The organism is Rhizobium sp. P1_B8 (genome assembly GCF_056406515.1).
Genome location: NZ_JBFTZZ010000022.1, coordinates 57,672 through 113,440 on the forward strand (window position 1 = coordinate 57,672; position 55,769 = coordinate 113,440).

54 protein-coding genes and 2 pseudogenes (2 of these 56 cut by a window edge) are annotated in these 55,769 nt (G+C 61.2%); 26 read left to right on the forward strand and 30 right to left on the reverse strand.

The features are described from left to right. Positions 1-1,829, forward strand: partial view of a catalase/peroxidase HPI gene (gene katG, locus AC1D2N_RS24135; RefSeq protein WP_018245486.1) — the 3' portion only. Its footprint begins 358 nt before the window's first position; the window shows 1,829 of its 2,187 coding nt (coding positions 359-2,187); its start codon lies beyond the left edge, outside the window; the stop codon is at positions 1,827-1,829. 65 nt (positions 1,830-1,894) lie between these two features. Here the strand turns inward: katG and AC1D2N_RS24140 are convergent, their stop codons facing one another. The 4 genes and pseudogenes from AC1D2N_RS24140 to AC1D2N_RS24155 form a co-directional block, all read right to left on the reverse strand. Continuing rightward, on the reverse strand, positions 1,895-2,305 hold the full coding sequence (locus AC1D2N_RS24140; protein WP_018516916.1) for a type II toxin-antitoxin system VapC family toxin: 411 nt from the start codon (positions 2,303-2,305) through the stop codon (positions 1,895-1,897). Further along, positions 2,302-2,550, reverse strand: a pseudogene (locus tag AC1D2N_RS24145) (antitoxin); the annotation flags it as partial. The pseudogene AC1D2N_RS24145 and the gene AC1D2N_RS24140, both read right to left, overlap by 4 nt. Positions 2,551-2,691: 141 nt before the next feature. After that, positions 2,692-3,249, reverse strand: coding sequence for a DUF3299 domain-containing protein (locus tag AC1D2N_RS24150; RefSeq protein WP_018516917.1), 558 nt, complete (start codon positions 3,247-3,249; stop codon positions 2,692-2,694). A 209-nt stretch (positions 3,250-3,458) separates the two neighbouring features. Beyond that, positions 3,459-3,917 (reverse strand): SgcJ/EcaC family oxidoreductase, encoded by a 459-nt coding sequence (locus tag AC1D2N_RS24155; RefSeq protein WP_018516918.1) that lies wholly within the window; start codon positions 3,915-3,917, stop codon positions 3,459-3,461. Positions 3,918-4,061: 144 nt separating this feature from the next. Here AC1D2N_RS24155 and AC1D2N_RS24160 point away from each other — a divergent pair, with 144 nt between their 5' ends. From AC1D2N_RS24160 to AC1D2N_RS24175, 4 genes are all read left to right on the forward strand, one after another. Beyond that, positions 4,062-5,237, forward strand: coding sequence for a sensor histidine kinase (locus AC1D2N_RS24160; RefSeq protein WP_018516919.1), 1,176 nt, complete (start codon positions 4,062-4,064; stop codon positions 5,235-5,237). Beyond that, positions 5,234-5,896 carry a response regulator gene (locus AC1D2N_RS24165; protein WP_018516920.1) on the forward strand — a complete coding sequence of 221 codons (663 nt, stop codon included), beginning with the start codon at positions 5,234-5,236 and terminating at the stop codon, positions 5,894-5,896. Before AC1D2N_RS24160 ends, AC1D2N_RS24165 begins: the two co-directional genes overlap by 4 nt. After that, complete coding sequence (locus tag AC1D2N_RS24170; RefSeq protein WP_018516921.1) at positions 5,893-7,857, forward strand: sensor histidine kinase; 1,965 nt, start codon at positions 5,893-5,895, stop codon at positions 7,855-7,857. Before AC1D2N_RS24165 ends, AC1D2N_RS24170 begins: the two co-directional genes overlap by 4 nt. Positions 7,858-7,923: 66 nt before the next feature. Next, positions 7,924-8,391 (forward strand): response regulator, encoded by a 468-nt coding sequence (locus tag AC1D2N_RS24175; RefSeq protein WP_018245479.1) that lies wholly within the window; start codon positions 7,924-7,926, stop codon positions 8,389-8,391. 162 nt (positions 8,392-8,553) lie between these two features. Here the strand turns inward: AC1D2N_RS24175 and AC1D2N_RS24180 are convergent, their stop codons facing one another. Further along, positions 8,554-9,021: a nuclear transport factor 2 family protein gene (locus AC1D2N_RS24180; RefSeq protein ID WP_018245478.1), complete on the reverse strand. Its 468-nt coding sequence runs from the start codon at positions 9,019-9,021 to the stop codon at positions 8,554-8,556. A 146-nt stretch (positions 9,022-9,167) separates the two neighbouring features. Between AC1D2N_RS24180 and AC1D2N_RS24185 the strand changes: the two genes are divergently transcribed. Continuing rightward, entirely contained in the window at positions 9,168-9,536 is a 369-nt protein-coding gene (locus AC1D2N_RS24185) for a winged helix-turn-helix transcriptional regulator (protein WP_018245477.1), read from the forward strand. 13 nt (positions 9,537-9,549) lie between these two features. Here AC1D2N_RS24185 and AC1D2N_RS24190 read toward each other — a convergent pair whose 3' ends face one another. Continuing rightward, entirely contained in the window at positions 9,550-10,524 is a 975-nt protein-coding gene (locus AC1D2N_RS24190; RefSeq protein ID WP_026242343.1) for a zinc-dependent alcohol dehydrogenase family protein, read from the reverse strand. A gap of 53 nt (positions 10,525-10,577) precedes the next feature. Between AC1D2N_RS24190 and AC1D2N_RS24195 the strand changes: the two genes are divergently transcribed. The 4 genes from AC1D2N_RS24195 (at position 10,578) to AC1D2N_RS24210 (ending at position 14,634) form a co-directional block, all read left to right on the forward strand. Beyond that, entirely contained in the window at positions 10,578-10,994 is a 417-nt protein-coding gene (locus tag AC1D2N_RS24195) for an acyl-CoA thioesterase (protein ID WP_018516923.1), read from the forward strand. Positions 10,995-11,023: 29 nt separating this feature from the next. Next, positions 11,024-12,553, forward strand: coding sequence for a class I adenylate-forming enzyme family protein (locus AC1D2N_RS24200; protein WP_026242344.1), 1,530 nt, complete (start codon positions 11,024-11,026; stop codon positions 12,551-12,553). Further along, on the forward strand, positions 12,531-13,733 hold the full coding sequence (locus tag AC1D2N_RS24205) for a thiolase family protein (protein ID WP_018245473.1): 1,203 nt from the start codon (positions 12,531-12,533) through the stop codon (positions 13,731-13,733). Before AC1D2N_RS24200 ends, AC1D2N_RS24205 begins: the two co-directional genes overlap by 23 nt. A 151-nt stretch (positions 13,734-13,884) precedes the next feature. After that, entirely contained in the window at positions 13,885-14,634 is a 750-nt protein-coding gene (locus tag AC1D2N_RS24210) for a sensor histidine kinase (RefSeq protein WP_018245472.1), read from the forward strand. A gap of 75 nt (positions 14,635-14,709) precedes the next feature. Here the strand turns inward: AC1D2N_RS24210 and AC1D2N_RS24215 are convergent, their stop codons facing one another. Next, positions 14,710-15,168, reverse strand: coding sequence for a carboxymuconolactone decarboxylase family protein (locus tag AC1D2N_RS24215; RefSeq protein WP_018245471.1), 459 nt, complete (start codon positions 15,166-15,168; stop codon positions 14,710-14,712). Positions 15,169-15,527: 359 nt separating this feature from the next. Here AC1D2N_RS24215 and AC1D2N_RS24220 point away from each other — a divergent pair, with 359 nt between their 5' ends. Further along, on the forward strand, positions 15,528-16,292 hold the full coding sequence (locus AC1D2N_RS24220) for an SDR family oxidoreductase (RefSeq protein WP_018516925.1): 765 nt from the start codon (positions 15,528-15,530) through the stop codon (positions 16,290-16,292). Between the two features lie 46 nt (positions 16,293-16,338). After that, positions 16,339-16,752, forward strand: a complete 414-nt coding sequence (locus AC1D2N_RS24225; RefSeq protein ID WP_018245469.1) for a cupin domain-containing protein — start codon at positions 16,339-16,341, stop codon at positions 16,750-16,752. 49 nt (positions 16,753-16,801) lie between these two features. Here AC1D2N_RS24225 and AC1D2N_RS24230 read toward each other — a convergent pair whose 3' ends face one another. From AC1D2N_RS24230 to AC1D2N_RS24255, 6 genes and pseudogenes are all read right to left on the reverse strand, one after another. Next, positions 16,802-18,085, reverse strand: a complete 1,284-nt coding sequence (locus AC1D2N_RS24230; RefSeq protein WP_018444596.1) for a cystathionine gamma-synthase family protein — start codon at positions 18,083-18,085, stop codon at positions 16,802-16,804. Positions 18,086-18,158: 73 nt separating this feature from the next. Beyond that, positions 18,159-19,238, reverse strand: coding sequence for a YihY/virulence factor BrkB family protein (locus tag AC1D2N_RS24235; RefSeq protein WP_018516926.1), 1,080 nt, complete (start codon positions 19,236-19,238; stop codon positions 18,159-18,161). A 3,410-nt stretch (positions 19,239-22,648) separates the two neighbouring features. Then, complete coding sequence (locus tag AC1D2N_RS24240) at positions 22,649-23,560, reverse strand: protein-L-isoaspartate O-methyltransferase family protein (protein ID WP_018516927.1); 912 nt, start codon at positions 23,558-23,560, stop codon at positions 22,649-22,651. 282 nt (positions 23,561-23,842) lie between these two features. Continuing rightward, positions 23,843-24,352 carry a GNAT family N-acetyltransferase gene (locus AC1D2N_RS24245; protein ID WP_018245462.1) on the reverse strand — a complete coding sequence of 170 codons (510 nt, stop codon included), beginning with the start codon at positions 24,350-24,352 and terminating at the stop codon, positions 23,843-23,845. Positions 24,353-24,603: 251 nt separating this feature from the next. After that, a pseudogene (locus AC1D2N_RS24250) lies at positions 24,604-24,891 on the reverse strand (IS5/IS1182 family transposase); the annotation flags it as partial. After that, positions 24,878-25,645 carry an SDR family NAD(P)-dependent oxidoreductase gene (locus tag AC1D2N_RS24255; RefSeq protein WP_018516929.1) on the reverse strand — a complete coding sequence of 256 codons (768 nt, stop codon included), beginning with the start codon at positions 25,643-25,645 and terminating at the stop codon, positions 24,878-24,880. The pseudogene AC1D2N_RS24250 and the gene AC1D2N_RS24255, both read right to left, overlap by 14 nt. 122 nt (positions 25,646-25,767) lie before the next feature. Between AC1D2N_RS24255 and AC1D2N_RS24260 the strand changes: the two genes are divergently transcribed. After that, positions 25,768-25,905: a hypothetical protein gene (locus AC1D2N_RS24260; RefSeq protein WP_020572901.1), complete on the forward strand. Its 138-nt coding sequence runs from the start codon at positions 25,768-25,770 to the stop codon at positions 25,903-25,905. A 46-nt stretch (positions 25,906-25,951) separates the two neighbouring features. Here the strand turns inward: AC1D2N_RS24260 and dhaL are convergent, their stop codons facing one another. The 11 genes from dhaL to oiaX form a co-directional block, all read right to left on the reverse strand. After that, positions 25,952-26,596 (reverse strand): dihydroxyacetone kinase subunit DhaL, encoded by a 645-nt coding sequence (dhaL, locus tag AC1D2N_RS24265; RefSeq protein WP_018516930.1) that lies wholly within the window; start codon positions 26,594-26,596, stop codon positions 25,952-25,954. Positions 26,597-26,599: 3 nt separating this feature from the next. Then, entirely contained in the window at positions 26,600-27,604 is a 1,005-nt protein-coding gene (locus AC1D2N_RS24270; RefSeq protein ID WP_018516931.1) for a dihydroxyacetone kinase subunit DhaK, read from the reverse strand. 57 nt (positions 27,605-27,661) lie between these two features. Continuing rightward, the gene (apnL, locus tag AC1D2N_RS24275) at positions 27,662-29,545 is read right to left on the reverse strand and encodes a D-apionate lactonase (RefSeq protein WP_477982161.1); all 1,884 of its coding nucleotides are present in this window, start codon (positions 29,543-29,545) and stop codon (positions 27,662-27,664) included. Next, positions 29,542-30,576: a Gfo/Idh/MocA family protein gene (locus AC1D2N_RS24280; RefSeq protein ID WP_018245457.1), complete on the reverse strand. Its 1,035-nt coding sequence runs from the start codon at positions 30,574-30,576 to the stop codon at positions 29,542-29,544. The genes apnL and AC1D2N_RS24280 overlap by 4 nt, the downstream gene beginning before the upstream one ends. A 1-nt stretch (position 30,577) precedes the next feature. Then, positions 30,578-31,642: an ABC transporter permease gene (locus AC1D2N_RS24285; protein ID WP_018516933.1), complete on the reverse strand. Its 1,065-nt coding sequence runs from the start codon at positions 31,640-31,642 to the stop codon at positions 30,578-30,580. Beyond that, entirely contained in the window at positions 31,639-33,189 is a 1,551-nt protein-coding gene (locus AC1D2N_RS24290; RefSeq protein WP_477982163.1) for a sugar ABC transporter ATP-binding protein, read from the reverse strand. The genes AC1D2N_RS24285 and AC1D2N_RS24290 overlap by 4 nt, the downstream gene beginning before the upstream one ends. Next, complete coding sequence (locus tag AC1D2N_RS24295) at positions 33,186-33,830, reverse strand: DUF2291 family protein (protein ID WP_018516935.1); 645 nt, start codon at positions 33,828-33,830, stop codon at positions 33,186-33,188. The genes AC1D2N_RS24290 and AC1D2N_RS24295 overlap by 4 nt, the downstream gene beginning before the upstream one ends. A 73-nt stretch (positions 33,831-33,903) precedes the next feature. Next, entirely contained in the window at positions 33,904-34,845 is a 942-nt protein-coding gene (locus AC1D2N_RS24300; RefSeq protein WP_003550404.1) for a D-ribose ABC transporter substrate-binding protein, read from the reverse strand. A gap of 100 nt (positions 34,846-34,945) precedes the next feature. Beyond that, a complete protein-coding gene (locus tag AC1D2N_RS24305) occupies positions 34,946-35,773 on the reverse strand; it encodes a phosphogluconate dehydrogenase C-terminal domain-containing protein (protein WP_018516936.1) in 828 nt (275 codons plus the stop codon). A gap of 131 nt (positions 35,774-35,904) precedes the next feature. Further along, on the reverse strand, positions 35,905-37,242 hold the full coding sequence (locus tag AC1D2N_RS24310; protein WP_018516937.1) for a four-carbon acid sugar kinase family protein: 1,338 nt from the start codon (positions 37,240-37,242) through the stop codon (positions 35,905-35,907). A gap of 5 nt (positions 37,243-37,247) precedes the next feature. Further along, positions 37,248-38,501, reverse strand: coding sequence for a 3-oxo-isoapionate-4-phosphate decarboxylase OiaX (gene oiaX, locus AC1D2N_RS24315; RefSeq protein ID WP_477982166.1), 1,254 nt, complete (start codon positions 38,499-38,501; stop codon positions 37,248-37,250). 176 nt (positions 38,502-38,677) lie between these two features. Here oiaX and AC1D2N_RS24320 point away from each other — a divergent pair, with 176 nt between their 5' ends. The 3 genes from AC1D2N_RS24320 to AC1D2N_RS24330 all read left to right on the forward strand — a co-directional run bounded on the left by AC1D2N_RS24320 (position 38,678) and on the right by AC1D2N_RS24330 (position 40,957). Further along, complete coding sequence (locus AC1D2N_RS24320; protein WP_018245449.1) at positions 38,678-39,382, forward strand: transcriptional regulator NanR; 705 nt, start codon at positions 38,678-38,680, stop codon at positions 39,380-39,382. Between the two features lie 163 nt (positions 39,383-39,545). After that, the gene (locus tag AC1D2N_RS24325; protein ID WP_018516939.1) at positions 39,546-39,866 is read left to right on the forward strand and encodes a hypothetical protein; all 321 of its coding nucleotides are present in this window, start codon (positions 39,546-39,548) and stop codon (positions 39,864-39,866) included. A gap of 563 nt (positions 39,867-40,429) precedes the next feature. Continuing rightward, positions 40,430-40,957 carry a sigma-70 family RNA polymerase sigma factor gene (locus tag AC1D2N_RS24330; RefSeq protein WP_018516940.1) on the forward strand — a complete coding sequence of 176 codons (528 nt, stop codon included), beginning with the start codon at positions 40,430-40,432 and terminating at the stop codon, positions 40,955-40,957. Positions 40,958-41,179: 222 nt separating this feature from the next. Here AC1D2N_RS24330 and AC1D2N_RS24335 read toward each other — a convergent pair whose 3' ends face one another. Further along, on the reverse strand, positions 41,180-41,419 hold the full coding sequence (locus AC1D2N_RS24335; RefSeq protein WP_032990312.1) for a hypothetical protein: 240 nt from the start codon (positions 41,417-41,419) through the stop codon (positions 41,180-41,182). Between the two features lie 557 nt (positions 41,420-41,976). On the opposite strand from AC1D2N_RS24335, the gene AC1D2N_RS24340 reads away from it, so the two are divergent. The 5 genes from AC1D2N_RS24340 (at position 41,977) to AC1D2N_RS24360 (ending at position 46,846) form a co-directional block, all read left to right on the forward strand. After that, positions 41,977-42,735, forward strand: coding sequence for a FadR/GntR family transcriptional regulator (locus AC1D2N_RS24340; RefSeq protein WP_018516943.1), 759 nt, complete (start codon positions 41,977-41,979; stop codon positions 42,733-42,735). 23 nt (positions 42,736-42,758) lie between these two features. Continuing rightward, a complete protein-coding gene (locus AC1D2N_RS24345; protein WP_018516944.1) occupies positions 42,759-43,733 on the forward strand; it encodes a sialic acid TRAP transporter substrate-binding protein SiaP in 975 nt (324 codons plus the stop codon). An 83-nt stretch (positions 43,734-43,816) separates the two neighbouring features. After that, the gene (locus tag AC1D2N_RS24350; protein ID WP_018516945.1) at positions 43,817-44,389 is read left to right on the forward strand and encodes a TRAP transporter small permease; all 573 of its coding nucleotides are present in this window, start codon (positions 43,817-43,819) and stop codon (positions 44,387-44,389) included. A 4-nt stretch (positions 44,390-44,393) separates the two neighbouring features. Further along, positions 44,394-45,800, forward strand: coding sequence for a TRAP transporter large permease (locus AC1D2N_RS24355; RefSeq protein WP_018516946.1), 1,407 nt, complete (start codon positions 44,394-44,396; stop codon positions 45,798-45,800). Between the two features lie 11 nt (positions 45,801-45,811). Continuing rightward, complete coding sequence (locus tag AC1D2N_RS24360) at positions 45,812-46,846, forward strand: L-idonate 5-dehydrogenase (RefSeq protein WP_026242349.1); 1,035 nt, start codon at positions 45,812-45,814, stop codon at positions 46,844-46,846. 88 nt (positions 46,847-46,934) lie between these two features. On the opposite strand, the gene AC1D2N_RS24365 is transcribed toward AC1D2N_RS24360, so the two are convergent. Beyond that, the gene (locus AC1D2N_RS24365; RefSeq protein WP_018516948.1) at positions 46,935-47,399 is read right to left on the reverse strand and encodes an Lrp/AsnC family transcriptional regulator; all 465 of its coding nucleotides are present in this window, start codon (positions 47,397-47,399) and stop codon (positions 46,935-46,937) included. Between the two features lie 126 nt (positions 47,400-47,525). Between AC1D2N_RS24365 and alr the strand changes: the two genes are divergently transcribed. From alr to AC1D2N_RS24380, 3 genes are read left to right on the forward strand one after another with little or no spacing between them, the layout of a single operon-like run. Further along, positions 47,526-48,659: an alanine racemase gene (gene alr, locus AC1D2N_RS24370; protein ID WP_026242350.1), complete on the forward strand. Its 1,134-nt coding sequence runs from the start codon at positions 47,526-47,528 to the stop codon at positions 48,657-48,659. A gap of 29 nt (positions 48,660-48,688) precedes the next feature. Beyond that, positions 48,689-49,969: a D-amino acid dehydrogenase gene (locus AC1D2N_RS24375; protein ID WP_018516950.1), complete on the forward strand. Its 1,281-nt coding sequence runs from the start codon at positions 48,689-48,691 to the stop codon at positions 49,967-49,969. 53 nt (positions 49,970-50,022) lie between these two features. Next, on the forward strand, positions 50,023-51,045 hold the full coding sequence (locus AC1D2N_RS24380) for a helix-turn-helix transcriptional regulator (RefSeq protein WP_018516951.1): 1,023 nt from the start codon (positions 50,023-50,025) through the stop codon (positions 51,043-51,045). A gap of 61 nt (positions 51,046-51,106) precedes the next feature. On the opposite strand, the gene aptA is transcribed toward AC1D2N_RS24380, so the two are convergent. Then, positions 51,107-52,441 carry an omega-aminotransferase AptA gene (gene aptA / locus AC1D2N_RS24385; protein WP_018516952.1) on the reverse strand — a complete coding sequence of 445 codons (1,335 nt, stop codon included), beginning with the start codon at positions 52,439-52,441 and terminating at the stop codon, positions 51,107-51,109. Positions 52,442-52,584: 143 nt separating this feature from the next. Here aptA and AC1D2N_RS24390 point away from each other — a divergent pair, with 143 nt between their 5' ends. Then, a complete protein-coding gene (locus AC1D2N_RS24390) occupies positions 52,585-53,133 on the forward strand; it encodes a cupin domain-containing protein (protein WP_018245416.1) in 549 nt (182 codons plus the stop codon). Here the strand turns inward: AC1D2N_RS24390 and AC1D2N_RS24395 are convergent. Further along, positions 53,130-53,912 (reverse strand): pyrroline-5-carboxylate reductase, encoded by a 783-nt coding sequence (locus tag AC1D2N_RS24395; protein WP_018516953.1) that lies wholly within the window; start codon positions 53,910-53,912, stop codon positions 53,130-53,132. The genes AC1D2N_RS24390 and AC1D2N_RS24395 overlap by 4 nt on opposite strands. Before the next feature lie 284 nt (positions 53,913-54,196). Here AC1D2N_RS24395 and AC1D2N_RS24400 point away from each other — a divergent pair, with 284 nt between their 5' ends. Continuing rightward, on the forward strand, positions 54,197-55,048 hold the full coding sequence (locus AC1D2N_RS24400; RefSeq protein WP_018516954.1) for a hypothetical protein: 852 nt from the start codon (positions 54,197-54,199) through the stop codon (positions 55,046-55,048). 10 nt (positions 55,049-55,058) lie between these two features. Here AC1D2N_RS24400 and AC1D2N_RS24405 read toward each other — a convergent pair whose 3' ends face one another. Together AC1D2N_RS24405 and AC1D2N_RS24410 are read right to left on the reverse strand one after the other, a co-directional pair. Then, positions 55,059-55,505: a hypothetical protein gene (locus AC1D2N_RS24405; RefSeq protein ID WP_197728313.1), complete on the reverse strand. Its 447-nt coding sequence runs from the start codon at positions 55,503-55,505 to the stop codon at positions 55,059-55,061. A 39-nt stretch (positions 55,506-55,544) separates the two neighbouring features. Further along, positions 55,545-55,769, reverse strand: the 3' portion of a protein-coding gene (locus AC1D2N_RS24410; RefSeq protein ID WP_197728314.1) for a hypothetical protein. Its footprint extends 351 nt past the window's final position; 225 of the gene's 576 nt are visible here — the last part of the coding sequence; its start codon lies off the right edge, out of view — the gene reads right to left on this strand; it ends in the stop codon at positions 55,545-55,547.

The following is a 55,769-nucleotide window of genomic DNA, read 5'->3' on the forward strand; positions in this document are numbered from 1 at the left end:
CGCTCAACAGCTGGCCTGACAATGCCAACCTCGACAAGGCCCGCCGCCTGCTCTGGCCGATCAAGCAGAAATACGGCAACCGCATCTCCTGGGCTGACCTTCTGATCCTCACCGGCAACGTCGCGCTCGAATCCATGGGCTTCAAGACCTTTGGTTTCGCCGGCGGCCGCGCCGACGTCTGGGAGCCTGAGGAACTGTTCTGGGGCCCTGAGGGAACCTGGCTGGGCGATGAGCGCTACAGCGGCGAACGCGAGCTGGCAGAGCCGCTCGGCGCCGTGCAGATGGGCCTCATCTATGTCAACCCCGAAGGCCCGAACGGCAATTCCGATCCGCTGGCTTCCGCCCGCGACATCCGCGAAACCTTCGCTCGCATGGCGATGAACGACGAAGAGACCGTGGCGCTGATCGCCGGCGGCCACACCTTCGGCAAGACGCATGGCGCCGGCGACCCGTCCCTGATCGGCGCCGAGCCGGAAGGCGGCGCAATCGAGGACCAGGGTCTCGGCTGGAAGAGCTCGTTCGGCACCGGCGTCGGCAAGGATGCCATCACCGCCGGCCTCGAAGTCACCTGGTCGCAGACACCGACCAAGTGGAGCAACTACTTCTTCGAAAACCTCTTCGCCTTCGAATGGGAACTGACGACGAGCCCGGCCGGCGCGAAGCAGTGGCAGGCCAAAAATGCCGAAGCCTCCATTCCGGATGCCTACGACGCCTCGAAGAGGCACCTGCCGACCATGCTGACGAGCGATCTCGCGCTGCGTTTCGATCCGACCTACGAGAAGATCTCGCGCCACTTCCTCGAAAATCCCGGCGAGTTCGCCGACGCTTTCGCCCGCGCCTGGTTCAAGCTGACCCACCGCGACATGGGACCGAAGGTGCGCTATCTCGGCCCGGAAGTTCCGGCCGAAGACTTGATCTGGCAGGATGTGATCCCGGCCGTCGACCATCCGCTCGTCGACGACAAGGACATTGCCGAACTGAAGGAAAAGGTTCTCGCCACCGGCCTTACCGTGCAGGAACTGGTCTCGACCGCCTGGGCGTCGGCGTCGACCTTCCGCGGCTCCGACAAGCGCGGCGGCGCCAATGGCGCGCGCGTCCGTCTTGCCCCGCAGAAGGACTGGGACGCCAATCAGCCCGCCCAGCTCGCCAAGGTGCTCGGCGTTCTCGAAGGCATCCAGAAGGACTTCAACGCCGCCCAGACCGGGGCCAAGAAGATCTCGCTGGCCGACCTGATCGTTCTCGCCGGTGCTGCCGGTGTCGAGAAGGCGGCAGCGGCCGGCGGCAACGCCGTCAGCGTGCCCTTCACGCCGGGCCGCATGGATGCTTCCGAAGCCCAGACCGACGCGCATTCCTTCGCAGCGCTCGAGCCGCGTATCGACGGCTTCCGCAATTACGTGAACGGCAAGCGCCATCAGTTCATGAAGCCGGAAGAAGCGCTCGTCGACCGCGCCCAGTTGCTGACGCTGACCGGACCTGAAATGACCGCCCTCGTCGGCGGCCTGCGCGTGCTGAAGGCCGGCGCCCCCGAGCACGGCGTCTTCACCTCGCGTCCCGAGACGCTGACGAACGACTTCTTCGTCAACCTGCTCGACATGGGCACGCAGTGGGTTCCTGTCGCCGGCAAGGAAGGCGTCTATGAAGGCCGCGACCGCAAGACCGGCGCTGCCAAGTGGACCGGCACCCGCGTTGACCTGATCTTCGGCTCGCACTCGCAGCTTCGCGCCTTCGCCGAAGTCTACGGCCAGGCCGACGCCAAGGGGAAGTTCGTCAAGGACTTCGTCGCCGCCTGGAACAAGGTCATGAACGCCGACCGCTTCGACCTCGTCTGATCGGCAGCATTTTACCCGGGCGCAGTTTCGGCTGCGCCCGGGCATTTTTTCATCGGAGGCGGGATCTATCGCCCGACCGTCCAGTCCTCGACAAGCAGACCATCGACGCGGCGGAATACCCCGACATTGTTGGTGACGAGAACCAGATCCCGGGTCCTCGCGTGAGCGGCGATCAGAACATCATAGGGGCCGATCGGCGTTCCCTTTGCCGCCAATGCGGCACGGATCTCCCCAGCGGCCAACGCATCCTCCTGCTCGAAGCCGACGACTGAGAAATCCGCCACGAACAGGCGCAGGGTTTCGAGATTGTAGGAAGTTTTCGTGCTTTTATAGGCGCCATGATAGAGCTCGTGCATCACCACGGTCGACAGCCCGATCGATCTCTCGTCGCTGTCGATCACGCGCTTCAGCAGTATTTCGGATTTTCTGCCGATCAGGGCGATTAGCGCATTGGTGTCGATAAGATGTGTGATCACTTGAACAGGTCCTGAAGATCAGGCCTGTCCTGCCCCTCCGGCTGCTCCCGCCCTTCCGCCATGAAATCGTCGCTGAGGCCGCGCTCCAAGGCGCTATGCAACGATGCCCACCGCATGCCGCGATCGGCCCGTGGCCGAAGGATCACAGCATCGCCCTCCCGCGTCACCTCCACCTGGTCGACGTCGAAGCGGAATTCCTTCGGCGGCCGGACGGCTTGCGAATTGCCGGATTGAAAGACACGCGCTTATTGCGGCATAGGGACTCCTCCGCAGTTTGTATATATGCCGTTGTATACACGCGACTGGCGGGAGTGATGCAAGAAGCCGTCTCTGCGCCTTCGAACGGATTTAGATTTTAGGCCGAACAGGCCTAAAATCATCCTGTTCTAGCGAGGCAGAATGCCGAAAGGCGAAAGTGACAGCAGATCGGGATCAGTCGTCGCCGTTACTGTCGCTACCTGGGCATGGCTTATGCTGTAGCCGTAGGTGAGGACGCGGTCACCGTCGATCATGAAGAATTGCGCCTGATCCAGGCCGGGTCGCAGGTTACCCGTCACGGTGACACTCTCGTACATTCTTGCCAGGTGCAATGGCTCTTCCGGAACGACACGAACCAGTTGGTTGGGTGGAGGAGACGGCATGTGACTGCAGGCTCCGGCCCAAGGCACGAGCATGAATTCGTAGACAAGATCGCCGTCCTGGTCGATCGGCAGAACGAAGCCCGTCAATTCGATCGGATGTTCCTCGCCATGCCAGGCGAGTGTTTCGCCCTGTGGGCCGCTTACCGCCTTGCCCGACAGCGGCACTGTCGCTTTGGGCTGATCGGCCGGCCGTAAAGCGCTCCAGAAGATAGGCTGTGCGGCAGCGAAGGCGTTAGAAATTGGCCATGCGGAACCAAATGCCAGCGCCGCGAACGTCAGGAGGAAAGGTTTGTCTTTCATCATTGCATCTCCACCGGGCCGGCCGCTTCGACCACCTTGCCGCTGCAGTGAGGATGCTACTCTCGATCCGGTTCGGCCGTCAAAGCTTCCGGCGCGCTCGGCAGAGGCCCGAGCATGACGAAAGAGACGTTGGCGTGCTTCGTCAGCAGTCAGGAGACCCCGCGTGGGGTGAACACGGGGTCTCCCTGCCGGACCAACAGAACGATGGGGCCTTACTTCTCCGGCATCATCGAAGAGTGGTGCGAGGTGATCAGCCAATTCCCGTCCTTGAACTCATAGGTATAGGTGTAGCGGGCCGGAACCTTCGAGCCGTCCTTCAGGCTGAAGGTGTAAGTGCCGACGTCGACGGCCCAGTTACATCCGATCTGGATGTCGCGGCTGTCGATGTGGCCTTTGGGCTCGTTCGCCAGGAAATGCTCGAAATAGTCGATCCGCTCCGCCTGCGTCAGACGAGGTTTGTCCGACAAGGTCGCGAGAAGCACGGAGTCCTCACTGTAGTTCTTGGCGACCTCCTGGGGGCTCAGCGTCGCGAGCGAGGTATTCCAGCGGTCGAAGAGCTTGGCGATTTCCGGCTCGCTTGTCGGCGCACAGGTTGCGATTTCGGTAGCCGCCGCGGCCGACTGGACCTGTACGAAACCGAGAACGAGGGCGGCAGCAATGATGGTACGCATTTTGACTTTCCTATGTGGCGGTTCCGGCGGACATCGCATCGGTCAACCGCATGACCAGCAATTTAAGTATCCTGTGCTGCCGCCTCATCTGCCGGGTGGCTTCGATCCGATCTGCCGAACGGCATAGATGACATTCCCGCCGGAATGACTATCGTGCCGGCGTCATTCATCTTCGGAGCAGTCCTGTTCGGCATGGAGCACAATACAAGTCCAACGCACTCGCCAAACGTTGCAGAACTGCGGGCTCTTTACCGGGCCGCGGAAGCGCGGGCGGCTCGTCTGCGTTTCATCATCGAAGTGCAGAACCTGCTCGATGCCGCGGCATTCGAAACGGCTGCCCTGGACGCTCTGTCCCGGCTTGCAGACTTCGCGGGAGCATCGCTTGCCAGGCTCGTTTTTCCGTCGTTCCAGGGAAAAGTACCCGTGCAGCTGTCGGTGGGTAAGTCAACGATCCCGGAAAGCGATAACATCTTGTTTGCCTCGCAAGCCGGCTCCGATCTCTGCCTGACGATCATCGGATCGTCAAAAGCGCGCGCCATCGATGCCGACGACCGGCAGACATTGGAGGTGGTGGCGGGGCAGCTCGCCGACGCCTACAATCTTAACCGGCAGGCGGCGGAAAATCAGGCGCTTCTCGGCGATCTCCAGCGGCAGCGCAGTGAGCTCGCGGCCCTTGTCGCGCAGCTGATCCAGGCGCAGGAGCAGGAGCGGCAGCGAGTGGCGCTCGATCTTCATGACGGCTCGGCGCAACTTGCAGCAGGCCTCAGCTATCGGCTGCAGGACCTTGCGGCCCGCATTGGCGACGCGCACGCCCTGAAACCCGAGATCGACCAGCTCGCCGCGCTCGCGCGCCATTCCGTTGCCGATCTCAGGGCGGCCATCGCCGACCTTCGCCCGCCCGAGCTCGATGATCTCGGCGTCGCCGCGGCCCTGCGCACGCGTCTGGATGCGATCGATGATCTCGAGGTGATCGCCGATCTCGATGCCGCCGCCGATCGCTGGCCGGCATCGACGGGAATCATCTTCTATCGTGTCGCGCAGGAAGCGATCACCAATGTCATCAAGCACGCCGAGGGGAGCCGGCTGGTCGTCCGTCTCTTCGAGGATGGCGCGGGCGAAGCGCATCTCGAAGTGATCGATGATGGCAAAGGCATCGGCGAGCTGCGCCATCCCCAGATGCGGGGCGGGCACCTAGGCATTGTCGGCATGCGTGAACGGCTGGCGCTGCTCGGCGGCCGGATCGAGATCAGCGTGGGGTCTTCGGGGGGCACACATGTGCGCGCCACCGCTCCGATTTCGCAGGAGACGACATCAGAATGACGGCATCGATCCTTGTCGCCGACGATCATGATATCGCCCGTGCAGGCCTTATCGCCATGATCGGCGGTGAAGACGATTTTCATGTCGCCTGGGACGTGCGCGACGGCGTGGAAGCGGTGGAGGCCTGTACGCTGCACAAACCGGATCTTGCTCTCCTCGACATCCGCATGCCTCGCCTGGACGGCCTCGCCGCGACGAGGGAGATCCGGCGCGTGTCGCCGGGAACACGCGTCATGATCATCACGATGCATGACAGCCTCGACTACCTGGAAGCGGCGATCGAGGCCGGCGCTACGGGCTACCTGCTCAAGGACGCCAGCCGGGAAGACATTCTCCGCACGATCCGGCGGGTCCTTCAGGATGATGCCTTCTTCGACGGTCCGCTCGTCGCAAAACTATTGCGCCGCGCCGCCACCAAGCCACAGACCAACAGCAGCGCATTGGAGACACTGACGATCCGGGAGCGCGAAGTCCTGTCGAAGGTGGCCGAGGGCCTGACCAACAAGGAGATCGCCAGGGCCCTGAAGATCTCGCCCGGTACCGTGAAGATCCACGTTGAGCGCATCATCGGCAAACTGGGCGCCGGAGACCGGACGCAGGCCGCGGTCATGGCCGTTCGCGGCGGGCTCGTCGAAGCATCGAAAGAGCAGCAACCATGACCGCGACAATGACCCCGACGGGGCGCCTGACGGCGTGGCGCTTTGCCGACCTTCCCCTTCGCGCGAAGGGTATCGTCATCATCACGGTGCCGCTGGCGCTGCTGCTTGCAGCCCTCGCCTCGGTCTTCGTGGCCGACCGGCAGAGCCGGATTGCCGAGGATCAGGTGCGGGTCACGCTCGAGATCCAGTCGGGCATTCAGGAGATCCATGCCTCGATCGCCGAAGCGGCGACCGCGATGCGGGGTTATCTGTTGACCGGCAGAACCGATTTTCTTGATCCCTTTAACCGGGCTGAGGAAAGACTGCCCGTCGTGCTCGACGAAGTCGGTCGCCGGTTGCGGGATGAAGAGCAAAAGAACCGTCTCGAACGCATCCGCACCCTCGTCGTCGCGAAGGTCGATCGTCTCCAACTCCTGAAACAGGCCGACATCCTGCGCGCCGGCGGACGCGAAGACCTTGCGGCCAAACTCATCGAGGGCAAGCAGGTACTCGACGTGCTGAGACAGGAAATCGACGCGATGAGCCGGCGGGAGGCGGATCTGCTCCACGCGAGGACCGAGGCCGCGGACCGGGTTCGCACTCTGTCCCGAAGCCTGATGATCGCTGCCGGTTTCCTTGGTTTTGCCGGAGCGCTCGTCGCCGTTTTCCTGTTTTCGGCAAGCATCGTCCGTCGGGTGCATGCCCTGAAAGCCCAAGCGCACCGACTGTCGCGGGGCGATGTCGTCAGCGTAGCGGATCCCTTCCGTGATGAACTCGGCAGTCTCGAACAGGCGCTCGAAGATGCAAGCGTGCTTTTGAAAAAGCGCGAGGCTGATCTGACAGAAAGCGAGGAGCGCTTCCGGCTATTGGTCGAGGGCGTCAGCGACTACGGTATTTTCGGGCTCGATACCACAGGGCGGGTTGTGAGCTGGAATGCCGGCGCGGAGAGGATCAGCGGCTATGCGGCCGAAGAGATCATCGGCCAGCATTTTTCCCGTTTCTATCCCGCCGAAACCAGGGACGCGTTGCCGGCAGAAGAGCTTTCCAGGGCGGCCCGCGGCGGACGGGCCGAGGCGGAAGGCTGGCGCATCCGCAAGGACGGCTCTCGGTTCTGGTCTCACGTCCTTGTGACTGCCCTGCATGATGAGGCGGGCCGCCTGCGCGGTTTTTCCAAAATCACGCGAGATATTACCGAGCGCAAGCAAATCGAAGAGGCCCTGCTTGCCGCCCGCGAGGATGCTGTTCGCGCGAGCAACGCCAAGAGCGAATTCCTGTCGCGGATGAGCCACGAGCTGCGCACGCCGTTGAATTCCGTCCTCGGCTTCGCACAGCTTCTGGAAATGGATGTCACCGATGCGGATTCCAGGGATAGCGTCGCCCAAATTTTAAGGGCCGGCAGACATCTGCTCAGCCTGATCGACGAGGTTCTCGACATGGCGAGGATCGAGGCCGGGCGCATGGATCTTGCCATCGAACCGCAACGCGTCGCCGATGTGATCGATGAAGCGGTGTCGCTTGCGAGGCCGCTCTGCGGCAAGCAGCAGATCCGCATAGAGGTTGTCGAGCCCGAGCGAGATCTGTCGGTCCTGGCTGACCGGCGGCGTCTCCTCCAGGTGTTCCTGAACCTTCTCTCAAATGCCGTGAAATACAATCGTCAACAGGGAAGCGTGACCGTGAGCCACCGCGAGATTGGCGGCGACACTATTCGGATCGAGGTCAATGATACGGGTCCCGGCATCCCGGCGGAACGCGTTTCCCGGCTCTTCACCCCATTCGATCGGCTGGGAGCAGAACGTATCGGTCAAGAAGGGACCGGTCTCGGGCTGGCGCTGTCGCGGCATCTGATCGATGCCATGGGCGGCGCGCTCGGCTTCAGCAATCGTCCGGAAGGTGGCGCCACCTTCCACGTCGATTTGCCGCGCCCGCCCGTGGCGACGCAGGAAACCCGAAGACGAGGCCTCTCCGTCGAAAGTCCGCCATAGAAGACGTCGCCTATGATTTGATTGCGCGCTGATATCCTCCAACGCCTTTGACGAAACGTTTGGCCCATGACAGACCCCACCGACATCGTGCGACGATCGACGATCCTGATCGTCGACGACGAGCCCGCAAATGTTTCCCTGTTGGAACGCATTCTCAAACGCGAAGGCTTCAACGAACTCATCAGCACCACCGAGCCACGCGAGGCGTTGCGGCTCTTTCGCGAACATCCGGTGGATCTCGTTCTTCTCGACCTGATGATGCCCGATCTCGATGGCTTCGCTTTGCTGGAGACCTTCGCAAGGCTCATTCCTGAAAACAGCTATCTGCCGATCCTGGTTTTGACCGCCGATGCAACATTGCCGACGCGCCGACGGGCGCTTTCTCTTGGCGCGAAAGATTTTCTGACGAAACCGTTCGATGCGATCGAGGCCATCCTGCGCATCTTCAACCTTCTCGAAACCCGTATCCTGACCCTGGAGCTTGCCAAACACGGGCTGGCAACGCCGAAATCGGAGCGTCCCCGGATTGATTGACGGGATCGGTTGATGGCACCAGCCATCTTGGCGTATGGGCGTTAGGCCATCGGCAAATGTTGACCGAGCAGTGCGGCGGAAATCGCCAGCAACGAGAGAGACGGCTGAACCAGGCGCGCTGTGTCGATAATGGGGCCAGCGAGGCAGCCGGCCCCATCCAGCTCAGAACATGGTGTTCTTGTTTGCCGCCTCTTTCGGAACGGCCTGGATCACGTCCCAGTGTTCGACGATCTTGCCGTCCTTGACGCGGAAAATATCGACGATCGCCTGGCCGAGATCGCCTGCGCCGTTCGTCGCGTGTACATGCAGCCAGACCAGATCGCCATCGGCGGCGCTGCGGACGATCTCAGCCTTCGATTGGGCATTGTCCTTGAAGAAGCCGGCGAAGAAGGAAATCAAAGGCTTCTTCCCATCGGGAACTTGAGGATTGTGCTGCCTGTAGTCGTCGGCGACGACCGAGGCAGCCGCGATATCGTGCTTGTTGAAGAACCGGTCGTAGAACTCGACAACCAGCTTCCGGTTGGCTTCTTCGATCTTCAAATCCCGCGTGGCCGATTCAGCAAAAGCGCCGGCCGGCGCGGCGATGCCCGCCAAAATGACGAGTGCGAAAAGCGATTTCCCGAATGTCATGCATTAAGCTCCTTGGTATGGATCGGCGAGCTAGTCTAGAATACAGACTATGACGCTTGGTCTATGAAACCGCTGCATCTCAGGCAAGAAGGCAGTTTCTGGTGCCAAGGTCAGCCGGCGATGACCGAGAATTGCAGGAGAAAGCCGTGTCAGAGACGCATGACCCAAGACAACAGCCCGGCGCTGGATGCCCGATCAGAGGCGTGCTCGATCGCATCGGTGATCAATGGAGCCTGTTGACACTCGATGCGCTGGAAAACGAGAAAAAGCGCTTCAACGAACTGCTGCGTGAAATCGGAGACATCTCGAAGCAGATGCTGTCCAAGACGCTGAAGCATCTGGAGCAGGACGGCTTCGTGCGGCGCACCGTCTATCCGCAGGTTCCGCCTCGCGTGGAATATGAACTGACGGAGCTGGGGCGATCCTTCCTCATCCCCATGAAAGCCTTGGTCGGATGGGCCGAGCAGAACCATGCGGCAATCAGCATCGCTCGGCTACGGCACGAAAACGCCTAGCGGCGAAGCCCTGTCAGGCCAAGAGCACCTTGCCGCCCGTTCGGAAGGGAAGCGCGGACTGCAGGGCTTGCCTGACATTTTCCAAAGGAAACACCTCGCGCACCTCGGTCGCGATGACCTTCGAAACGATCTGCGCCGCAACCTCGGAATAGGCCTGTTGGACATCGCCCATGGTTTGCGAATGAACCCATTCCCGAAGGTGAAAATAGGAAAAGGAAATATCGGGATGGGACGCCCAGAATGAATTCGGGATGCTCTGCCCCGAGAGCAGACCGTAATGCACGAAACGTCCGCCCGGCCGCAGCGCACCGGCGAGGACTGCGGCGCGCGCTCCTCCGACGCAGTCGAGCACTGCGTCGAGCCCATGCCGGCCGGCGAGCCCGGCAACCAGATCGCTTTCGCTTTCTTCCCTATCGATGATGACAGCCTCGACCCGGCCGCGCAGGCGCTCAAGTGATCCTTCGCTGCGCACGATGGCGACCGGCTCCACCCCTGCGGCGTTGGCGAGATCGATCAATATCGCTCCGATCGAAGAGGCGGCGGCATTGACGGCGATGCGCATGCCCGGCCTCAGCCCGATCTTGGCATGCAGCATCAACCAGGCCGTCATCGGATTGACGTAGCTCGTCGCAGCCTCGAAGTCGGTGAGCTCGTCCGGAACACGCAGGCACCAGCCGGGATCGGTATCCTTGAATTCCTGCCAGCCGCCGGCGCTGCGCACCGGCAGCACGCGTGTTCCGGGGGAAAGCCCATGAACCTCTTCACCGCACTGTTCAATCACGCCGAACGTTTCGAAGCCCGGAATGAAGGGCAATGTGGTGCGTCCGCTATAGGCTCCTGATATGGTGATGATATCGGACGGATTGATCGCCCGCGCCAGCAGGCGCACCCTCACCTCATCGCGCCGCAGCGGCGGCAGCGCAGCCTGCTCGAGTTCGACGACATCCTGAGCCGGGCCGAATTTTCGCACGACCGCCTGATATTGCATTGCATCCCCCACACACTGCGGTTAGATCACCCCGTCGAATTTTCGGTGATCGAATGAGCGTTGACGACAGGCCTTTAGCATCGTTCCGGGTCTCGATGCGAGACATCGACATCTATGGTCATGTCCACAATTCCCGTTATCTCGACTATTGCGAGGATGCAGTCGTCGAGTTCCTGCGGCAACGGCAAATTCTCAGCCATTTCCGCCACACCTCTTCCGGCGTCGCCTACCACGTGAAGAAGGCGGAGATCACCTTTCACAGGCCCATCGACCTTGACGATGTTGTCGAGGCAAAGGTGGACGTGGAGAAAATCGGGCGCACGAGCCTGTCCTTTGCGATCGAACTCTTTCGCCAGCGCGATGGCGCCCATTGCGCATCGGCGCATTTCGTCTGGGTCTGCGTCGGCCTCTCCGACAGCCGCCCGACGCCGATTCCCGAAACGACCAGAGCCGCTCTGTCTCCGGGCTGACGGCCGATCATTCAAACCCGCGGGTGTCCATGCCGATCCATGTGCAGCTTCTTCGACATGCAACGGAGACACCGGACAAGCCGGCGCTGGTGATCGACGGGCGTTCGCTCAGCTATGGCGAGCTCTATGTCCGCGCCAAGGCAATTTATCGCTTTCTCCAAGATCTCCCTCGCTCGAACCGCCGCACGCTCGATCTGCCCGGTGTGGAGAAGCTTGCCGCTCTCAGCCTTGGCAACCATATCGCCTTTGCCGAGTATTTTGCGGCGGCCACCGCCTACCCAAATGCCTGCGCGGTCGTCGACCCGATGATGCCGGCGGAAAGAATCGAACGCATAATCGAGCGGCTGGTGCCTGACGTTTTGATTGTCGACGACGATGCTGGACCAAGCGCCGAAATTGCCCGAAGACTTGGCATTCCCGTCATCGCTGCCGGAGCGGAGGCTTTCGACCTCGCCTCGACGCAAGGTGAAGCCGAGCTGCCGGTCGATGCCGATAAGATCTTTCTGATCGGCTTCACGTCGGGGACCACTGCCGAGCCGAAAGCCTATTGTCGCTCGCGCGAGCAATGGCGCCGGAGCCTCGATCGCGGACGCGTCGTTTTCGAGCTCGAAGACGCCCCCTCGACAATGTGCCCGGGAGCCTTGGCTCATGGCCTGGCGCTTTATGCGCTGGTCGAAGCTCTTGATGCCGGGGCAACCTTCCATTCAGTCCGGAAATGGGAGCCTAGTGCGGTCGCACGCGCCCTCTTCTCGGAAGGGATCGAACGGCTGGTCGCCGTTCCCACCCATATAGCCGGGATTGCCAGGGCCTGGACGGGTGAACCGGCCCTGGCCTCCCTGCGTGATGTCCTCACTGCCGGCGCAAAGCTCGATGTCAACGGTGTCGAATCCATGCGCCGCCTGTTTCCGAAGGCGCGCATCCGGGAATATTACGGCGCATCCGAGATTGGTTTCATGACCGTCTCGACCCTCGCGGGCGGCGAGATCGATTTTCCGATCGACCGGGTCGGACGAGCCTATCCCGGCGTGGAAATCTCCATTCGCGACCCCGATGAAAAGGATGTCGGGATCGATGTGGCGGGAACCATATTCGTCAGCAGCGACCTGATCGCGGATGGATATCTCTGGGGCGATGACGGTCAGGCCTTCCGGGTCACACAAGCCGGAGCGACGGTTGGAGATCTCGGCGAACTCGATGCCAATGGCATGCTGCGGGTGATCGGCAGGGCGGGCGGCATGATGATATCAGGCGGCAACAACGTTTATCCCGCCGAAGTCGAGAGTGCGCTCAAGGCCTGCCCCGGTGTAGAGGATGCCGTTGTCTTCGGGCTGCCGGACGCCTATTTCGGCCAACGGATCGTCGCCGTTGTCTCGGGAGAGACGATGGACCCGAAAATCCTGGCCGATCATTGCGCGCAGATGCTCGGGAAGTACAAGATCCCCAAGCAATTCTACCATATAAGGTCCTGGCCGATGACGAGCAGCGGGAAAATCTCGAGGGGGCAAGTGGAGCGGGCCGTGGTTTCTGGAGACGATCTTGTCCTACGCCTTTCAGCCTGACGAGGATTGGCAGCCAGTCGTGGTTGCCGCCTACCGGTCGCCGATCGGCCGGGCTTTCGGATCGCTTGCGACTGTCGCGGCGGAAGACCTGCTTGCGCCGATCATTCATCGGATCCTTTCCGAAACGGGAATTGCCCCCGACACCATAGACGACGTTCTGGTGGGCAACGCCGCAGGTGGCGGTGGAAACATCGCGCGGCTGGCAGCCCTCACCGCAGGTCTGCCCATGGCGGTTCCGGGCGTGACTATCGATCGGCAATGCGGCTCGGGTCTGGAAGCGATCATCACCGCAGCCCGTCTGATCCAGGCGAAAGGCGGGTCGTGCTTTCTGGCCGGCGGCGTGGAGAGTGTCAGCACCGCGCCATGGCGCGTCGAAAGACCAAAGGCGAATGGGATGCCGCCGCGATTTTACGGGCGCGCCCGGTTTTCGCCTGAAACGATCGGCGATCCGGAAATGGGAATTGCCGCCGAAAACGTCGCGCGGCAGTTCGGCATAACGCGCCAGAGACAGGATGAATTCGCCCTGCGCAGCCACCGGCTCGCCGTGCAGGCGGCCGAGGCGGGCATCTTTCGGCCCGAGATCGTTGAAATTCCCACCAGCCATGGTCAGATCGAACGGGACGAATGCCCACGTGCCTCCACATCCCTCCCGGCGCTCGCAAACCTCCGGCCGGTCTTCCTGGCCGATGGTTCGGTGACAGCAGGCAATGCCTGCCCGCTGAACGACGGCGCCTGCCTGGTACTTGTCATGAGCCGCGCAATGGCGAGAAGCATGGGCATCGAAAAGGGCCTTGCCTTCATCGATAGCGCCGCTGCCGGTGTGGATCCCAATCTGCTTGGTATCGGGCCGGTCGCCTCGACCAGGAAGCTGCTGCAGCGTCAGTCCGGGCTCTCGCTCTCCGACATCGATGCCATCGAATTCAACGAGGCCTTCGCGGCCCAGGTTCTGGCATCGCTGGATCAGCTCGATATTCCTGCCGATACGATCAACAGGAACGGCGGAGCGATTGCCTTGGGCCACCCGTTCGGGGCGTCCGGCGCAATCCTCGTTACCCGACTATACAGCCAGCTGATCCGCGACCTCAGCGGATGGGCGCCGGGCGCGACCGGCCTGGCCATGATCGGTATCGGCGGAGGCATTGGGCTGACCGCCATGTTCGAGGCTACCCAGCTTTCCTGACCAAAATAGGGTAACGGCATCCGGCGCGCGACCATACGACGGTATTGCTTTCCCTCACCCTTGAACCAATCGACTACAACCCCGCTCGCGTCATAGCCTCCATTTGCTCGGGAACGACATGTCTGTTGCTGGAGCGGATGAGGAGCAAAGCATGTCGCAGTCAGATACCAACATCCTCGCTGATGAAGCTTACTTTTCCCACACTCGACCGGATGCGATTGCCTTCGATGCAAATTCTGCCGACGGCATATTCGGCGTCGTCCACGATCTGGGCAATCTGATCCAGGTCGCCACCTCCGCGCTGAACATGATTTCACGCAGTCCGGACATCGAGATGGCCCCTACCCTCCTGCCGATCTTCGCCAGTGCCAGGATTTCGCTTCAGCGTGCAGGAACGCTCGTTCAGCAGACGATGCGCCTTGCGAGCGACGGCAATGCCGCCGCCGAGCCGGTCGACATCAGGGCTTGCCTGATGGAGATCGAAGCCCTGGCCAAAGCGACCTGGGATCGCAATATCGCGTTCGAGATATATGCCAGCGAGACGCTTCCGATCTTCCGATGCAGCCGCGTAGGGCTGCAAAGCGCCATTATGAACCTCCTGCTCAACGCGCGCGACGCCATGCCGGATGGCGGCGTGATTTCAATCATAGCCACCTCCATCGACGACGAACGCGCCGCAGCCGGGATCGAATTGCGGATTTCGGACAATGGTCTCGGGATGACAGAAGATGTGCTACGCAGGGCGAGCGATCCGTTCTTCACGACGAAAGCATCGGGGCTTGGCGGCCTCGGATTGCCGATGGTGAATCGATTCGTTCGGGAAGCACGGGGCCATCTCCGTCTGGAAAGCGAGCTCGGCCGAGGCACGGTGGTGACACTGCGATTGCCCGTCGAAGGCTGAGGCCCAGCAATCCCGGGCCAAATTCATGGCATAGCCGGGCGAAGCTTTTCGCCAGGCTCATTCCTAACGCAGCTGTCAGGCGGCGGCGCGTTTGTGATCTGCCGGATGCTGAAGCCGAAAGCCGATCGCCAGCCTGTTCCAGGCGTTGATCATCGCAACACCGATCGAAAGGGCCACGAGCTCGTCATCCGCGAAGTTGGCGTGTGCCTCTTCATAAACATCATCCGGCGCATGGCTTTTCGCGATCTGAGTGAGAGCCTCGGCCCAGGCGAGTGCGGCCCGCTCCCGAGTGGTGAAAAGCTGCGACTCCCGCCACGCGTTCAGAAGCAGCAGCCGGTCATCCGTTTCGCCGAGCTTCAGCGCGTCCTGGCGGTGCATGTGCAGGCAGTGAGCGCATCCGTTCATCTGGGAAACGCGCACCTTGACGAGTTCGAGCAACTTCGGATCGAAGCTTTTGGCAATCCAGCCTTCAACGGCCACGAGGCCGTCGATGCCGCTGTTCTTATGGGCCATGAAGTTCAGACGCTTGATCATTCTTATCTCCATCGTGAGAGCATTGATGACGCAAGCCTCGGCTTGCAGGCAGTGAATACGCCTTGCCTTCCGGGTCGACCATCTGCCCCAACGGTTTATCAAGCCGATGCCTGTTGACGTCATGTTCCGCCATTTCGGCCAGCTGGCCTACTGCGTTGGCATAGGGTGACAGCGACCGAGGAAGAATAGTTTGGGACCGCGATCCGGCGCATCCTCCTGCCCATCGGTTACCGGCCGCACCGGCGACGGTCCCTATGAAGTCGCTTCGCTCATTGGGGACGCGGTGGGCATGCCGAGCAGTTGCCTGCTCACCTTCAGGTCACCAGAGGACATCCTCGTAAAGGACAAGGAGACTAAACATGAAAATCGTCGTTATCGGCGGCACTGGCCTCATCGGCTCCAAGACCGTGGAAAGATTGCGTAACAAGGGGCACGAGGTGTTGGCGGCTTCGCCGAACTCGGGTGTGGACACGATTACCGGCAAAGGCCTGGCGGAAGCGCTCGCTGGAGCACAGGTGGTGCTCGATCTCGCAAACTCACCCTCGTTCGAGGACAAGGCCGTCCTGGAATTCTTCCAGACGTCGGGCCGCAATCTGCTCAAGGCAGGGGCTGCCGCCGGCGTCAAGCATCACATCGCGCTGTCGATTGTCGGCATGGAGCGGCTGCAGGGCAGTGGCTACATGCGCGCCAAGATGGCCCAGGAAGAGCTGATCAAGACTTCCGGCATACCCTACACCATCGTGCACTCCACCCAGTTCCATGAATTCATGGCTGGCATCGCCCAGTCGGGTACCGTCGGCCAGACCGTGCATCTGTCGCCGGCTTATGTGCAGCCGATCGCCTCGGACGACGTCGCCGACGTCATGGCCGAGGTGGCGCTCGGCACGCCTCTGAACGGCACGATCGAGATCGGCGGGCCCGAGAAAGTCCGCCTCACCGAAATCGTGACGCGTCTCTTCAAGGCGACGAATGATCCGCGGCAAGTGGTGGCGGATCCGCATGCCCGCTACTTCGGCGTGGAGCTCGAGGATAATTCGCTCGTGACCGGCGCCAAGGCGCGGCTTGGCCAGATCCGCTTTGACGATTGGCTGAGCCGGCAGCCGCCCCAGAAGAAGAGCGCCTGACACCGGGCGCCAAGCGACCCATTCCCATCAACTGAGGAGACCAGACATGCTCAAAAAAATGATCTCGGCAGCAGCGCTTGCGATTGTCCTTGCCGCCGGCACTCAGGCTTATGCCGCAGGCGGCGACGCGAAGGTTCGCGTCGTTTTCGACCAGAAGCTTCCCAATGTTCCCGGCAAGAGCATGCGGGCGGTGCTCGTCGAATATGCACCGGGCGGGTCGTCGCCCGGCCATACCCACCCGGCCTCGGCCTTCATCTATGCGACCGTTCTCGAAGGGGCGATCACCAGCAAGGTGAATGACGGGCCGGAGAAGGTCTATAAAGCAGGCGAAAGCTTTCCCGAATTTCCGGGCGATCATCACGCCGTCAGCAAAAACGCCAGCAAGACAAAGCCGGCGCGCCTGCTTGCGGTCTTCGTGCTGAATACCGACGAGACGGAACTGACGACCGACGACAAGTGACGTGACCCACGATGCCCGGCACCGCCGGGCATCGATTTCTCCCGCCGCATCAGGCGCCCTGCAGCGCCAGTTCCAGATCCGCCACCAGATCATCCGGATGTTCGATGCCGATCGACAGCCGGATCGTCGATTCCAGAACGCCGATCCGCTCCCGGATATCGGCGGGCACGCCGGAATGCGTCATGGTTGCCGGGTGGCTTGCGAGCGACTCCGTGCCCCCGAGGCTGACCGCGAGCTTGAAGATCTGCAGCGCGTTCAGGAATTTGAACGAGGCGGGCTGACCGCCGCGGATGTCGAAAGAGAAGGTGGAGCCCGCGCCGCTGCATTGCGCGATGAAGGTCCGGCCGGCCGGCGATTCCGGATCGTGGTAGGGCAGGTAGTGAACCTTCTCGACCTTCGGGTGATCTCGCAGAAAGTCTGCAACGGCCCGCGCATTGCTGTTGGCCCGCTCCATGCGAAGCTGCAGCGTTTCCAGCGAACGGCCGAGCATCCAGCAGGAATGTGGATCGAGCTGCGTGCCGATCGCGCCGCGCAGGGCCTTGATCTGTTTGATCACCGCCTTGCGACCAAGAACGGCGCCGGCGATCAGGTCCGAATGACCACCGACATATTTGGTCAGCGAATAGAGCGAGATATCGGCGCCGTGCTCGATCGGCCGCTGGAAGACCGGTCCGAGCAGGGTGTTGTCGCAGACAATGATCGGCATATGGCCCTGTCTTGCACCAATCATGTCGGCCACGCGTCGGATCATCGCGACATCGACCAGACTGTTGGTCGGATTGGCAGGCGTCTCGATCAGGATGACGGAGACGCGGCCCTTGGCCATCGCCTCTTCCGCCGCCTTTTGCACCGATCCTTCGCTGACGCCGTCGGCAAATCCAATGGCGGCGACGCTGAAGTTCAGAAAGGTCTTGGCCAGCAATGTTTCGGTTCCCCCGTAGAGCGGCTGCGAATGCAGGATCGCATCCCCCGGCCGGACGAAGGCGAGCAGAGTCGTGGCTATCGCCGCCATGCCGGATGAAAACAGCACGCCGCTTTCCGTCCGTTCGTAGACGGCCAGCCTGTCTTCGACGATCTCGCTGTTTGGATGGTTGAAGCGCGAGTAGACGAGGCCGGCCCCCTTCCCCTCGGGCGGCTCGCGGCGGCCCGACACGTAATCAAAGAAGTCGCGGCCATCCTCGGCTGTATTGAAAACGAAGGTGGAGGTGAGAAACACCGGTGGCTTGACCGCCCCTTCCGAGAGTTCGGGATCGTAGCCGTAGTTCAGCATCTGCGTCTCGGGATGCAGCGCATGATTGCCGATATGGGTTTTGGAAGGATGCGGGGCGGTCATCAACGTCTCCTGTGTCGGGACTGCAGAAATGGCAGAATACATCAAAACCATATGAGAGGAGCAATCATCGCGGTCAGCTTATGGTCTTGCCCAGAGTGTCGGCGACATAGGCCCCGCGCGATCCCATCGGCAGCGGCGCTCCCGTCGTCGTGTCCTTCGCGGTCTGATGCTCCAGTTCGGCGTTCAGCTCGCCTCCGATGATGAGAATGACGACCGAAAGCCAGATCCAGATGAGGAAGCCGATCAGTGCGCCGAGTGTGCCGTATGTCGCGTTGTAATTGGCGAAATGATCCAGATAGTAGGAGAAGCCGAGAGACATGGCGGTCCAGGCGACCGTGGTCAGAGCCGCGCCCCACGTCATCCACCGGAGTTTGGCAGGCTCCCGGCTGGGGCCGAAGCGATAGACTGATGTAACGGCCACAGCGACGACCAGCAGAAGCAGCGGCCATCGCATGAGAAGGGCCATGTGCTCCTTGAATTGATCGAGCCAGAGATAGGAGAGGACAACAGGCATGACCCCGACGAGCGCCACCATGACAATTGTCAAAAGCATTGCGCACAAGGTGAAGCAAAGGCCGATCAGGTTCAACCGGACAAGCCCCCGCTTCTCCTCTTCCTCATAGGCGACGTTCATAGCGTCGAAGATCGCCAGCGTGCCGCTATGCGTGCTCCAGAGGGCGATGCCGAGACCGACAAAAAAGGTGATGCCGAGCGTAGCGTCGCGACGATCGACGAGTTCCTTGATCTGGTCGGCAAGAAGATCGAACGCGCCTGATGGCAGAAGGCCAGCCAATTCGCGAAGATGTTCGGATATGGTGGTCGGATCTGCAACCAGCCCGTAGAGTGATACCAAAGCCGCCATGGCTGGGAACAGCGCCAGCAGCAGATAGAAGGTCACGCCCGCGGCAATCAGCGTGACCCGGTCGGCGAGGACCTCGTGGAAGACGCGCCAGAACACGTCGCGAAGGCCGCTGAAGGGAATAGCCTCGGGCGTGCTAGCGCTGCGGCCATGATCGTCACCCGCGTGACCGACATCCGCAGATGGGGCAGCCGACCTGCGCTCCGTCGCCTGCATCAAGACAAATGCGCCGATCGCTGCGGCCATGATTGTCGCCGCAATGGGGAATTTCTTGAGGTGAAGCACATCTGGCATGAGGATGTTCTCCGATCTGGTGCGGAGATAACGCGGCGTGCCGCTAAAGGATGCAAGCCGTTGCTTTCCTGCGGACATTTAAGCAGGGGCGAGGTCAGTCAGGTTCCCGCGGTCCGGGTCAGGCGGCAGGGATCGGAGGTGATTGAGGGCTCGTCAAGCCGCGCCGCCACTGCGCTCGGTTACCGCCTAAGCAACGGATCTTAGGGAGTTTTAGAAATTACAACGCATTGATATTACTGCGTTCGCCTCCAGCTGCGGAAGTGAACTCGGTCTTTAGTTCCTTTGCTGCGTTGTGCTGTTTCTTTTTCGCAAGTCTACCGATGGGGCGGCTTGGCGGCCGCGAGACCGGTGCGCAGCTCCTATCGAGAGCGCGACTTGGACCTGAATCCCACTGCCGTCCGATGCTGGCGACCGCGACGCGCTGTGTAGCAAGCCCGACAAAACAATAGCGCCGGTGACAATGGCCTGCAATAGCCGTCTGCGTTATCAACGGCCAAATCCAAGGCCGACCCCTGCGAGCCGATTGCTTTCGCTCGGCGCGCCGCGTGGCAAAGCGTCGTCGCGACCTAGATAGTGACCTGCCCGCGGAGGCGAGCTCGATAGCGATGGCGGTTGCTTGATAGCGTCTCGGCAATCGGCAGAACGCGCACCGACCAAGTCGCCACGCGAAAGCAACCGCGTGGCAATGTGGCGGAGACTTAATGCGCGCGTTGCTCGGGACATCGGCCAGCTCGCAGCCTGGCGCCATGAGCCATCGGCGGCCCCTCCCCGACCGCGACTGGAGGCGCTGCTCGGGCAGTTCATTGCTGGGCATCTCGCGCATCCCTTTTGGAGGCAGGGGATCATCTACCGGCATATAGGCCGGGATTAACGCAGGTCTTCCATATGCTAGAGAGCGAGGATCCACATGTCATCAAATGGCGTGCATCGAAGGCGGGCGCCGCCCTATCTGTGGCGGCGCGCCATGGCGTCACGGCCGGCTATCCCAGTCAAGGCGAACTCGATGCTGCCTGCCCCCACATGCGCTCGGCTCGCCACCGCAAGCAATTGGCGATCGTTGTCGCTGGGGCATGTGCGCTGACGGACGGTCGGCCGATATCAGCGGTCGCCCGTTTGGACAACGAGTTGATACGTCGGAAAGCCTCGGCATTGAGCTCCCGATCACGTAGGGTCGAAAGGCAGCCCCTCCCCTGTCGCGTGATCCCTCCGCTCGATCACGTGGAAAGTCGGATGCGACGACGTTCCGTCGGTCGGCCATCGCACGGAAGGTGCAGCTTCAATGACGGCAGGACAGTCGATCCTCCAGTCTTCCCTCAGGGGAATCCAGGAACCCCCGTAGGCCAGTTATCGCCCGATCGTGCCGTTGTCCGCGGACAACCGGTTGATCAGCCCGGCAGCTGTCAGGTCGTTTGCACATGAGTTGGTACCCGCGGCAATTGGTTTGCGCGACCGGGAAAATATGCCCGATATCGCGCTACTGATGGACGCTGTGACCTTGCGGCACTGTGGCCGCCTCGGTGGCTCTGCCTGGTGTCGTAGAGCGGCCGTTTCCTGCACCTCGCCGAGCAGGCGTGGAGGTATTCGGCTCCAGCGCTTCCGAAGAGCCCTGTCGGGTCTGCCGACAGGATCGCGTTCCCCAGAGCCTGCCACCGGTTTGATGAAGAGCAGAATTGCACCCATTCAAGGAGACTGCGCGCTGCGGCTTCACTCTCCGAATGGGATCCGCGACAGGGGTGGCAAGGCGCCGCCGCGGTGTCGTTGTCGCCGCTTTTTCGTTTCGCTGGAGGGGCGGCAATCGAGGCCTCCCGTCCCGCGGCGTTAGGCTGTTTGGCTCATGGCGATGCTTTGGTCCGAGCAGATCGGTGGGCGGCGGCTCCGTCCTTCGAGCCCCTGCGGCGCGTCTTTGGGGGAAGCTGGAGAGGGGCGGCACGTGAGGGCTGCCAATCTGGCATCCTGTGAGCCCGAACTGCATCGATCGGCTCGTCCGTCCAAGCTATATCGATTGGTCCTCCTTCCTGAGTTCCGGTGGCCGGGGGCCGAAGCTTCGAATGATGCAGCGGGTGGCTTTGTGCCGACGTCGGGATCCGCATGTGCCGGGGCGGATAGTTGGAAGTCGAGCTTGGCGATCGCCATGTTCGATATCTCGGCCAATTCGGCGGTCGGTCAGGTGGAGACAAGCGAGGCTACGCCCTTGAGCGGACGAAGGGCTAGGCGAGGCAACTCCAGTGCGCATCGTCGCCGATCATTGCGAACCTCTGGCCTCACGTTTGGCTGCTGGCCCACCAGCAGTGCGATGCCCGATTTCCTTCATCGAGCAATTCGGGGCGGGGCAGGTCAGCCGGCTTGAGGCCGGAGAACCGCGTCCGCCAAGGTCGCTGCTCGGCAAGTTGTCCGCGGACAACACCACTTCCAGCGCTCATCGCGTGAGAGAAGGCCGTATCCGCCTGGCGCCTCCTCTGCGAAATCCGCGCAATCGTCAGGCTTGAATTTGCCGCATTGCGACATTACCTCGTGACGGACCGAAGCGCTTTCCCCTCCTAGCCGCTTCGGTCCGACGGACAGCACTTCTCCTCCCAGGCTGTCGGTCACTATCGAAGCCCGGCGCATCTCTCCCGCGCCGGGCTTTTGCCATTCTGGCAACCTGCCGTCGGACAGGCAACGCATCCCCGCCTTCCATTCGTGTCGATCCGACCTCGCGAGATTTGTCGAGGTCGAGGAGGCTTGGGCCGGCGATGGGATGTCTGCGTCGCCGGTTTATGCCGCGACCGCCGCATCGACTCCAGCAGAAGAGCCGCGCGTGGTTGTCTCGCGAGACCGCTTGTGAACAAGCCGCGCGCCAAGAGCGCCACGACCGACGATGGCGCGGACGCCACCGCTTACTGGCATCTGCTTCCGGTCTGCGCGGCGCCTTCCAGGAGGAAGCGCCGAATGCCTTGGTGATGTCGTTCCAGTCTATTAGAGCGGATCAAGTCAAATGTTGGTGCACCATATCTGACGCACGCCGGCCGCTGCCCTTCATTACGCCGTCGGCACCCAATCCGGTCTCGATCTCAGTCGGTATGCGGTGGCTCGGATCCTTGCCGCGCGCTTGCTGAATTCAAGAGAGGATGGATGGTGATTTCCGCAGCCGGCCCTCCAGCACCGGGCAGGGAAGGGTGCCGGTGGTGGGTCTGGACTAACCCTCGAGATCGCGAGATCCGAGGCCGGCGCTCCGAGCGTGTTGCCGCCTGTGCCTTACGCCGGGTGCTTGAGAGTTGCGCCGTCATCGTGGTCAGAAGTGCGGCTAGCTGATCGCGCCGGTCGAAAGAAGAATGGTGTCGAGGACGTCTCTTCGATGCCGCCGCGCGCCGCATTGCTCTCGTTCCCCATGGAGGTGGGCCAGTTGGTTTTGCGGAACCGGTGCGGATTCCTCAGACGTCGTCATAGCAGAGCGCCCATTGGTCGCCGATATGCCAGCAGCGCCCTATCCGCGGGTCCGTCTTCCAGAGCAGGCTCTTGACGAATTCGATGCCGCCGCGTCTGAAGGCGGCGGTCAGCGCCTCGATCTCGTTATCGTCGATTGACAATCCACCGTTGGCGCAGACGAAATAGGCTACGCCGATCCAACGCGCCGCAAATCCACCCTCGCCGCGCACGATACGAAGCGCAGCGCCATGGGACGCGTGACGGCCGCCTTTCGACGGTCGGTCCTGGCGCGGCACGCCGAGCGGCAGCACCAGACGCCCTCCAGGCCGCAGTCTTTCGATCCAGGGTTCAGCAGGCCGCGCGACGGCGAAATTCACATAGATCGCATCCACCTCTTGCTGCGGCCATTGACTGCCGTCGGCGTTGATGACGCTGACATTGGCTCGATCCGCCAGCGCTGCTTGAGCGTGGGCGGCCAGATCCGGATCCATCTCGACGGCATAGACATGACCAGCAGGGCCGACCAACTCTGCGAGAATGGCGCTATAGTAGCCGGTGCCGGCGCCGATATGGGCGATACGGTCGCCGATTTGTACGTCTAGCTCTGCCAGGAGCCGGGCATGCAGTGAGGGGCTGCCATTGTTGATGCCCTTGTCGGTCAGCAGGGCGAATAGCACGTCCTGATAGGCCAGAACCACGTCGGAGGAGGGGAGGGGGCGATATCCGCCGCCTATATTGGCGATCTGCCATGGCGGCGGACCGAGAAATTTTTCGCGCGGGACGGTGGCAAAGGCAGCTTCGATCCGCGGGTTCGTCGTGGCGGCGGTTGCCACTACCTGATGGGCGTAAGCGCGGCGGATCACCGCCAATTCGTCGGCCGTGAACATCGCAGTCGGCATGGGCAAATCTCCGGGCATGGCTTTGATCTGTTCCCTTTTTACGTCTTTGCGGCTCCAAATCCATCTCTATCCCGATGCCTGATCCTTATGGATGGTGGATAGTCTTACTTGACAAGGAAGCCTATGACGGAAGGTAAGTGTTATTTAGCTTCCATGTAGGAAAAGTACGGTGTCACTTCATAGGGTTAATGTTCCGCAGGCTGCAGAATTTAGCTTCTTCGCCGCACATCAAAGTGTGGCCTGCAAAGAGGCGGCATCGGCCCTTGGATGCCAAGCACTCCCCAGCGCCATCGACACGTTTCAGGCGTCGGGTATCGCGCGGTGCCTAGTGTCTACTCTGAAACGCTTCTTGATCCTGTCGACGGGTGTACCGTCCTGAAGCGGAACCTGGACCAGTCGATCATAGGTCTCGAAGCCCATCTTTGCGTAATAGCCAAGGCCGCTGACGTTGTCGGCGCGAATGGTGGCATTGATGAATTCGAGCCCGAGCTCTTCCGCTGCCGCTCGGGTTGCAGGAAAAAGTGCGCTGCCGACGCCTGCGGTCCTTGGGTTCATGCGGGCAAAGGTCGCAATGTCGGCGAACCCTTTTGGCGGATCGCCGTATAAGCTCAGCGACTGAAAACCGACGAGCGACTGATCGTGCTCTGCGACATGGCAGGTAAGAGGAAACTCGCCATCGATGAACCAGTCCGCGAACTCGGCAGCCGAAAGCGGTGTCTCGAGTGCGGTTGTTCCGCCGGCCCGGATGATCTCGTTCAGGAGACTGCTCAGCTCCTCCGCGTCAGCAGAAACGGCCCTTCGAATGTGCATGTCCTGGCTACCTCGTCTCCGACCAACAGCCTATTGGCAAAATTAGAGAGTACAAGTCACCATGTCGTCTGGAAGGGCAAATTCCGTTCGGCGTTCAACGAACCTGCTTTACGCGCGTGGTGTTCAGGCACTCAAAAGCTTTTGCGTCTTTCGGTCGAAGAAATGAACCTTGGCGGTTTCGAATGAAGACTTCGCCCGTTTTCTGGTGCCGAGCGAGGCCCATTGCAGATAGGAACTGGCGCGATGAGATACGGCGTGGACTCATTACCGCGTAGCCAAATTCGGATTGATGCGAATTTGACGAACGCCAGATAGTTGGCCGCGAGTTTGGTGTATCTGGTCGCAACACGCCTACATTGCTTAATTTTGTTGAAGAACCGTTCGATCCGGTTGCGTGCGCGATAGAGATAGGGGCTGAAGCAGATCGGGTCTTTGCGGTTTCGTTTCGACGGAATGTTCGCCCATGCTCCTTGCTGGCGAGCCAGCTCTCTAATCCGAACGGCGTCACCCGTGTGACACGTTAGCTTAGATGCGTCGCGTGAAGGCGCCGTCAACCACCAGATTGGCGCCGTTGACGTAGCTCGCCGCTGGGCTCGCCGTGAATGCGACGACGTTGGCGATCTCCTCGGGCCTCGCCATGCGGCCCATCGGGATCATGGCAACCGCATTACGAAAATCTTCGGGTTGCTCGCTCTTGATTCGATCCCAGGCACCACCGTCAAAGAACGTCGAACCGGGGCTGACGACATTGGCTCGGATACCCTTGGGCGCGACGGTCCGGGCGAGCGACTTGATGTAAAAGTGCAGCGCAGCCTTTATGGCGCCATAGGATACCTCTGTGTAAGCATTGAGTTCTGAATCCTCGACTCCCCCAATCGAGCCAATGGCGACGATGCTCCCCGCCCGTGATCGCTCAAGGTGCGGCATAACCGCCTCAACTGCCGTCACAGTGTGGATCAGATCGACGTCGAAGGCCGACTGGAACGCCTCGATACTAAGGCCGAAAGATAGAGCGCTGGCATTTGCCACCAAAATGTCGACACCCCCAAGCGCCGCCGCAGCGCTTCCAACCCAGCTCCGAAGTGCCGCTGGGTCTTTGACGTCAACGGCCCGGCCCCAGGCCTTGCCTCCCTTGGATTCTAGTGCCTTGACCGCGTCCTCAACGGCGTCTCCGCTGCGGGCACAAATCGCGACGTCGGCTCCCTCCAACGCAAGACGCTCAGCGATGGCAAGCCCAATCCCCCGAGTCGAGCCGGTTACCAGTGCCTTTTTGCCAGTGAGCTGCAGATCCATTTCATGGGCTCCTCTAGTCCGACATCCATTGGAAATACCGCTTTGTGAGGTTAGGTATGTTCCCTGCAGGCAAACGCGGCAAGACCGGATCGGCATGATGATCATATCAACGTTAGGATGCCATGATCGGTGATGCCTTCAGTTTTGGTGATCTCGGCTGGCAAGCCGGCAGCCGCAAGCCTGCTTTATCGGCAATTCCGCTTTTGGCACATAGCATCGTCTCGCTGCTACGCAGCAACGTGTCGGCCATAGGGGCATAGCGGACTCTGTCAGGCTATCAGTCCAGCAGACTTATGAGTTCACGGCCTAACCATCGTGATGCTGAGCAAATTTGGCCATGGCGGAGATGATGATGACGGCGGACGCGGCACCAGGATCGATGTGCCCGATCACGCGGTCCCCCAATCGCGAAGCCCGTCCCTTGGCCGCCGTCATGTTGCTGGTCGCTTCACAGCCTGCCCGCGCTGCCCGCTCCGCTGCCTCGAAGCATTGGGCGAGGGGCTTTCCCGACTGCCGGGCATCGAGTGCTGCGTCGGCTGCGGGCTTCCAGGCGTCAACCATCGTCTTTTCTCCGGGTTCGGCCTTTCCGCGTTCCTGGATTCCCTGCGCCATTGCCGCAAAGACGCTGAGGAAGTCGTCATCGCTCAATGTCTGCTTGCCTTTGGCGGCCGCTCCGGCGCGCATGAAGGCCGTGGCATATAGCGGGCCGGACGAAGCGCCGACCGCATTCAGGAATGCCTTTGCCGCGACGTTGAATGGGGTTGTCGGGGCAATCCCGGCGTCAAGTTCGCCGACCGCTTTCGCCGCGGCCTGGCAGCCCGCATCCATGGCAAGGCCGTGATCCCCATCGCCAATGGCACCGTCCAGTTCGCAAAGATGATCCCGTTCCGCCGCAATATCCTCGGCAATCCCGGCAAACAAGCGCTGCAGATCTTCGGTCGTAAACGTCATCGATTACCTCGCAAACATCGCGCAATCACAGGGGTGGTCGATCAATCGCTGAAGCTCGTCGTCAAGATGCATGACCGTGATCGACGCGCCGGCCATTTCGAGCGAGGTGCAGTAATTCCCGACGAGCGACGTATGGAGGATGAGCCCGGCATCGTCGAGCCGGGACTTCACGCGCCGCATCATGATGTAGAGTTCCATCATCGGGGTCGAGCCCAGCGAATTGACGAGTACCGCGACACGATCGCCCCGGTCTGCGTTCATTTCGCGAAGAATGCTGTCCATGAGTTCGTCCGTCACCGCGTCGGCCGGCCTCAGCGGCTCGCGCGCCACGCCAGGCTCCCCGTGGATGCCCATTCCGATCTCCATCTCCCCTTCGCCGATCAGGAAGTTCGGCCGGAGGGTCTGGGGCAGCGAACATGGGGAAAGCGCGACACCCATCGTATAGGTTCGCGCATTGGCATGGCGGGCGGCGCGCTCGACATCGTCAAACGAGTAGAGAAGATCGCACGCTGCGCCGGCGGCCTTGAAGATGAAGACGTTACCCGCCACGCCCCGTCGTCTATCCCTTTGATCGGGAGGAGCAGACGCCACGTCATCCGTGGTCAGGACGGTGCGTACCTCGATCTCGTCAAGTGCCAGCATCTCGGCTGCCATGTCGAAGTTCATCACGTCGCCGGCATAATTGCCATACATGAACAGCACACCGGCGCCGCCGTCGACTGCCATGGCGCAGGCGACAATCGGATCGGGCGGCGGCGACGCGAAGACGTTGCCGATTGCGGCCGCGTCTGCAAGCCCCTTGCCGACGAACCCCAGAAATGTCGGTTCGTGCCCGGAGCCACCACCGATGACCAATCCGACCTTGCCCTTTCGCGGCCCGTTTCTGGCGACGATCGCGCGGGGCATGTCCTCTACCGCGTAGAGATGGCGCGGATGGGCCGCCAGGACCCCCTGCAGCATCTCATCGACGGCATCGGCGCCGGAATTGATAAGCTTCTTCGTCTTCACATCGATCCTCCCGAGAGCGAGTTCCCGATCGCATAGATGCAGCAGCACCGCTGGAGGTCAATCCGCCAGCACGTCGCGCTGCAGCGGCAAGACGGTGACAGCCAATGGGGCAAGCAGCAGATGCCCGCTTGAGTCCTTGCCGGTCGGCCCGCATGCGCTGCAATCGACCTTTCTCTCTTTGCTCGTCAGATTGACGACGTACAGCCTGGCGCCTGTAGTATCCCTTGCAACGAAAGACAGGACCTCAGAGGGTGAGGAGGAGACGCATTCCTGCCAGGATGCACCAGTCAAAGCGGAGAGTGTCCGTATGGTGTTGAACAGCGAGCGCCGGCCGCCTTGTTCGGTCGGTTCCGCCGGACCGGCGATCAAACCGAACGGACCGGTCAGGGCCGATAGCGTCAGGCATTCCAGATCGGCATCCAGCACCCGTATCGCGTAACCGAATGCAAAAGCCTCCGCGAAGCGTCCATTGTGGCGTGGGTCGCGGTTGGCCATGGGTATGCGAGAGCCGGACGGATTGTCCATCGTGCGGCTGCCATAGGGGTTTTGCCGCATCGGGATCGTCGACGGGCCGATGCGGTAGGGCTTGTCGCCGTAGATCGCACGCACAGACCGGGTGATGAAGGGCAGGGCTTCCAATGTCTGCATGACGCTGAGATCGTCGGCCGCATGCACGATCGGGTTGGTGCAGTGGCTGACGAAGTCGAGCTGTCCATCCGGGACGCGCTTCCGGTTGAGCTCGGTGAAATAGCTCAGCATGCCGCCGCCAATGCGAATGCCGGGAAAGGCAGCGCGAGCGGCGGTATAGACTTCATCCAAAGGCGGGCAATCCGGCCAGGCGCTGCCGGGCGGCGTCGACTGCCGGTCGACCGAAGGCGAGATCATGATCGCATCGGGCTTGAATTCCGCCAGCTGCATTTGGCGGGCGATCTCGGCGGTCTCGCTTGACGGCGATAATTTGCAGGGAAGGGCAATCTCCAGCGTCGAGCGGCCGCGATGGACCGTCGCGATTGCTGCGAACCGCCTGAGCGCGTCGACGCCGTGCCGGGCACTCGGGTCGAAATGGAAGAGGAGTTCCTGAGGAGCGATCTCCGTCAGGATGGACTTTGCCAAGAGGGTCGCATCGGCCTCTTCGGGTGTAATAATCACGCCGATATCCGGCATGGTGCCAGTGCGCGCACCGAGCTCGAGTTTTATGGCGCCGACTGACAGCCCAGCCGAAGGATCCCGTGTGGCACCGTTGATATCCCTGATAACAAGCGACGTCTTTTGACGGACAGGCTKATTGGCGGCAATCTGGTAGGGCCAGGGCAGGGCGCGCGGCCTGACATATGTCTTATAGGATGCGTCCGACCAGTTCCTTTGATCTTCCATTTCAAAGGTGTCGCCCTCCATCCGGCATTCCGCCTGAACGTCAGGCATGACCAGGTGGGTGATGGCGCGCATGTCCTTGAACGGCTGCCAGGGCTCAATGAGATCGGGAAACCGTGTTGCCACGACCTCCCCGTCGACATGCTCGACCGTCGCCGGTGAACCTGCCAAACCGACGATCGGGTGCAGAATGCAGAAGCCGCAGCGGTTGGTCTCGAAGCCGGTCGAGGCGATGGCCTCAGCCTCGAAGTCGAGCCGGTCCGCAGTTGCGCTGATGCGAACGTCAATGACAAGCCTGGTATCGTCGGGTCCCTCGCAGCGGGCGAGATAGGCGACCTCGAAGCGATCGTCACTCTGCTCGATGCGGAGATCGGTGATTTCAGGGCTGTAGGTGCCCCAGTCCCGGTCGCGAACGAGATAGGAAATCGCTCGCAGCACCTCGGTCCCGTCGTAGCGGATGGTGCGGAGGTTGCCGTTGGCGAGATCGGCTTCCAGTTTTCCCGCTCTCAGCCGAATCGGCGGCGTTTCGACGAGGCGAGTGCCGTAGAGCTGGAACGCATCGACCGTCATCGCAGCATCGCTCCGACATCGATCGTCTGTCCCCTGGCCGCACTGTCATAGGCGGCCTCGACGAGCGCAAAAGTTTTCAGATTGTCAGCCCCTGACGTCGAGTGTTCCGCGCCGCGTTCCAACTGATCGACCCAATGCTGCTGGATCGTATAGACGCTCTCCTGGATGTTGTGCCAGGGCCGCGAGGCCCATGACAGCAGCTTCGGAGACACGTCCGTGGTCGTGGTGCCCTTGGCGTTGGTGACTTCGAGGCCGTAACCCTGGGTCAGGCGGATCGTGCCTTCCGAACCGTCGAGCTCGATCAAGGTCTCGGGGAATGGCTCCCTGGAAAGCTTGGTGGCGTAGCTGACGTCGACGACCGACGTGGCGCCGTTTTCGTGATCGAGCAGAATGGTCGCGACATCCTCGCCCTTGATGATGGGATTGACCCGCTTGGTGCGGGCCGTGAGCGATCGAACGTCGCCAAGGATATAGCGCGCGATATCGAGCGTATGGATGCCAAGGTCTTCAATAATGAACCGTTCGCCCTCGGCGAGATAGGGCTGACCGGAAAAGACGTCGTAGGCCGAACGGAAGGAGAAACGGCCCCAGAAGGGCGTGCCGATGGCATCGGCCTCCAGCGTCTTCCGCACCGCCTGGATCGGCGTCTGCCAGCGAAAGTTCTCGTGCACCATTAGCGGTATGCCGGCGTTGCGGCACGCCTCGACCATCGCCTTCGCATCCGACAAGGTCTTGGCGAACGGCTTCTGGCAGATGGCCGGCACCTTGTTCGCGGCCGCCATTTCGACGAGGGTACGGTGACTTTGGACGGTCGTGGCAATGTCGACGAAATCAAAACCGCCATCGGCGAACAACGCCTCGGCATCGCCATAGCGGCGATTGATGCCGAACTGATCGCCGACGAGCTTCAGCCGCTCTGGGTCGCGATCGCAGATCGCGACAATGCCGGCACCTCGAACGTCATTCCAGGCATGCATCTGGTTTATCGCAAAGAAGCCGCAACCGATCAAAGCTCCTTTTAATTCCGTCATCTCAACCTGCCTTTGCCATCTGCATGAGGGTAACGCGCTGCTGCAGGCGGCGTTGCGCCTGGTCGACGACGACGGCAATGATGATGACGAGGCCCTTGATGACCATCTGCCAGAAGGAGGAAACGCCCATCATCACCAATCCGTCGGAGAGGATGCCGATGACGAAGGCTCCAATGATCGTGCCGCCGATCGTGCCGCGGCCGCCCGACATCGAGGTGCCGCCGAGCACGGCTGCGGCGATCGCATTGAGTTCGAAGCTTTCGCCGGTTGCCGGATGGGCTGCCATCAGTTCGGAGGAGATGACGACGCCGACGATGGCCGCGCAAAGTCCGGAGAACATGTAGACGAAGATCTTGACGACATCGACCCGGATACCGGACATGCGCGCAGCCCGCTCATTGCCGCCGACGGCGAAGATGTGACGACCGATCGGTGTCGAGCGGGCGACATAGGCGGCCAGCAGCGCAAGCACGATCAGGATCCAGATCGACACCGGCAGGCCGAGAATGCGTCCCGCGCCGAAGAAATCGAAGCCGGTCGTTGCATATTCAGGCCGGCCGACAAGGTTCGGAAAGGTCTGGCCGTCCGATGACAGCAGGGCGAGACCGCGGGCGATATAGAGCGTACCAAGCGTGGCGATGAAGGGCGCGACGTTGAGCTTGGTGATCAGCAGACCGTTGATCAGACCGATGAGCAGGCCGATCGACAGGGTGATCAGCACGATCTCGAAAAGGTTGAAAAAGATGGTGTAGCCAATCGGCAATTCGATGCCGTAAAGGATCAGACCGCCCGCGACCATGCCGCAAAGACCGACGATCGATCCGACCGAGAGATCGATGCCGCCGGTGATGATGACGAAGGTCATGCCCATCGCCAGGAACGCGTTCAGCGCCACATGCTTCGACATCAGGATCATGTTCGCCGTCGAGGTGAAGTTCGGTGCGAAGATCGCAAAGAAGATGATGACGGCAAACAGCGCGATGAAGGTCCTGAGCTTCATCAGCGTCAGAAGCACGGAGCCGTTGGCGCCTTTCGGCGTGAGAATAGTTGATGTAGCCGCCATCATGACGCGAGTTTCCCTTGATGTCCGTGTCCCTTGGCAGAAGCCGCAATGATGGCTTCTTCGGTGGCCTCGTTCCGGTCGAAGACGGCGACCAGCTGGCCGTTGCTCAAAACCGCGATGCGATCGGAAAGCGCCATGACCTCTTCGAGGTCGGAAGTCGAAAACAGAATGGCAAGCCCGTTTGCCGCCAGCCGCCGCATGGTGCGGAAGACATCGGCCTTGGCGCCGACATCGATGCCGCGGCTCGGTTCATCCATCAGAAGCACCTTCGGATTGGTCATCAACGCCTTACCGATGACGACCTTCTGCTGATTGCCCCCTGACATCGAGGTCACCTCGAAATCCGGGTTCGGTGCCTTGATCGAGAGATCGCGGATCGCATCACGAATGGCATTCTTCTCCGCACGCCTGTCGATATGGAAGAGCCGGGTGAAGCGGCCAAGGCTCGCCAGCGTCAGGTTGGAGGCAATCGAGAGGACCTGGACCAGACCTTCCCGCTGCCGGTCTTCCGGAATGAGCGCAAGGCCGCGGCGGATACGTCGCGTGGTGTCGCGGGCGCGAACCTGCTTGCCGTCGATGAAGATCTTGCCGGTCGAGTGCGTGTGACGCCCGATCACGCATTCGAAGAATTCGCTGCGTCCCGCACCCATCAGGCCATAGATGCCGAGGATTTCGCCTGCCTTGACCGACAGGGAGACATCGTTGACCGAGAGCCCGCCCGTCGGCCGCGGCAGGCTGATGTTTTCGGCACGAAAGACCTCAGCTCCGATGGCGTGATTCACGGATTTTGCAAAATCCTTGGCATCCGAGCCGATCATCGAACGCACGATCCAGCGTGTATCGATGTCGCGGACCATGGCCTCGCCGGTGATCTGGCCGTCACGCAGCACCGTGATGTAGTCGCCGATCCGCATCAGCTCTTCGAGCCGGTGCGAGATATAGACGATCRCCACGCCCTGGGCCTTCAGTTCCGCGATCACCTTGAACAGGATCTCGACCTCGGCCGCCGAAAGAGCCGAGGTCGGCTCGTCCATGATCAGGATCCGGGCATTCAACGACATCGCCTTGGCGATCTCGACGAGCTGCTGCTGGCCGATCGGCAAATCCTCGACCATCGTATCGGCCTCGATCCCGGCATCGAGACGCTTCAAAAACGCATTGGCCTTTTGGACCTGCGCCTTGTGATCGATGCCGAGGATACCGCGGGTGATTTCGCGCCTGGCGAAGATGTTTTCTGCGACCGACATGTTGGCGAAGAGATTGAGTTCCTGGAAGATCATCCCGATGCCATGCGCTTGCGCGTCCGCAGGGCTGTCGAAGGATACGGGCTTGCCATCCAGGATGATGCGGCCGAGCGTCGGACGCTCGACACCGGCGATGATCTTCATCAGCGTCGATTTGCCTGCGCCGTTTTCGCCGACAAGGACGTTCACTGCCCCGCGACGCAGCTCGAGATTGGCGCGCTTGACGGCGACGATACCCGAATAGACCTTCGACACGTCGTCGAGGCGCAGGATGACATCGTCCTTTTGTGCCTCTCCTGTGGTCATGGGCCGACCTTCAGTTCCGAAGGCGTTATGAGCGGCAGCTCGCCGCTCTTCGGCAGCGGAAAGGCGCCGATCGCGGTTACCGTCTTGCCGGCGAGGCCCTCACGCGGGATGGCGGAGAGAAAGGAGGTATTGGCCTTCTCGTTGAAGGCTTTGCCAAACTGCGCCCACTCGATCTGGTTCTTGAATTCGTTGAAATTGACGAACTCCAATGTGTCGCGCAGCGCCGTGCCCCGCAGCGCCGGCCCGATCTGCACCTTGGCTTCGGCCTTGCCGTCGCCATCTGCGTCGACATCGAGCGTTGCCGCGCGAGAGGCCGTATCGGCCGCGACAATCTTGCCGGTGATCTTCACCGCATAGGTCCATGGCGAGCTGCTCTGCTTGCGGGGATTGCCGTATTTCTCGCCGGCCGCGTCGGGGCTGGAGGCGGAAAGCTGCATGACGTCTTTGAGGTCGCCGGCGCGCTTCTCGAAATAGGGCACGGCCTCGGACTGCCAGATCGCCTCGACCTTTGCATTCGGGTCGAAGGCGGTCTTGGCCGCTGCCGCAGCCTTTTCCTCAGCCGTCGGCGTCTTGATGATCTTGCAACCGGGCAAGGCTGCCGCCACGACGGCAGCGAGCAGGGCGCCCTTCATTCTCAACATGCTTTAAACCTCGACGTCTTGCGAAATGCATTGCGGAGGGCGCAGCGCTGCGCCCTTCGCAATTCGCGGCTGATCAGTTCGTCAGGGCGAAGGTTTCGAGTTTGCCGGCATTGTCGGCATTGATGAGAACGCAATCCATCAACTGCTTCTCTTCCTTTGGCGTCGTCTTGTTCTTGATGTAGGCGTCTGCCTGTTCTACCGCCAACTGAGCCTGCGCATAGGCGGGCTGCAGGACCGTTGCCTTGATGCCGCCCGACTTGATGGAGTCGCGCACGTCGTTGGAACCGTCGAAGCCGACGACAATCACGTCCTTGCGGCCGGCCGCCTGCAGTGCCGCGATCGCGCCCATGGCCATCGTGTCATTCCCTGAAATGACGCCCTTGATGTCGGGATTTGCCTGGAGGATGGTTTCCATCTTCGAATAGGCTTCCGTCTGGCTCCAGTTGGCCGACTGCTTGGCGACGGACTTCAGGTCCGGATAGTCGTCGATGACGTCGTGATAGCCTTGCGAGCGGATGCCGGCATTGGTGTCGGACTCCTTGCCCACCAGCTCGACGTAATTGCCCTTCTCGCCCATCAGCTTGACAAATTCCTGCGCCCCGAGCTGGGCGCCCTGATAGTTATTCGAGACGATCTGGGCGACGGCAACGCCCGTCGCGTTGATTTCGCGGTCGATCAGGAAGGAGGGAATGCCCGCATCCTTTGCCTTCTTGACGGCCGCGACGGAGGCGTCGGCTCCGGCATTGTCGAGAATGATCGCCTTGGCGCCGCGCCCGATCGCCGTGTCGATCATTTCCGACTGCTTGTTGGCGTCGTCGTCATGCGTCATGAGCAGCGTCTCGTAGCCGAGCTCCTTGGCCTTGGCTTCGGCGCCGACGGCTTCGGCCTTGAAGAAGGGATTGTCATGCGCCGGCGTGATGATGGCGATGAGATCGGCCGAAAAGGCCGGAAGAGCCGTACCAAGCGCGAGGGCGCCGGCAAAAGCTGCAAGTGTCAGTCTGCGCGTCAGTTTCATATTTTCCTCCCTGTTGTGAATGAAGCCCCGACTTCCCGGAGCGGCTAACCCCGTCTCCTCGGGGCAGTTGAAGGGGGAGGGCTCGCCTCCCCATGCCGGTTCAGGTGATGCGCCGGATGCTTTCGGCGATCTCCTGCGGTTCGAATACCTTTTTCCAGTCGTCGCGCATCAGCGCCGGGATGCCGAACTCGATCGCCTTGTTGCAGGCATCCGAGAACACGCCGTCGACTTCCTTGAAGATGACCGCGCCGAGCACGTTCATATGGCCGAGCAGGAAGTCGCGGGCAGCCTGTTCAGGCACGCCGCGTGCCACGCATTCGTCCATGGCCTGCCGCATGACGACGAGCAGCGATGCGCAGACGGTTTCCGACAAACCCGGTTCGAGCATGGCAAGCTGGTCGACCGTGACCCGGTGCGAGCGCATGACCGGAGCCCAGATGAGTTTGGCGATTTCCTCGCCAAGCGCATAGGCGCTCTCGGGACCCTGCATGAGCGCCGAGACGATGTGCTGCTTGGCGAACAGGCCGCCGAAATGGTCCTTCTTGGCCTGCATCTCCGTCTCGTCGTTGAAGATCGGCGGATGGCAGGGATGGGTGACGAAGTAGGTAAGATCGTCGCGCTTCGGCAGGTGGCCGGCAAAGGGAGCCGCTGCGTCCAGCGCGATCACCATCGTGCCTGATGTGAGCTTGTCGGCGATGCCTGCCGCCACTTTGCCGATCGCCGTATCCGGCACGGCAAGGATCACCACATCGGCGCCATCGAGTGCGGCATCGACGGGTAGGCAATCAAGGCCGAGATCATTCTTCAAACGGGCCTTGCCTGCGTCGCTCACCTCGACATGGCGCACCTCGAAACGCGAGCCTTTGAGGTTTTTGGCAAGCCGGTATCCCATTTTTCCGCCTGCGCCGAAGAGGGCAATCTTAGTCATGTTTTCCTCACCTGTTCCGTTATCAATAGGATCATACACTGGTATGATGAGTCAATCACCATATCACTACTTAATCGTTGGAATCACGTTTTTCCGCGATCGCACATTTCGGCCGATGCCGGAGGAAACCATCAGTGCTTCCTCCCCTCACGGATCTGGACGAAATAGCCGTCCGTCCCGACCTGGCCGCCTTTGAGCGCAATCTGCAGGCCGTTGGTCGGCTGATAGTCGCCATGCGCGAGGCAAAGCGGAGAACCCGGCGTCTGGGGAAGCGGAAGAAGCGTCGTCAGCGCGTCGATCTTCAACTGCCTGAGTGCGTGACTTGATGTGTCGCCGCCGGCGACGACCGCACGCGAAAGCCCTTCGTTCTCGATCAGGCGGCGCAAGATCGTGCCGAGCGCGCTTCCGAGCCGGTGACGAGCACCCGGAAGCTTGTCGATGTCGGCGCCCCGGTCTGCAGACGGTCCAAGCGCCGTGTAAAGAATGACGCTCTTGCCTTGCCTGAGCTTCTCGGTTCCCGCCTCTACCGCAGCACTCACCGCGCCCTCGCCTTGCTCCGAGACCAGTGCAAGCGGATCGAGCGCGATACTCTCGAAGCCATTCTCGACAGCCGTCCGGATCTGGCGCTCGGTCGTCGGCGATACGCTGCCCGACACGACGGCGAGGCGGTCGGCCGGGCCGATATCGGGAAACTCGGCTTTGCTTTCGCCGATGAAGCCGCTCCGCCGCCATGCGCTGAGCAGGGCATATTCGACCCCCGAGGAGCCGGCGACGAAGCTCCCCGAGCGGCTGGCGACACGAAGCAACTGCCGACCCGCGGCCTCCTGCGTCGCCTCGGAATCGACATCGATGAGCAGAATCCCCTCGGAACCCGACGCCAGACCGTCGATACCCGCATCGGCGTCAGCCGCGGTGATCGCGATAAGATCGGCGACCAGGACGGGAAGCAGGGTTTGCTTCGACAAGTGAACGGCAAGGTCCGCCTCGTCCATCGGGGTCACCGGATGACGGCTCATGACAGGATGGCGATCGATGCGAAAGACCCGGCCCTGGTAAGCGGCAAAGAGGTTGCCGAATGCCGTGTAGCGCTTCAGTTGCGGCGCGCCGACGATGACCGGTACGACGGATTGCCTGAAGACCGTACGGCCTATTTCGATCGCCTTGCCGATATTGCCGATCTCGGGGCTGGAATCGAAGGTCGAGCAGACCTTGTAGTGGCAGATGGCGGCGCCAAGCGAATTCAGCCATGCGAAAGCGCGCGTAAGGTGCTCTCCCATCCATGCGGGCGTCTCGCTGCGGCTTGTCCCGGCAATGCCGATTGCCCGGCAATCGCTAAAGCGTGCAAGCAGTTCCGGCGTCGGAACGTCGAGGAAGAGCACGGTCGACACACCGTTCGAGGCCAGGGCCTCCATCACATCGGTGGAGCCAGTAAAGTCATCGCCGTAATAGCTGACGAGAAGTCCATCCATCGCGGTCACGCACCCTTGCCGTCGCTAAATTTTGCAATCGAGGCGGCGAGTTCCGGGTGCTCCCTGGCGTAGATCTCTAGCGGGATGTCTGCGACTGCGGCCTGCCAGGCCTGCTGCACCGCGCGAACGCCGGCCGCCGGGCCACCGGGGTGGCTGACGATGCCGCCGCCGCAGAGATAGAGAAGATCGACGGTCCGGCCGGTTCGCTGATAGGTCTCCGGCGCCTGCCCTCCCCACTGGCCCGACCCGGCAACCGGAAGCGGGCAATCCGAGGCATTAAACAGCGGCGTACTGACGGCCTTGAAGGATGAGACGAAGCTGTCGTCCGGCTCCCAATATTTGACCCTGATGCCGTTGATCTGGAATTGGTCGACGCCCAGCAGCCGCCAGAACTGCTGGTAGACCTTGAAATCCATGCCGGCGCCGGGGTCGCGTGTCAGCACGTCCCAACCGTTTCGATGCGCGTGCAGCACCAGATTCGAGCGCTTGCGCAGAAAGCTCATGCCGCCGAAGCCGATCGAGTTGATGTTGACGACGGCGCAGTTGCCGCCGGCCTTGGCGACGATATCGTGGTTGCGCATCATCTCGTCGGGGTCGGCATGCGAGATGCCGAAGGCATACATGACCTTCCTGCCGGTCTTCTGCTCGTGATCGAGAATGCGCGGCATGATCGCCGCAACGCGGTCCCTGAGCGGCGAATAGGCCGGGCTCATCAGTTTTTCGTCATCCTTGATGAAGTCCACGCCGGATGAGATCAGCTCGCCGACGAGTTCCGCCGTCTCGTGTGGCCTGAGGCCAAGCGCCGGCTTGACGATCGTTCCGATGATGGGGCGGCCTTCGACGCCGGTGAGGCGGCGGCTTCCAGGAATGCCGAACTGCGGTCCGGGATGCGCGCTTTTGAAGGCGTCGGGCAGCGTCATGTCGACGATGCGGATGCCGGTCATGCCCTTGATGGAATAAACGCCGCCGATCGCAATGGTCATCAGTGCCGAAAGATCGGTCCCGATCGCCTCCAACGGAAAGGCAATGTCGACATCGGCCCGATTGAGCAGCGTGCCGGCGACCTCGGGCCAGGTCGGATGACGCGCATCTTCGAGTGGGCGGATTGCCAGCACGCGGGCGGCAACACGCGACTTCAGCTCTTCGGTTTCGCCGGGAACGGGCACGAAGGTGCCGGTCGACTGGTCGCTCGCGATCTTGTCCGCCATTGCCTCGACGCTGCCGGGCGTTTCGATACGATAGGTCAGGCTAATCATCATGAAACGGACGGTTGCTCCTCTCGCCGCCACATTGCCATGGCGTCAACTCATGATCTGGTATAATGAGTATTCCAACTTATTGAAAGTAGAATCTTCGCACCCGCAATTTTCGCCGGCGGCTTTGTTCTCGACCCGGAAAACTGTTAGGAGGAAACATTTTGAGCCAGCGAGATGTGATGACACAGCCCCTCGAACAAATCGTCCGCCGGAAACTCTCTGACGAAGTGTTTGATCGACTTGAGCGAATGATCACGTCGGGCGAGCTTCAGCCCGGCGACGAAATGCCCTCCGAGCGCGTACTGATGGAACGCTTCGGCGTCGGCCGGCCGGCGATCAGGGAGGCCATGCAGTCCCTTGCCAACAAAGGTCTCGTCAACATTTCGCACGGTGAGCGGGCGAAGGTCCTCAGGCTGACGGCGAAATCGATATTCCGCCAGGTCGATCTCACCGCCAAGATCATGCTGTCGCAATCGTCGGATTCGTTGGAATACCTCAAGAGCGCCCGCATCTTCTTCGAGCGGGGCATGGCGCGCGAGGCCGCGCAGCGGGCGTCCGCAAATGATATCGCCGACCTCAGGAACATCATCGAACGCCAGCGAATGTCGCTTGGACGGGCCGAAGAGTTCATCGACGCGGACATGGAATTCCACACCCGCATCGCGCAGATATCAGGCAACCCGATCTACGTCGCCGTCAGCGAAGCCATGCTTGCCTGGTTGAAGGAATATCATACCGAAATGCTGATCTGGACCGGCAAGGAAAAGTTCACGCTCGCCGAACACGACGAAATCGTCGACCGCCTTGAAGCAAACGACGTGGATGGCTCGGAAACGGCACTTCTCAAGCATCTCGAGCGGTCGCGAGCGCTTTACGCTAAGTAGTGTCGCGCCTCCATCGCTCGTCTCCTGATCCCATCTCACCGTTGATCCTCGGTCGCGCCCGCGGCTTCTGAAGCTATGGCATATTTGTAAGCAGCAACTGCGGAACAATGACGCGCCGGCGAGGTTCTGAATAATCACGCAAAGATCCTAAGGAGGACATCAGATGCGTATGAAACTCGTAGCAGCTTCGCTTCTTTCCATCGGCATGGCCACGTCTGCCTTCGCCCAATCCAATCCGGCACCGGCCGGCGCCACGATCGATAAAAACCAGGCCGATCAGGGTGGCGGTGCAAGCGGCAATATGAAGGCCAAAAAGCCGATGGCGACCGATACCACCACGACGGGCTCCACGAGCACCGGCACAATGAAAACCGACAGGACCAAGTGCCCCAATCCGGTCAACAACTCCGCCAAACTCCAGACACAAGGCGGCACGAGCAACGCGACCCCGATGGATGAGGCCTGCGCCGCGCATAATAATTGATCGGCCGCTTCACGAAAAAACCCCGCTCCGTGAACTGATCCCCGAGGTTGGATGTCCAATTTTCTGGGGTCAGTTCACGGGGCGGGTTTGTTCGTGAGGAACTCTAGGAAGCCGGCCGCCGAGGCGCTGACCGTCACCGGCGTGATGGTTTAAAGCGCTCCCTTCCTAGCGTTTGCGGACGACAGTGCGGCGCTCCGTCGGTTTCCTGTCGGTTGCCTCTTCTTCGGCGAGTGTTGCCTGCGGCTAGGGGAAGGATCGTGCTGCTTTGCTCACGCGATCAACTGCCGTAGGGGGCTATCTCATCGCGCTCGCCCGCGCGGAAGAAATCAGGTCGACCTTAAAGGCGACCGAGCCATCGAACTCCTCCATGATTTGGTCGGCCTCGGCCGACCGAGCGTACTCGGTGATGATCCGAACGAGCCCCTAGTTCCCGAGATCGGCTGCGTTCGACGCAAACGGTGGCAATCGCGGGCAGGCCCTGCGGAGGACGGCGTCTACGGTCCGTTACCGTACGGCAACGATTAGGACGTCCAGAACTTTCCTTTTCATCCAAGGAGAGAAAAATGACGTCTTTATCTGCAGTACACTCTGCTTCTCATAGCAAACAAACTTCCGCAATCGAACTAAAGATCGTTGAGCTGACGCCGGCATTACGCGCCTTCGCCAGAAGGTTCCTGCGCAACGAGGACGATATCGATGATCTCGTGCAAGAAACACTGATGAAGGCCTTAAACTCGCTCCATCTCTACCACCCAGGCACCTCGCTCAAGTCCTGGCTTTTCACGATTCTTCGAAACACGTTCTGCACCAATTATCGCAAGCAAAGACGGGAGCCGGCTGGACTGGACGTGGCGATGGAACAGGTTTCAATCGCGCCAGCCCAGGAGTGGGCGCTACGGGAGCGGGAGTTGCAACATGCACTAACTCTTCTTCCCGACGACAGGCGCCGCGCCCTAACGCTAGTGGCTACCGGAACGAGTTACGTGGACGCCGCCAGGATGTGTGGGTGCCGAATCGGCACATTGAAAAGCCGCGTGAGCCGCGCCCGCGAGTCCTTGCTGTTGATGCTGGGAAACCAACTCCTTGACTAACCACGCTTGCAGCCAGGAGATTCGATCGGGGAGCTAGCGTCACCGAGGTTTTGCACTTCCAGGTGGGCAACTCCTTATTCCACCCGAGGATTGATGGTTCCGCACCAGGCGTCTCCAGAGCCTTCACGTGATGCTATCGGCTTCGTTGTATGCGAGGGCTGGCTGGGCTTAGTCGCCCGGGGGCCGGCCAGCCAAACAAATAGGCCTGTCCCAATGCGTGTTTCAAGCGCAATTCCGACGCGCTCGGCGGATTTGCCACTCCTTGTACGGCTTTAACATTTGTCCAGGGAAACGTCTTTCTATGGCGCTTTCGGTCAGAACGATTTTTGCGAAGTCTTCGTCATGAGGCGAAGGCTTAACCCAGGTTTCACTGCGGATTTCCAGATCAGCCATCATTGTGAAGAGCTCTTCATCCGTCATCGCCTCGAGAGCGGAGGCAAACGCTCGCTCCGCGACAGCCATAAAATATATCACAGTGCACCTCCTGCCGAGCACGGCGTCTGTGCCCTCAATGCACAGCACGCTCACGGCGGTTTGCTTCTCGGTTACTTTCCAGGAAAATCCTTTTCGGTCGTCGCAGCCGCCGGGCGCCTGTTCTGCGATCCTTCTCTATCGGACGCTCGCAGAGGGGCCGTGGGCGCACTGGCGACAAAGAGGCCGAGTCCGACAGCACCGAGTGCAACGACGAAAGTACCTGCGATGGCAGCGGCCGACCGCTGTCCATCCTGCTTGATCATCCCCAAGCCAATAGCAATTCCCAGGAGAGCTGCTCCGCCCGCAACTACAAAAAGCCAGAGGTAATTCATCGGCTCCACTCCAGATGTTCGGCCACCCAACCCTGAATGACGACGAAGGTTCCCGGCGATCTCACAAACGGCTGCCCTCCGGGTGGGGATATTCGTGTCTTGCGTTTATGCGGCGGATTGACGCACAACTCCCGCGATGATATTCATGTGCTAATTGGTCAGGCCAGTTGACCAGCTGCGCGGCTTGAGGAGAAGCCGCCGGGGAGGCCCACGATGTTTTCGCCTGTTGAATCACGCCGTCTTTATAGGCAGGTTGCGGATCAGATTCGCCTGATGATCGCGAGCGGCGAGCTTGCCGTCGGCCAGCGGCTGCCGGCTGAGCGCGACCTTGCGGAGCAACTGTCGGTCTCACGCCCGACCGTCCGCGAGGCACTGATCGTCCTCGAGGTCGAAGGTCTCGTCAACATCCGCATGGGATCCGGCATCTATGTGGTGCGCCAGCATGCTGCGACCGTCGCTGGCGCCGAGCGCGAGCCGGTGGAGGGGCCTTTCGAGCTGCTGCAGGCGCGAGCCCTCATCGAATGTGCCATAGCCGAAGAAGCTGCCGGTCGCGCAAAGCCGGACGATATCGCTCTGCTCGATGAAACGCTGACGCGCATGGGTGGCGTGGTCAACGATGCGAGCGCAGTGCTCGATGCCGATCGCGCCTTCCACACCGGCATTGCCGCCATCATTGGGAATGCGACATTGATCCGCGTCACGGGCGAGATGTTCGACATGCGCATGACCCCTTATTTCGCAAGGCTCGCCAGCCACTTCGAGGGGCCCACGACATGGCGCAGCGCGCTGGACGAGCATCGCGCCATTCGCGACGCGATCGCCGCCGGCGATGCCGCCGGCGCCAAGGCGGCCATGCGCGCTCATCTCACCATGTCGCAGAAGAGGTTTTCCGAGAGCTTCGGGGAGGAGTTTTCGGGGGAAGAGGAGCGCGGACGCAAGAAGCGGCCGTCGAAAGGAACATCCAAGACTTAACCCAAGCTCGGGAGGAGAGAGCAATGAAAAGCAGACTGGCAACGATACTTTGCACCGCAGCCGCGATCATGGCGAGCAGCGCGATCGCGCAGGCCCAGACAGTGCTGAAATGGGCGCATGTCTATGAAACGTCCGAGCCCTTCCACACGGATTCCGTCTGGGCTGCGGAAGAGATCAACAAGCGCACCGACGGGCGCTACAAGATCGAGGTCTATCCGGCATCGCAGCTCGGCAAGGAAGCAGACATCAACCAGGGCCTCAAGCTCGGGACGGTCGACATCATCATCTCGGGATCGAGCTTTGCGGCACGCGACTACAAGCCGATCGGTGTGACTTACTTCCCCTATATTTTCCGCGGTCCCGATCACCTGATCGCCTACACCAAGAGCGATGTCTTCAAGCGTCTTGCCAAAGGCTATGAAGACAAGACCGGCAACCATATCGCCGCCGTCAGCTATTACGGCACGCGCCATACGACATCAAACAAGGCGATTACCAAATGCGCCGATATGCAGGGCTTGAAGATCCGGGTGCCTGACGTTCCGGCCTATCTCGCCATGCCGCGCGCCTGCGGTGCCAACACGACGCCGATCGCCTTTGCCGAAGTCTATCTCGCTTTGCAGAACGGCACGGTCGAGGCACAGGAAAACCCGCTGACGACAATCGAGGCGAAGAAATTCTACGAGGTCCAGAAGAACATCATCCTCACCGGCCACATCGTCGATCACCTTAACACCGTGATCTCGAAGACGCGGTGGGCAAGCCTTTCCGACGAGGACAAGAAGATCTTCGGCGAGGTCATGCAGGAGGCCGCCGAGCGCACCAGCAAGACGATCGCCGGCAAGGAAAACGGTCTTATTGCGACCTTCAAGGAAAAGGGCCTGAACGTCGCCGAGGTCGACAAGGCCGATTTCGAAAAGGCCGTGATGGAAAAGGTCAAGTTCGAGGATTTCGGCTACGAGAAGGCCGATTGGGAAGCAATCCGCGCGATCCAGTAAAACTCGCGGCGCGGCGCCTTACAGCGCCGGGGGGGGGCTGCAGGCGCCGCGCTCCTTCATTCCGAACTGGAACAGGGCCGATCATGTCGCAAGAAATTCATACGCAAATCACGGCCGAAGAAATCGGTCACGAGTTCGAAGGGCACGCTCCGACCGCAAACGTCTCGGATTACGCCATTGAAGACTGGATCACGCTGATCGTCTTCTGGCTGATGGCGGGTTGCGTCTTCCTGCAGTTCTTCACGCGTTATGTGCTGAACGACAGCTACGCATGGACCGAGGAAATCGCGATCAATTGTCTGATTGGCGTCGTCTTTCTCGGTTCCGTCATGTGCGTGCGCACGTCGCGGCATATCCAGGTGGATGTGTTCTATCACTATATGCCTGCAAGCCTGGCGCGCGTGCTCGCCACTTTTGTCGATATCGTCCGCATCGGCTTCTTCGCCTATGGCTGCCATCTGATGTGGCGCTACGTCGACATCGTGGCGGACGAGCAGATGGTCACGATCGATCTGCCGCGCAACATCGTTTTCTACGCCGTTCTCGTCGCCTTCGCGCTGATGCTGATCCGCGCAGTCGTCGTCTTCATCGCCAATATGCGCCGCGGCTACTCCGTTCTGGAGCGCCCCGAAGAATTCCAGACCGTCGAGGGTTGATCCGATGCTACTTCTTCTTGGCTCGTTTCTGGTGCTGATGCTGGTCGGGGTGCCCGTTGCCATCTCGATGGCCGTCGCATCCGTGCTTTATATCGTCCTCTATGACGTCGCGCCCGACATCATCGTCGCCCAGCGCATGATCGCCGGGGTCGAAAGCTTCCCGTTGCTCGCCGTGCCCTTCTTCATCCTCGCGGGCAACCTGATGAACTCGGCCGGCGTCACCGGCCGCATCTATTCCTTTGCCGTTGCTCTCGTCGGCTGGATGAAGGGCGGTCTCGCGCAAGTCAACATCATCGGTTCGGTCATCTTCTCCGGCATGTCCGGCACGGCGCTGGCCGATGCAGCGGGTATCGGCACGATCGAGATCAAGGCAATGAAGGATCACGGCTATCCGGTCGAGGCAGCGGTCGGCGTGACGGCGGCTTCGGCAACGCTCGGTCCGATCTTCCCGCCGTCGCTGCCTTTCGTGATCTATGGCATGATGGCGAACGTCTCGATCGGCGCTCTTTTCATGGCGGGCATCCTGCCCGGCGTCGTCATGACGCTCCTGATGATGATCACTGTCGCCGCCTTCGCCTACTGGAAGCGCTGGGGCTCCGACGCGCCGTTCGATGTTAGACAGCTGCTGTCGGCGGGGATGGAAATCGTCGTCGTCCTGGCGGTGCCGCTGGCCATCTACCTGCTGATGCAGGCGGGCGTATCGATGAATGTTGCGGCGGGCATTGCCCTTGCCCTGCTTCTTGCTCTCGACTGGTATTTCCGCTTCTCCGCCGTCATGGCGCTGATGACGCCCGTCATCCTGATCGGCGGCATGACAATGGGCTGGTTCACGCCGACAGAGGCCGCCGTCGCAGCCGTCCTCTGGTCTCTGTTCCTCGGTCTGGTGCGTTACCGTACGATGACACCCTCGACGCTTGCCAAGGCAAGTTTCGATACGATCGAGACCACGGCATCGGTTCTCTTCATCGTCACCGCGGCATCGGTCTTCGCCTGGCTGCTGACGGTAAGCCAGGCGGCGCAGCTGCTGTCCGATGCGATCCTCTCGATTACCGACAATAAATGGGTTTTCCTGATCCTCGTGAACCTGCTGATGCTCTTCGTCGGCTGCTTCCTGGACACGATCGCGGCCATCACCATCCTCGTGCCGATCCTTCTGCCGATCGTCCTGAAATTCGGGATCGATCCCGTCCAGTTCGGTCTCATCATGACGCTGAACCTGATGATCGGCCTGCTGCACCCACCGCTCGGCATGGTGCTTTTCGTGTTGTCGAGGGTCGCGAAACTCTCCGTCGAACGCACGACCATGGCGATCCTGCCCTGGCTGGTGCCGCTCTTCCTGGCGCTAATCCTGATCACCTTTGTCCCCGCCGTATCGCTGTGGCTGCCGCAACAGCTTGGACTGTTGAGATAAGGATGGACACCATGCGGACACGTCTGGCACGGCTTTACCAAAAGGGCGATCTCAGGATCGAGACCGATACGGTTGCGGCCCCTGGTCCCGGCGAGGTGCTTCTCAAAATGGCAGCCGCGGGGATTTGCGGCTCCGACCTGCATTATTATCAGGACGGCGGCTTCGGGCCGGTCCGGGTTCGTGAGCCTATCATACCCGGCCACGAGGCCTCGGGGACCGTAAGCCAAGCGGGCGAGGGGGTCGATCTGAAGGCCAGCACGCTGGTGGCGGTCAATCCCAGCCAACCCTGCGGGCATTGCGAATATTGCCAGAAAAACATGCCGATCCACTGCCTGGAAATGCGCTTCATGGGCAGTGCGATGCGCCTGCCGCATGAACAGGGCATGTTCCGGGAATGGCTGGTGGTACCGGCCAAGCAGTGCTTTAAGGTTGGAGCTGCGACGACGGCAGCGGAAGCGGCCTGCAGCGAGCCGCTATCCGTGTGTCTGCATGCCGCATCGCGTGCAGGAGACATTGGCGGCAAACGCGTGCTGGTCACCGGAGCCGGCCCGATCGGCGCCCTGATGGTTGCCGTCGCCTCCTATCATGGCGCAAGCAAGATCGTGGTGACCGATCTCGCGGATGCCGCACTGGATAGGGCGAAAGCGATGGGCGCCAGCCGCACGATCAATGTTTCCAAGGATGCCCCGGCGCTTGCAGAATACGAGGCGGGAAAGGGCTATTTCGATCTCGTATTCGAATGCTCGGCCGCCGCCCCGGCCATCCGCGGCGCGATTGCCGCGATCAGACCACGCGGAACGATCGTGCAGGTCGGCGTCACAGGAGACGTCCCGATCCCTCTCAACGCCATCGTCGGCAAGGAGCTTCAACTCCACGGAACGCAGCGCTTCCACGAGGAGTTCGCGACCGCCGTCGAGCTGATCTCCAGCCGCAAGATCGATGTGCGACCGATCATCAGCCATAGCCTGCCGCTCGAACAAGCCGACGCAGCCTTCATCCTCGCCGGCGACCGCGCGGCCGCCTGCAAGGTGCAACTGACTTTTTAGTCCAGGGCGGTTGCCGCTCCGTCGACGGAGCGGAGTAAGAGATTGGCTCCTGTTGATAGGCAATTAGGCGCCGCTTGATGATCGCGGTTCAGCGCCGGCCCCTCGTGCGCGTCGCCAGAACATTGCGGATCGAGAAGCTGGAATGGATCCTGAGGACGCCGGGCAAGGTCGAAAGGATCTCTTTGTGGATCCGCTCGAACTCGCCCGCATTGGCGACCTCCACCCGCAATAGGTAGTCCGAACCGCCCGTCATCAGAAAACATTCCCGGATCTCTGGATGCCGGCGGACCGCCGCCTCGAGGCGATCGAGATAGTCCTCCGTCTGCCGCTCTAGGGTGATGTTGATGATCACGGCGATCATCTCGTCCGCATTGCCGGTGTCTACAAGCACCGTATAGCCACGGATCACGCCTGATTTTTCCATGATCTTGATGCGTCTGAGACAGGCCGATGGAGAGAGACCGATCTCGGCGGCGAGCTTGGCATTGCTCATGCGGGCATCGAGGCGCAGCAGTCTCAGGATATTGCGATCGATGGAGTCGAGAGCGGGCATGAGAGATCGTTCCAAAGTTTCGTTGATTATGCGGCAAATAGGCAAATTGGACAATAATCGACTACTGAATGATAGGCAATTTCGCTCATTATTTCATAAACTCCCTGACATCGAAAAGGGATGGACATGGATAGCGATATTTTGGTTTCCCGCACACGAACTGCCACGACCGCGCAGGGAGCCACGGGCTATCTGACGATCGATCTTGCCGCCCTCGGCCGTAACTATCGCAAGCTGGTATCGATGCTGGCACCGGTCCGCGCGGGCGCCGTCGTCAAGGCCGATGCCTATGGTCTCGGCGCCGAGCGGGTCGCGAGAAGGCTCTATGGCGAAGGTTGTAGGCATTTCTTCGTCGCCCAGTTTGTCGAGGCCGTGAGGCTCCGGCCGGCCCTTGCGCCGGGCGCTCAGATTTTCGTGCTGAACGGATTGCAGCCGGGCAACGAAATCGCCTGTGCTGAGATGGGCATCGTCCCGGTCCTCAATTCGCTGGCGCAGTGGCGGCAATGGTCAGCGGCCGCGCGCATTCTGAAGCGCTGCCTGCCGGCCGTCCTGCAGTTCGACACTGGCATGTCGCGGCTCGGTTTTCCCAGGGAAGAGCAAGCAGAGCTGGCGGCGGCTCTTCGCGATGGCACCAATGTCGAAATCCTGTTCATCATGAGCCATCTGGCGTCGGCCGATGACATGGACAGCGAGCAGAACGGCGAGCAGTTTGCCGAAATGTCCCGTATTGCCGATGAATTTCCGGGTTTCGATATTTCCTTCGCCAATTCCGGCGGCGTTTTCCTGGGCGAGGCCTATCACGGCGTGCTCGCCCGCCCCGGCATCGCGCTTTATGGCGGCGCTCCGAATGCCGGCGAGAAGAACCCGATGGAGCCGGTCGTCAGCCTTGATGTCGCCGTCGTACAGACGCGCAGCGTGCCGGCGGGGGCCAAGGTCGGTTATGGCGGCGCGCATGCCGCGCAGCGGGAAACACGTCTCGCCACCATTGCCGCCGGCTACGCCGATGGGTTGCCGCGGAGCCTCAGCGACTGCGGCGCCGTTTATTTCAAGGGCATTCGCCTGCCGATCGTCGGCCGCGTGTCGATGGACAGCGCGACCGTCGACATATCAGCGCTGCCTGAAGGCGCTCTGACCTTCGGTAGCCTTGTCGAAGTACTAGGCCGCCATCAGACGCTCGAGGACATTGCCCGCGACGCCGGCACCATTTCTTACGAAATCCTAACCGGCCTGGGCGATCGTTACGACAGGCAATATCGCTAAGAGCCGGCGGCTCCATCATTGGGAACATCATGAAGGTCATCGTTCTAGGAGCCGGCATCGTCGGCGTCACATCCGCTTATCAACTGGCCAAGGCCGGCCATGACGTCACCGTCGTTGACCGGCAGTCGGGTCCGGCGCTGGAGACGAGCTTTGCCAATGCCGGGGAAGTCTCCTTCGGTTATTGCTCACCATGGGCAGCGCCCGGCATTCCTATGAAGGCCATGAAGTGGCTGTTCATGAAACATGCCCCGCTCATCCTGCGCCCGAAGTTAGACATGGCCATGCTCTCCTGGATGGCAAGGATGCTGTCGAACTGTACCTCCGAGCGCTATGCGATCAACAAAAGCCGCATGCTGCGCCTTGCCGATTACAGCCGCATCGCGCTCGCCGAACTTCGCGCCGAGACCGGCATCGCCTATGACGAACGCATGCAAGGAACCCTGCAACTGTTCCGCACGCAGCAGCAGCTTGAGGCCTCGGCAAAGGATGTCAAGGCGCTGGCTGCCGACGGCATTCCCTATGAGGTGCTGGACCGAGACGGCTGTGTCCGCTTCGAACCGGCGCTCAAGCACGTGCGCGACAAGATTGTCGGCGGTCTGCTGACGCCGAAGGACGAAACCGGCGATTGCTTCAAGTTCACCAATGCGCTCGCGGCCAAAGCCGCGGCGCTCGGCGTCCGCTTCGCCTATGGGACGACCATCAAGGCGCTGGATGTCGAAGCCGGCCGGGTGCGTGGGGTCATCACCGATCGTGAGCGGATGAGCGCGGAGGCGGTGGTGGTCGCGCTCGGCAGCTATTCGCCGCTGCTGCTCAAGCCGCTCGGCATCCGGCTGCCAGTCTATCCCGTCAAGGGCTATTCGCTCACCATCCCGATCACCGATGCGTCACGCGCGCCGGAATCGACCGTCATGGACGAGACCTACAAGATCGCGATCACCCGGCTCGGCGACCGCATCCGCGTCGGCGGCATGGCTGAAATATCAGGCTATACCAATGATCTCGGCCTGGCCCGCCGCAGCACGCTGGAACATTCAGTTACCGATCTCTTCCCCGGTGGCGATATTTCCAAGGCCTCCTTCTGGTCCGGCCTGCGGCCAATGACGCCGGATGGCACGCCGGTCATCGGCCCGACAAAAGTCGCCGGCCTCTTTCTCAATACCGGCCACGGCACGCTTGGCTGGACCATGAGCACCGGTTCGGCGCGGCTCATCGGCGATCTCGTCAGCGGCCGCCTGCCGGAAATCGACGCGAAGGATCTCGCCATCAGCCGCTACGGCTTAAACCGCCCGGGCAACACAAAGGAGGGATGAAATGATTACGCAAATCGATTATCACTTGTGTGTCTCGTCTTTCGAGGTCCCGAATGTCGGTTAATTCTCATATCCGGAACAATGGCGATCTCACCCGACAACTGGCGGCGCAGAGCATGTCGTTTCGGGAAACGGCGCACAGCGGAACAGACCCGGACGAGCTCTCGGAAATATTGTCGACGCCAAACTCCCCGATCAAGGTTGCGGCGGAAGGCAATATGCCCATTGCATACCGCTGCAATTTTGTCTCCGTAGGAGAAGAGGTAACCGTAGCCGACTGCACCTACGAAGGCACGATCTTGATCAGGCGGGAGGCGCCCAGCGACAGGATGATCGTTTTTCTACCGATGGAAGGGAACGCATCCTTCGAAGGAATGCGGGAGCAAATATACTCTGTTCCCGCGCGTGGAACGATCCTTGAGGCAGGTCGTGCCGCGGGTGCTCGCCTGTTTGGCCCCCGCCGTCATTTCGGCCTGTTCGTCGATCAGGCAAAGGTCATCAGCCACCTCACGCAGATGTTCGAACGAACGATCAGCGGCGACATCGATTTTTATCCTCACATCGATCTGACGACCGGTCCGGGGCTTGTATTGCAGCAGCTTGTCTCGAGCCTCCATCGCGGCCTTAGCGGCAACGGACCGCTGAAACGGTCGCCGCTGGCCGTCGGCTCGCTCTGCGACGCGGCGATCTACCTGCTTCTGGAAAGCTGCCCCAATCGCTATTCGAACCAGCTTGCGCTGCCGGCTCCGGCACCAGCCCCACGCCATGTGAAATGGGCGATCGACTTCATGCAGGAACACATCGCCGAGCCGATTTCGCTCAACGATATCGCGATGGCCGCCAAGGTAAGCGTTCGCACTTTGCAACAGGGTTTCCGGCAGTTCAGGGATACAACCCCGATGGCCTACCTGCATGAGCTTCGGATGGCCGCGGCCCATCGCGATTTGCTCGCGTCTGACGCGAAGCAAGGCATTGCCGACGTCGCGCTCAGATGGGGATTTACGCATCTGGGGCGGTTTGCTGCCGAATACAGGAAGCGTTTCGGCCAACTACCGTCACAGACCTTGAAGCGCTGAGCTCCGTCGACGATGGACCAGGCGTCCGATCGCCGACGGGAGCGGCACGCGGGATGCGAATCTATGCCGAGCGCTTCAGGGCATCGCCAAGTGTCGAAACAATCCTGTCGATCTGGGTTTTCTCGATAATGAGCGGCGGGGAAAGGGCGATAATGTCGCCGGTCACCCGGATCAGCAGGCCCTTGTTGAAGCAGTCGACGAAGATTTCGTAGGCGCGGGTTCCCGGCGCGCCGTCACGGGGAGCCAGTTCGACTGCGCCGACCAGTCCGAGATTGCGGATGTCGACGACGTGAGGGAGGCCCGTCAGCGAATGGAGGGCCTCTTGCCAATACTCGGCCAAATCGGCTGCGCGGGTCAGCAGGCCTTCTTCCTCGTAGATCTCCAGAGTAGCGAGCCCGGCCGCGCAGGCGACCGGATGGCCGGAATAGGTGTAGCCATGGAAGAGTTCGATCGCGTTATCAGGTCCGACCATCAGGCCGTCATAGACCGTGCGGCTGGCAAAGACCGCGCCCATCGGGATCGTGCCGTTGGTGATGCCTTTTGCCGTAGTGATTAGGTCGGGCACGACGCCGAAGTAGTCGGTTGCGAAAGGGGTCCCGAGACGCCCGAAGCCGGTGATGACCTCGTCGAAGATCAGCAGGATTCCGTGCTTGTCGGCGGTTGCGCGCAGCTTCTCCAGATAGCCCTTCGGAGGCAGAACGACGCCTGCCGATCCCGACATCGGCTCGACGATGACGGCTGCGATGGTTTCGGCGCCGTGCAGCTGCACCAGGCGCTCGAGATCGTCCGCGAGTTCCACGCCATGAGCGGGAAGGCCCTTTGAAAATGCATTGCGCTCGATGTCGAGCGTATGGCGCATATGGTCGGCCGGTATTTGCGGGAAGGCCCGCCGGTTGTTGACGAGACCGCCGACGGAAATGCCGCCGAACCCGACGCCATGATATCCCTTCTCACGCCCGATGGTCCGCGTGCGGGTGCCCTGGCCGATCGCCCGCTGATAGGCGATGGCAATCTTGAGCGCCGTATCGACTGATTCCGAGCCTGAGCCGGTGAAGAAGATCCTGTCGAGCTTGGCTTGCGGGCCGCCCGGCGCGTTCGCAGCCAATTTCGAGGCGAAGTCGAAGGCGATCGGATGCCCCATCTGGAAGGTCGGTGCATAATCCAGCGTTGCAAGCTGTCGTTCGACGGCTTGGGAAATCTTCTTGCGGCCGTGGCCGGCGTTGCAGCACCAGAGGCCGGCCGTGCCGTCAAGCACCTGATTTCCATCAATGTCGGTGTAATACATGCCCTCAGCTGCTGCGAGAAGCCGCGGCGTTGCCTTGAACTGCCGGTTCGCGGTGAACGGCATCCAGAAATTTTCAAGTACGGGTGCGTTCGTTTTGCTGAGCTGGTCCATACTGGCCTCCGTTGGGGTGGCGCCGAGAATGGCAATTTCTCCCTTTCAAACAAGTCCTTTTCTTTGTCAATGCAAACTGTTGAAAGTAAACGGGTGTGAGGCTATGATTTTGGATATTCTGGACAACGCAAACGAATCGCTTCATGTCAGTCGATATCGGCAACCGCCTTCGCCATCTCCGCATCGCCCATAAGCTTTCCCAGCGTGAGCTCGCCAAGCGCACCGGAGTGCCCAATTCGACGATCTCGCTGATCGAATCGAACGCCTCCAACCCGTCGGTCGGAGCCTTGAAGCGAATTCTGGACGGCATCCCAATCGGCCTGGCGGAGTTCTTCGCCTTCGAGCCCGAGCGCCCAAGGAAGGCCTTCTATGCGGCCGAGGAACTGGTGGAGATCGGCAAGGGCGCCATCTCCTACAGGCAGGTTGGGGAAAACCTGTTCGGGCGCAGCTTGCAAATCCTCAAGGAATGCTACCAGCCGGGCGCCGACACCGGAAAGGTTCCCCTTGTTCACGAGGGCGAAGAGGGCGGGATCGTGCTCTCGGGAAGGCTCGAGGTGACGGTCGATGACGAGCGGCGGATCCTCGGGCCGGGTGACGCCTACTATTTCGAAAGCAGGCGCCCTCATCGCTTCCGCTGCGTCGGACCGGTGCCCTGCGAGGTCATCAGCGCCTGTACGCCGCCGACGTTCTAGTTCCTGCCCTCGATCCGGGCAAGCACGCCGTCGAGTGCAGCGGTCAGAGCGGCAAGGCCGCCCTTCTTCTCGAAGTCTGAGTAAACCTGCTCGTTCAGTCCGCCCTTGGTCGCGAATTCGCGGCTCAACGCGCTGAACGGTTCGTTGCCGGGGCTGTTCGCTTTCTGCGCGAGGCTTGCAAAGAGCGGGGCAATGTAGGCTTGCCCCTTCGATTTTTCGAGGCCGCTTCTTTCCAGCCAGACGGCAACCTGCTCCATGATGCCGAAATAGGTCGACATCATTGCGCTCGCTGCGGCGAGAAGATCATATTCCTTCCTCGACTGGCATTGGACAGCCGTTCCGAGCGCATCGAAAAGCGCTGTGACGGCGGTATCGGGCGGATAGATGGCAGTGACGCCTTGCCGACGTGCGACGAAGGGCAGTGGAATCGCCTGCACGAGATGTACCTCGGCGGCGATCCATTCGGAGAGGGCCTGGCGCTCCGTCGCCGCAACGAGACTGACGACCATTTGGCCATCCCGGAACGATAGCGCGCGCACGACCTCCTCGGCGACCTGCGGCCGTATCGCCAGGAACACCATCTCGCTGCGCTCGACGACGTCCTGATTGTCCTTGGCAATTCTCACGGCGGCGAATTCGTCAGCCAGCGTCGCGGCGATGTGAGCGCTGCGTGGAGACAGGTGAATCTCGGATGCATAGGCCGGTTCAGTGAGAAGCCCGCGAACCATCGCTTCGGTAATCGCGCCGGTGCCGACGAACCCAATAGTCTTGACTTTCACGTGATTACTCCGCAGCCCGCAACGGGCCTAGTGCGACATCGGTCGAGTAGTTCTCGCGCATTTTCGCTTGATTTGCCGACCATGCTGCCGACCTGACTCTCCAGCCAATATGCGCCGAGATGAAAATAACAGAAACAGCCGGGGCCGACGAGACTCTTCGGCCGCTGCGCTTTCCCTGTATCGCCCGGTGACGGCGCAATCTCCATTCATGATCCTGCTTTCGTTTCGGAATTCATACGCTTACAAGGTCGTGGCCTGTGAACATTCCACCAACGGAAGGTCTCATGAATCTCATGCGTCGCACGCTCCTTGGGTCCATATGGGCGATGATCGGCTGGAAGGCGTCGTTGGCCAAGCAATCCGGTCCTGAAACCGGCGAGGAAACCAAGGCACAAGCCGAGGCCTCATCGGTAACGCCCCGGCATGTCCTCTGCTTTCTCGGAAAGGATCGTGATCTCAGCCACCTGTCCGAGGCGGCATCGCAGGCGATCGCTGACTTTGCCGGCGGGTTCAGCGTCGACGAGAACTACTCGCAGGCCGAGCCCGACGATCGCATGAGCCGGTCCTTCGCCGTGTGCTGGGACCGGGTCGAACCCGATGCGTGGGGTCCTGAAGACGAGGACGCCGTCGCCCATCATCAATCTGTCCTCTATGTGCTCGGCCCGAGCATGGAGCAGGGGGAGACCGTGACGGTTTCGATGGCGGCTCTCCTTCTTGTCGAACGGTTGATCGGCGCAGGCGCGGTAGCCGTCAAGGGCGAATCCGCCGGTATAGCCCATGGGCTGGATCGATGGAGAGAGCTGATCCGGCAAGGCGCCGCCGCTGTGAAAGCCGCGGACTCTCTTGCCCAGCAGCGGATCGGCCGTCTGGCCTTCGCGAAGCGGCCGCTGTCGGCGCGCGGATATCTGGAAAGCGTCGGCTTCCATCTCGTCGGATTGCCCGAGGTCTATGTGCCTGAGACGGCCGGCAACGAAAGACAGGTCGTCGCCATCATCGATGCGGTTGCCGAGGAGATCGCCGGGCGGGGTCTCGACCTGACGCTGAAGGAACGCCACGCAAGCCTCTCCTTCGATTCCACCTACGAAGTCGACGAGTTCAAATTCAATCCATACGGCATCGTCAGGCTTGCCGAGTGAGCCGCTCCGCTCAATAGAGGCTGTAGTGATAATCGTAGCTGCGGAACCAGAGCCGCGGTTTTTTCGGCTCGTCGAAACTGAGCTGCAGCAGATTGCGCGGATGGGCGCTGTCAATGACCAGCTCGTCATCGGTCTCGGGATGAGCGGCCTGGGACAGCGCGAAGCGCTGGAACGCGTTGGTGAGCGCGGCTTCCGCGCTCTTCGGTTGATAGTCGTCGTCGAGCGGCAGCTCGGGCTCGTCTACGTGCTCCTGATGCAGCCAATACCACACGCGTTCATTGGGTGTGGCAGGCCGGGCGCCGGGGTTGCCCTTGTCGCCCCAGCTGTTGGTCTGCTCGTGCAGGCTGACGCCTGCCGGATCCCAGGCGAGGGCGCCAAGGCCGTCGCCTACCTCGATGAGCACAGCCACGCTGCGGTCGTAGCGAGCCAGTACGGTCTCCGGCAGCAACGTGTCCAATTCGGTCGGGCCGCCGATGCGCGTATAACAGCAATTCGCTCACCGTCCCGAGATCCTGTGGCGCCACGAAATAGGAGTCGTCGATCTGTATGTCCGCTTCGACCAGCAGTTGGCGCAGCGGCGCGGGCAGTTGAACATCCAGGCGTCGTTCCAGCTGCTGGAAAGCCGCTTCCGCCAGTTCGGTTTTCTCGGCAAAAGCCCGCACCCGTTCGGCCGCGAGCCGTCATAGAGCGTCGCCGAAATCGGGGCCATGTCGCGCACGGT

What these genes read in the sequence shown, in the direction of transcription:
- AC1D2N_RS24150 (WP_018516917.1), bottom strand. Translation starts at nt 3,249, where the DNA reads ATGATGAAAGACAAACCTTTCCTCCTGACGTTCGCGGCGCTGGCATTT.
- AC1D2N_RS24155 (WP_018516918.1), bottom strand. Translation starts at nt 3,917, where the DNA reads ATGCGTACCATCATTGCTGCCGCCCTCGTTCTCGGTTTCGTACAGGTC.
- AC1D2N_RS24160 (WP_018516919.1), top strand. Translation starts at nt 4,062, where the DNA reads ATGACTATCGTGCCGGCGTCATTCATCTTCGGAGCAGTCCTGTTCGGC.
- AC1D2N_RS24165 (WP_018516920.1), top strand. Translation starts at nt 5,234, where the DNA reads ATGACGGCATCGATCCTTGTCGCCGACGATCATGATATCGCCCGTGCA.
- AC1D2N_RS24170 (WP_018516921.1), top strand. Translation starts at nt 5,893, where the DNA reads ATGACCGCGACAATGACCCCGACGGGGCGCCTGACGGCGTGGCGCTTT.
- AC1D2N_RS24175 (WP_018245479.1), top strand. Translation starts at nt 7,924, where the DNA reads ATGACAGACCCCACCGACATCGTGCGACGATCGACGATCCTGATCGTC.
- AC1D2N_RS24180 (WP_018245478.1), bottom strand. Translation starts at nt 9,021, where the DNA reads ATGACATTCGGGAAATCGCTTTTCGCACTCGTCATTTTGGCGGGCATC.
- AC1D2N_RS24190 (WP_026242343.1), bottom strand. Translation starts at nt 10,524, where the DNA reads ATGCAATATCAGGCGGTCGTGCGAAAATTCGGCCCGGCTCAGGATGTC.
- AC1D2N_RS24195 (WP_018516923.1), top strand. Translation starts at nt 10,578, where the DNA reads ATGAGCGTTGACGACAGGCCTTTAGCATCGTTCCGGGTCTCGATGCGA.
- AC1D2N_RS24200 (WP_026242344.1), top strand. Translation starts at nt 11,024, where the DNA reads ATGCCGATCCATGTGCAGCTTCTTCGACATGCAACGGAGACACCGGAC.
- AC1D2N_RS24210 (WP_018245472.1), top strand. Translation starts at nt 13,885, where the DNA reads ATGTCGCAGTCAGATACCAACATCCTCGCTGATGAAGCTTACTTTTCC.
- AC1D2N_RS24215 (WP_018245471.1), bottom strand. Translation starts at nt 15,168, where the DNA reads ATGATCAAGCGTCTGAACTTCATGGCCCATAAGAACAGCGGCATCGAC.
- AC1D2N_RS24220 (WP_018516925.1), top strand. Translation starts at nt 15,528, where the DNA reads ATGAAAATCGTCGTTATCGGCGGCACTGGCCTCATCGGCTCCAAGACC.
- AC1D2N_RS24225 (WP_018245469.1), top strand. Translation starts at nt 16,339, where the DNA reads ATGCTCAAAAAAATGATCTCGGCAGCAGCGCTTGCGATTGTCCTTGCC.
- AC1D2N_RS24230 (WP_018444596.1), bottom strand. Translation starts at nt 18,085, where the DNA reads ATGACCGCCCCGCATCCTTCCAAAACCCATATCGGCAATCATGCGCTG.
- AC1D2N_RS24235 (WP_018516926.1), bottom strand. Translation starts at nt 19,238, where the DNA reads ATGCCAGATGTGCTTCACCTCAAGAAATTCCCCATTGCGGCGACAATC.
- AC1D2N_RS24240 (WP_018516927.1), bottom strand. Translation starts at nt 23,560, where the DNA reads ATGCCCGGAGATTTGCCCATGCCGACTGCGATGTTCACGGCCGACGAA.
- AC1D2N_RS24245 (WP_018245462.1), bottom strand. Translation starts at nt 24,352, where the DNA reads ATGCACATTCGAAGGGCCGTTTCTGCTGACGCGGAGGAGCTGAGCAGT.
- AC1D2N_RS24255 (WP_018516929.1), bottom strand. Translation starts at nt 25,645, where the DNA reads ATGGATCTGCAGCTCACTGGCAAAAAGGCACTGGTAACCGGCTCGACT.
- AC1D2N_RS24260 (WP_020572901.1), top strand. Translation starts at nt 25,768, where the DNA reads ATGATCGGTGATGCCTTCAGTTTTGGTGATCTCGGCTGGCAAGCCGGC.
- dhaL (WP_018516930.1), bottom strand. Translation starts at nt 26,596, where the DNA reads ATGACGTTTACGACCGAAGATCTGCAGCGCTTGTTTGCCGGGATTGCC.
- AC1D2N_RS24280 (WP_018245457.1), bottom strand. Translation starts at nt 30,576, where the DNA reads ATGACGGAATTAAAAGGAGCTTTGATCGGTTGCGGCTTCTTTGCGATA.
- AC1D2N_RS24285 (WP_018516933.1), bottom strand. Translation starts at nt 31,642, where the DNA reads ATGATGGCGGCTACATCAACTATTCTCACGCCGAAAGGCGCCAACGGC.
- AC1D2N_RS24295 (WP_018516935.1), bottom strand. Translation starts at nt 33,830, where the DNA reads ATGTTGAGAATGAAGGGCGCCCTGCTCGCTGCCGTCGTGGCGGCAGCC.
- AC1D2N_RS24300 (WP_003550404.1), bottom strand. Translation starts at nt 34,845, where the DNA reads ATGAAACTGACGCGCAGACTGACACTTGCAGCTTTTGCCGGCGCCCTC.
- AC1D2N_RS24305 (WP_018516936.1), bottom strand. Translation starts at nt 35,773, where the DNA reads ATGACTAAGATTGCCCTCTTCGGCGCAGGCGGAAAAATGGGATACCGG.
- AC1D2N_RS24310 (WP_018516937.1), bottom strand. Translation starts at nt 37,242, where the DNA reads ATGGATGGACTTCTCGTCAGCTATTACGGCGATGACTTTACTGGCTCC.
- oiaX (WP_477982166.1), bottom strand. Translation starts at nt 38,501, where the DNA reads ATGATGATTAGCCTGACCTATCGTATCGAAACGCCCGGCAGCGTCGAG.
- AC1D2N_RS24320 (WP_018245449.1), top strand. Translation starts at nt 38,678, where the DNA reads ATGACACAGCCCCTCGAACAAATCGTCCGCCGGAAACTCTCTGACGAA.
- AC1D2N_RS24325 (WP_018516939.1), top strand. Translation starts at nt 39,546, where the DNA reads ATGCGTATGAAACTCGTAGCAGCTTCGCTTCTTTCCATCGGCATGGCC.
- AC1D2N_RS24330 (WP_018516940.1), top strand. Translation starts at nt 40,430, where the DNA reads ATGACGTCTTTATCTGCAGTACACTCTGCTTCTCATAGCAAACAAACT.
- AC1D2N_RS24335 (WP_032990312.1), bottom strand. Translation starts at nt 41,419, where the DNA reads ATGGCTGTCGCGGAGCGAGCGTTTGCCTCCGCTCTCGAGGCGATGACG.
- AC1D2N_RS24340 (WP_018516943.1), top strand. Translation starts at nt 41,977, where the DNA reads ATGTTTTCGCCTGTTGAATCACGCCGTCTTTATAGGCAGGTTGCGGAT.
- AC1D2N_RS24345 (WP_018516944.1), top strand. Translation starts at nt 42,759, where the DNA reads ATGAAAAGCAGACTGGCAACGATACTTTGCACCGCAGCCGCGATCATG.
- AC1D2N_RS24350 (WP_018516945.1), top strand. Translation starts at nt 43,817, where the DNA reads ATGTCGCAAGAAATTCATACGCAAATCACGGCCGAAGAAATCGGTCAC.
- AC1D2N_RS24355 (WP_018516946.1), top strand. Translation starts at nt 44,394, where the DNA reads ATGCTACTTCTTCTTGGCTCGTTTCTGGTGCTGATGCTGGTCGGGGTG.
- AC1D2N_RS24360 (WP_026242349.1), top strand. Translation starts at nt 45,812, where the DNA reads ATGCGGACACGTCTGGCACGGCTTTACCAAAAGGGCGATCTCAGGATC.
- AC1D2N_RS24365 (WP_018516948.1), bottom strand. Translation starts at nt 47,399, where the DNA reads ATGCCCGCTCTCGACTCCATCGATCGCAATATCCTGAGACTGCTGCGC.
- alr (WP_026242350.1), top strand. Translation starts at nt 47,526, where the DNA reads ATGGATAGCGATATTTTGGTTTCCCGCACACGAACTGCCACGACCGCG.
- AC1D2N_RS24375 (WP_018516950.1), top strand. Translation starts at nt 48,689, where the DNA reads ATGAAGGTCATCGTTCTAGGAGCCGGCATCGTCGGCGTCACATCCGCT.
- AC1D2N_RS24380 (WP_018516951.1), top strand. Translation starts at nt 50,023, where the DNA reads ATGTCGGTTAATTCTCATATCCGGAACAATGGCGATCTCACCCGACAA.
- aptA (WP_018516952.1), bottom strand. Translation starts at nt 52,441, where the DNA reads ATGGACCAGCTCAGCAAAACGAACGCACCCGTACTTGAAAATTTCTGG.
- AC1D2N_RS24390 (WP_018245416.1), top strand. Translation starts at nt 52,585, where the DNA reads ATGTCAGTCGATATCGGCAACCGCCTTCGCCATCTCCGCATCGCCCAT.
- AC1D2N_RS24400 (WP_018516954.1), top strand. Translation starts at nt 54,197, where the DNA reads ATGAATCTCATGCGTCGCACGCTCCTTGGGTCCATATGGGCGATGATC.